Raw genomic sequence first — 57,671 nt, forward strand, 5'->3', positions numbered from 1 at the left:
CAGTTCGAGATGCAAATCAAGATCATGCGGACGGCAAACGACAATTCCGAGGCAGCGGCACGCCTGTTGCAGAACCTCTGATAACGAATCACGAATCATCGTCGGTGACGGTAAAGCGGCAAATTCTGGCCGCTTATCCATCCGGGCCGGCAAGGAGTAGAACATGCATCCAGCATTGTGGGTCAGCAAGACCGGACTGAGCGCCCAGGACACCAACATGTCCACCATCTCCAACAACCTGGCGAACGTGAACACGACTGGTTTCAAGCGGGATCGGGCGGTGTTCCAGGATCTGCTTTACCAGATCAACCGTCAGCCCGGCGGGCTCAATACCGAAAACTCTGAATTGCCGTCCGGCCTTCAGCTCGGTACCGGTGTGCGTGTGGTGGGAACCGCCAAGCAGTTTTCCCAGGGCAACCTGCAGATCACCGAGCAGCCGCTGGACATGGCGGTGAACGGGCGGGGCTTTTTCCAGGTGCTGATGCCGGACGGGATCATCGCCTATACCCGTGATGGCCAGTTCCAGTTGAACTCGGACGGTGACGTGGTGACCCCCGACGGGTATCCGCTGGAGCCTACTATTTCGGTTCCTGAAAACGCAACCAACCTGACCATCGGCAAGGACGGCACCGTCACGGCCATCGTTGACGACCAGGCCAGCCCGGTGAATCTGGGGCAGATCACCCTGGTGGATTTCATCAACCCGCAAGGTCTGCAGGCGGTCGGTAATAACCTGTTCCGGGAAACCAACGCCAGTGGCGACCCATCCGAGGGTGAGGCCGGAATCAACGGCCTGGGCTCGATCGAGCAGGGAACCATTGAATCGTCCAACGTCGAGGTGGTGGAAGAGCTGGTCAATATGATCACGACTCAGCGCGCCTATGAGATGAACTCCAAAGTCGTCTCCACCACCGACCAAATGCTCCAGTTTGTGACCAACAACATCGGCTAACGCGGATAACGAGGGTCGTACGAGGTGACTGACATGAAGGCCACAACTTTGTCCCGGTTCCAGCCCAAGGGTGCCATTGCGGTGGCGGCTCTGGTGGCGTTGGCGGTGTTGCAGGGCTGCACTGCGGTTACCCGGCCGCGTCCGGTGCCGGACGACCCAGCCTATGCGCCGGTCCGGGCGCAGTCGCTTGCGGCTCAGGATACCCATAACGGGTCCATCTACCAGTCTGCCCGCAATTACAACTTCTACGGCGATACCGTGGCCCTCAACGTCGGCGACATCCTGACGGTGACGCTGCAGGAGTCAACCGAGGCCAGCAAATCCGCGGAAAGCTCCATTTCCAAAGACAGTGAACTGTCGTTGCCTGAGCCGGTGTTCTTTGGGCACGGCAACATTGGGCTGAATACCCGCGCCAACTACGAACGGGATTTTGACGGCTCTGCCGAAGCCGATCAGAGCAACAGCCTGGACGGCAGTATCACCGTCAGCGTTATCGACGTGCTGCCCAACGGGGTGTTGAGAATCCGTGGTGAAAAATGGATCTCTCTGACCAACGGCGACGAATACATTCGCCTGACCGGCATGGTTCGCCCCCAGGACATCACGCCGGACAACACCGTTGCATCCAACCGGATTGCTGATGCGCGGATTGCCTACGGGGGCACGGGTGATTTTGACCAGGCAAACCAGATGGGCTGGTTGGCGCGGTTCTTTAACAGTGAATGGTGGCCGCTATGAGGGTGTTGAAGTCTTTCCTGATGGTGCTGGCCCTGGTCATTGCCGCCGGGCCGGTACTGGCTGACCGTCTCAAGGATCTGGCCCGCATTCAGGGCGTGAGGAACAACCAGTTGGTTGGTTATGGTCTTGTGGTGGGCCTGGATGGCACCGGAGACAAGGCCCCGTTTACCAACCAGACCTTCCGCAACATGATGAACCAGTTCGGGGTCACCATTCCGGAAGGCGTCAACCCTAACCTGGCCAACGTGGCCGCCGTCACGGTGCATGCGACCTTGCCACCGTTTGCCAAGCCGGGACAAGAGCTGGATATCACCGTGTCGTCCATTGGTAATGCTGACAGCCTTCGGGGTGGTAGCTTGTTGATGACGCCACTTAAAGGCGCTGATGGTCAGGTCTATGCCTTGGCCCAGGGCAGCCTGGTGGTTGGCGGCTTTGGCGCCTCTGGCGCCGATGGATCCCGGATTACTGTGAACGTGCCCAGCGTTGGCCGCATCCCGAACGGGGCGACGATTGAGCGGGAAGTCATTTCCTCGTTCCAGCAGGGTGACACCATTACCTTCAACCTTCTGCGTGCCGACTTTACGACGGCCCGGCGAGTGGTGGAGGTGATCAACGGTACGCTTGGCCCTGACATGGCTTACGCCCACGACGCCACTTCAGTGTCTGTCCGGGCGCCCCGCGACCCTTCCCAGCGGGTCAGTTTCCTGTCCATCCTCGAGAACCTGGAAGTGGACCCGGCGGAAGATGCCGCCAAGGTGGTCATCAACAGCCGTACCGGCACCATCGTGGTGGGCCAGAACGTGAAGGTGAGCCCAGCTGCGATTACCCATGGCAACCTGACGGTGACCATTGAAGAAAACCCCCTGGTCAGTCAGCCCAACCCGTTTTCTGATGGTGAGACAGTGGTGACTGAAAATACCCAGATTGCCATTACCGAAGACCCGGCTCGCATGTTCCAGTTTGGCCCGGCCACCACCCTTAATGACATTGTCCAGGCGGTGAACCAGGTGGGTGCTGCCCCGGGTGACGTAATGGCTGTTCTGGAAGCGCTTAAGCAGGCCGGTGCGCTCCGGGCTGAACTGATCGTGATATAGGTGACGTGATGCAGGACCCAAGGTTGCAGCAGGCTCAGCTCTACACCGAATTCAGTGGCTTGAATGCGCTCAAGACCCAGGCGCGTACCGACAAACAGGCGGCACTGGAGCAAGTGGCCCGGCAGTTTGAGGGTATTTTCATGTCCGCCATGCTGAAGTCCATGCGCCAGGCCAATGAGGTGTTTTCCGAAGGAAATTACCTCAACAGCCAGCAGTCCAGGTTCTACCAGGATATGTTCGACAGCCAGCTGAGCCTGACCATGTCGAGTGGTCAGGGCATGGGGCTGTCCGAGGCGCTGGTGCGACAACTGGGTGGTCAGGTTGCGGGCGTATCTGAAGGCAGCGCACCCACGGGTGAACGCCGCCTGAGCATCATGGACTACGATCGCAGCCTGCCTGCACTTTCCCGCGAGTTGCCTGAGCGTCTGGCGGCTGTCACCCAGATTGCTGAGGACGCCGAAGTCATTTCCAAAGGGCGTTCGGAGGCTGCGGCCAATGCTCTGCACGCGGACTTTACCTCACCGGAGGAATTTGTCGGGCGGCTCCTGCCGCTGGCGGAACGGGCGGCAGCCGGTACCGGCATTGACCCGAAACTGATGGTGGCTCAGGCGGCCCTGGAAACCGGTTGGGGACGCCACATGATCGAGGCGCCCGACGGTGAACCAAGCTTCAACCTGTTTGGAATCAAGGCTGATCAGCGCTGGTCTGGCGAACACGTCAACATTGCAACGTCGGAATATCGTGACGGTGTCCGTGTTACCGAACGGGCGGCCTTCCGTCGTTATGAGGATTTCGAATCCAGCTTCCGCGACTACGTAGCGTTCCTGGGTGACAACCCTCGCTACCGGGATGTGCTGGCGGTTGCCGGCGACCCGGAACAGTTTGCGCACCGCCTGCAACAGGCGGGCTACGCCACTGACCCGAACTACGCGAACAAGATCCTGCGGATCATGGCAGGTGACCAGTTGAATAACGACCAGGGGGCCACACCGCTGGCCTCCCTGGGGACTGAGGGGTAAACACTATGGCGGGTCTTATCAGCATCGGCCTGACCGGCGTGCTCGGCCATCAGGCTGCATTGAACACCACCGGTAACAACATTACGAACGCCAACACCGCGGGGTACAGCCGCCAGGAAGTGGTGTTTGAGACTCAGGACGGTCGCCGCACCGGTGCGGGCACGATCGGGACCGGGGTCAACATCTCGGATATACGCCGGGTGGCGAACGAATATCTCGTGGAGCAGGTGCGTTCGGATACCTCGCTTGCCTCGGAACAGCAGGCGCTGAACTCGGAGCTGAGCCGCCTGGATAACCTGCTGGGGGGCGAAAACACCGGGCTCAACGAGGCAATGAGCAATCTGTTCGCGGCCTTGCAGAGCGCCGCCGAAGACCCCGCGTCATTGCCCCAGCGTCAGTTGGTGCTGAGCGAAGCCCAGGCCGTGGTGGACCGCTTCCAGGCGCTGCAGGCCGAGTTTATCCAGCAGCGGGAGTCGGTAAAAAGCCAGATGCAGCAGGGAGTGAAGGATGCCAATACCCTGATCCGCACCATTGCTGACCTGAACCAGGCGATCTCCGAATCCCCCGGCCTGGCTCAGGGTCATGATCCGAATGAGCTGCTGGACAAACGGGATGAGGCCCTGCGTCAGCTGTCCGAGATTGTCTCGGTGCGGGTTGTGCCGGCGCAGGGTGGGCAAGTCAACGTGCTGCTGTCTAATGGACAGGCGCTGGTGGTTGGCAATGAAATTGCGCAGCTGGGTACGCGGAGCAGCTCAGAAGACCCGACACGCCTTGAATTCACCCTGACGACCGCGGGGCGCGAAGAGGTTGTCGATAACCAGATCACTGGGGGGCGTCTTGGCGGCCTGCGGCGTTTTGAGTCGGAGGCCCTGAATCCGGCGTTCGACGAGCTTGGACGTGTGGCGATTGCGCTGGCGGACAACCTCAATCATCAGCACGAAATCGGGATGGACCTGGAAGGTGAGCTGGGTGGCCTGATGTTCACGGACATCAATACCGACGCGGTGAAGCGAAGCCGGGTTACGGCCAACGCCAATAACTCTCAGCCCCAGGATGCAGTGATCGGGGTGGAGATCGGCGATTCCAGTGAGCTGCCTGCTGGCAGCTGGACGCTTCGGTTTACCGGCGACGGCCGTAATTACGACGTCATCGATCGCAGCTCCGGTCGGGTGGTGAATCAGGGGCGGCTGCCTGATCCGCTGCCAGCAGAGATCACCATGGATGGTTTTAATATCCAGATCGATAGTGGCACGTTCAGTGCCGGGGACAGCTTCCTGATCCAGCCCACTCACCGGGCGGCCGGAGATATCGGTCTGGTGGTGGACCGTGAGGAAGACCTGGCGTTCGCCAGCCCGGTGAGGGCTGAGTCGGACATCGGTAACGGTGGCGATGCGGCCATCAGCCAGGGTGAGATGTTGAATGTCCGCAACCCGCTGTCGAACAGCCTGTTGCCGGAATTTCAGGCCCGGGGGGAACTGAGCCCACCGATGGAAATCCGGTTCCGTGACGATGGTGGCACGCTGGTGTACGACATCCTGGATGCCAATGACCCGACCAACGTCCTGGTGGCGGGTGACGCTTCGGCGGTGCCACCCCAAAATGTCTATCAGCCGGGCATTGCCAACAAACTGTTCAGTGAAGATCCGACCGATCCCAACTACCGCGGGTTCCAGTTCGAGATCAGTGGCAATCCGCAGCCGGGGGACAGTTTCTACATCAACTACAACACCGATGGTGTGTCCGATAACCGCAATGCCGAGTTCATGGCGGCGCTGGAAACTGCCAACACCATGAACGGTGGTACACAGAATTTCACTGAGGGTTATGCCGGGCTGGTCGAGAATGTCGGCGTCCAGACCCGCCAGAGCCAGCTTGACCTGGATGCCAGTCAGACGCTCCTGGAGCAGTCTGTTGCCCAGCGAGAGTCGGTGTCCGGGGTGAACCTGGATGAAGAGGCCGGCCGCCTGATCCAGTACCAGGCGGCTTACAATGCTTCTGCACAGGTGATGAGTGTGGCCCAAAGCCTGTTCGACACGCTGTTGTCGACCTTCAGGTAAGGTGTTCGAGGAACTTCGTTATGATCAGGATTTCGACCCAGCAGATGTTTTCCAACGGGATTAGCCGGCTCCAGAGCCTTAACGCTAACCTGCAGAAAACCGAAGAGCAGATTTCCACGGGTAAGAAGGTCAACCGAGCTTCTGACGACCCGGTTGCGGCCGCACGGATTCTAAAGCTGGACCAGGAGGTGGCTCGTATTGAGCAATACCAGCGCAACGCCGGATTGGCGGAGAACCGCCTCAACCAGGAGGAGGGCGCACTGACCGGCATGGTGGATGTGGTTCAGCGGATACGTGAGCTGACGGTCCAGGCGGGGAATGCCACCCTGTCTGACAAGGACCGTGACTCGATTGCCTCTGAACTCAGGCAGCGGCTTGATCAGCTGGGCAACCTGGCGAATACCCGGGACGCTTCCGGTGAATACATCTTTAGTGGCTTTCAGGGGGACACCCCGGCCTTCGGCAAGAACATTTCCGGCCACTACGTGTATCAGGGCGATGAGGGCCAGCGCTTCCTTGAAATTGACGAGGGTGTAAGGCTGGCCATCAGCGACCACGGCAAGGGGATCTTTGTCGATATACCCAGTGCCCATACCACGTTCTTTGCTGAAGCCAGCGCCACCAATACCTCCGGTGCCCAGATCAGTACCGGCATGGTCCTGGATCAAGAGGCCTATGACGGTTTCGTTGATTCCCTGAGTGGCGATGACCTGATCGTGCGATTCCAGGACGATGGTTTGGGTGGGCTTAACTATGAAGTGGTGGCCAAAAGCGAGCCGGAGCCGAAAACCGTGCTTGCCACGGGGCCGTACAGCAGTGGCGACAGCATCGTGTTTGAAGGCATCCAGTTTGAAATCACTGGCGCTCAGCTGGGGGATACCTTCGACATTAAAACGTCAGGCAGACAGTCCATGTTTACCAGTATTGAAAAGCTGATCTATGGCCTGGAAAACCAGCCGCTGACGCCGGCTCAGGCGACCATAGACGGGACCACCGGCTTTGTCCCGAATACCGGTGACGTTATGTACATCAACGGTGTCGCCCTTGGGCCGTTCACCGCTGGCGACACCGTTGCTGATCTTGATGCGGCAATCAATGCCAACATCGAACTGAAAAATGCCGGGGTCAGCTCAGAGCTCAACGGGAACCAGCTGGTGATCACCGGGCAGGGCCAGGATTTGCGCATTTCTGGCGCCGATGAGAGTGTTACCCCAGCGGTGACCACTTGGACGGGCGACCTGACGGTGGGTGGTGGTAAGTTTGAAGACCTCAGCATCGTGGGGGGTGTTGGCGTGGCTGCGGTCAATGTTGGCAGTGGCCAGCAGGCTTACTATGACCTGATCGCCGATTCCCTGATCAATCTCGACAACATCCAGGACAGCATCCTCCTGACCCAGACCGAGCTTGGTGGGCGGATGAATGCCGTGGAGACAACGTCAGACTTCCTGGAGGATTCATCCTTGTACAGCAAGGATATTCGCTCTCAACTGCAGGATGTGGACTATGCCGAGGCCATCAGTACGCTGAGCTTCCAGAGCTTTGTCCTGCAGGCGGCCCAGCAGTCATTTGCACAGGTTTCCCAGTTGAGCCTGTTTGACCGTCTTTAAGGAATTGCGAATTAAAATGCGCGGACATCAACACAGGTTGTTGATTTCAGAGTTCGCGTGAGTATAATTCGCAGTCTCTCCGATGCCAGCGTGGTGAAATTGGTAGACACAGGGGATTCAAAATCCCCCGCCTTCACGGGCTTGGCGGTTCGAGTCCGCCCGCTGGTACCACTTATTCGTAGATCGTTATGCCGGGACGTGAGGTCGTGAGATGTGGCCAGAAAGTCACGCCGGGACCTGCAATGTCCGCCCCGGATCAGAATTCAGCCGCGTCCCGCGGAACCCTTGAATAGTCCTCCCCATGAATGTCTCCGATTTTCACTTTGATTTACCGGATGAACTGATCGCCCGCTACCCGCTTCCAGAGCGCAGCGCATCACGTCTGCTGACTCTTGATGGCCTCAGTGGTGCTATTGGTCATCGTGGTTTTACCGACCTTCCCACGTTCCTGCAGCCCGGCGACCTGCTTGTGTTCAACAACACACGAGTCATTCCTGCCCGGTTGTTTGGAAAAAAAGAAACCGGCGGCCAGGTAGAAATTCTGGTTGAGCGGGTGCTGGATGAGCATGAGCTCCTTGCCCATGTTCGAGCCTCAAAGGCGCCAAAGCCCGGGCAGGCCATTATTGTCGAAGACGGTACGGTGTTTCGGATGAAGGAGCGGCAGGACGCCCTGTTCCTCCTCCGGTGTGAAGCTGTTGAACCGGTTCTGGACGTGCTGGAGCGTACTGGTCATATGCCGCTGCCGCCCTACGTGGACCGCCCTGATGAGGAAGCTGATCGGGAGCGTTACCAGACGGTCTACGCGGAGCAGGCCGGGGCTGTTGCTGCGCCAACCGCGGGTCTGCATTTTGATAAGGCAATGATAGCCAGCTTGCAGGAGCAGGGCGTTAACACCGCATTTGTCACCCTTCACGTCGGTGCCGGCACCTTCCAGCCGGTCCGGGTGGAGCGGATCGAAGATCATGTCATGCACACCGAAATTGCCCAGGTTCCGGAGGAAACGGTCGAGGCCGTACGCCGGACAAGAGAGCAGGGCGGTCGGGTCATTGCGGTTGGTACCACGTCTGTTCGCTCTCTGGAGTCTGCCAGTCGCGGTGGCAAGCTGCGGTCATTTCAGGGTGAAACCGATATATTTATTCATCCCGGTTATCGCTTCCAGACCGTGGATGCCATGGTCACCAATTTTCACTTGCCGGAATCCACACTGATTATGCTGGTCAGTGCTTTTGCCGGTTATGAACACGTGATGTCGGCCTATCATGACGCTGTGCAGCAGCGCTATCGTTTCTTCAGTTATGGTGATGCGATGTTTATTACCGGGCAGGAGCCCAGTCTCGGAGCCTTGGCCGGCCCATCTCAAACGGGAGATCGCTCGTGAGCTTTATGTCTTTTGAAAAACTCGGGGAAGACGGCAAGGCGCGTCGTGGACGTTTGACCTTTCCCCGGGGTGTGGTTGAAACCCCAGCGTTTATGCCGGTGGGAACCTATGGCACCGTCAAGGGCATGTTACCCCGTGATATCGAGCAGATCGGTGCTCACATTATTCTGGGCAACACCTTTCACCTGATGCTGCGACCGGGCACTGAGGTTATCAAGGCCCATGGGGACCTGCATGATTTTACCCAGTGGCAGGGCCCGATTCTGACCGATTCCGGTGGTTTCCAGGTGTTCAGCCTGGGTGAGATGCGCAAGATCACCGAGCAGGGCGTAAAGTTTCGTTCGCCGGTTGATGGCTCCCCGGTGGAACTGAATCCTGAAATCGCGATGCAGGTACAGCGGGACCTGGGTTCCGATATTGTGATGATTTTTGATGAGTGCACGCCATACCCTGCGACCCACAAGCAGGCGGAAGCCTCCATGGAGTTGTCGCTGCGTTGGGCGGCGCGGAGCCGGGACGCTCATGGTGATAACCCTGCAGCGTTGTTCGGGATCATTCAGGGTGGCATGTATCCGGAGCTTCGTGACCGTTCCCTGGAAGGGCTGACGGCTATCGGCTTTGATGGCTATGCCATTGGCGGCCTCTCGGTGGGCGAGCCCAAAGAAGACATGATTCGTATCCTTGATCACCTGCCGCCGAAAATGCCGGAGGACAAGCCCCGTTATCTGATGGGCGTCGGCCGTCCGGAGGATATTGTGGAAGCGGTACGTCGGGGCGTCGATATGTTCGATTGTGTGATGCCGACACGGAATGCCCGTAATGGCTACCTCTTTACCTCGACCGGTATCGTGAAGATTCGCAATGCCCGTAATCGCCACGACACATCGCCGCTGGATGATCAATGCGACTGCTACACCTGCCAGAATTTTTCGAGAAGTTATCTGCATCATCTCGATAAGTGTGGAGAAATGCTGGGCTCGCAACTCAATACCATTCATAACCTTCGCTATTACCAGAATGTGATGAGCGGTTTGCGCGGGGCTATTGAAGCAGGTAAATTGTCCGACTTTGTTGAAGACTTCTACGCACGTCGGGGCGAGACGGTGCCGCCACTTGAAGAACAGTGATCGCGCCCACACCTTGAGTCCGACACCTTTTGAAAAACGGAGATTAGGAATGAAAGCAATGAAACTTCTGGCGGCCGCACTGGTTGCTGCACTTCCTGGCGTGGCAATGGCACAGGAAGCCGCACCCGGTCAGATGGGCGCCATCGGCCAGATTATCTTTTTTGCCGGCTTTATCCTGATCTTCTATCTGTTGATCTGGCGCCCCCAGTCCAAGCGTGCAAAAGAGCATAAGGCGCTGATGTCTGGCCTGAACAAAGGCGACGAAATCGTGACCTCCGGTGGTGTGGCAGGAAAAATCACCAAGGTAAGCGATGACTTCATCGTGGTAGAAATCGCTGACAATGTAGAGATCAAGGTCCAGAAAGTAGCGGTAGCGACTGCGCTGCCCAAGGGCACTCTGAAGGATATCTGATTGGCCGCGCTGAGCTTGCTCAGCGCTACCGGTAACCTTCAATACATTCGAAATTTTTCGATACTTTCGATACTAGGGACCCCATGCTCAACAAGTACCCGCTCTGGAAAAACCTGGTCATCCTGTTTGCATTGGTGATCGGGTTCATCTACGCGCTGCCAAATCTCTACCCAGATGATTTTGCAGTACAAATCACAGGTGCTCGTAGTAGTACCGAGGTCGATCAGCGTGTTCTGGATCGGGCAACGTCCGCATTGGAAAATGCGGGGATTGCGGTGAAGTCCAGTAGTCTGGACGACCGCAATGGCCTGATCCGTCTGAACAACAGTGACGACCAGTTGCGGGCGAGCCGGCTGGTTCAGGGCGCATTGAGCGACAGCTATCTGGTTGCCCTGAATATGGCGCCTTCCACCCCGGATTGGCTGCGTAGTGTTGGGGCGGGTCCCATGAAGCTGGGTCTTGACCTGCGTGGTGGTGTCCACTTCCTGCTGGAAGTGGACATGGAAACCGCGCTGGCGCAAAAGCTGGATGCCTTGTCCGGCCAGATCAAACGGGAACTGCGTGACGAGCGTATCCGCTATCGCGGTGGTGACGTCAGCGGCGACCGGGAAATCCTGCTTACGTTCCGGGATGAGGAGTCCCGCAGCGAAGCGTTTGACTTGATCAAACGTCAGTACATTCAATTCCTGCTGGATGAGCGCACGACTGACGACCAGCTGGAACTCGCGTTGACCCTGTCTGAGGCTGAGGTCAAGCAGATTCAGGAATATGCCCTGGAGCAGAACCTGACCACCATCCGTAACCGGGTGAACGAACTGGGTGTTGCCGAGCCGCTGGTTCAGCGTCAGGGTTCTGACCGTATCATCGTTGAACTGCCGGGTGTGCAGGATACTGCTCAAGCCAAGCGTGTTCTTGGTGCCACGGCCAACCTTGAGTTCCGCCTTGAGGCCCGTCCAGACGCGGCCACGGGGACCACCGAAACGTATACTTTCCGTGATGACCCGAACCGCTCAGCGCAGTTGGAGCGGGACATCATTGTGACCGGTAACAATGTGTCGAATGCCCAGCAGGCGTTTGACGAAAACGGTCGTCCTCAGGTCAATATCACCATGGACGCCGTTGGCGGTGACCTGATGAACCGGGCTACCCGCAATGCCATCAAGCGTCGGATGGCCGTAGTGTTTATTGAGTATAAGACCAAAACCGAAGAGCGCATGGTCGATGGTGTGAGTCAGACTGTGGAGCGCCGCGTTGAAGAGCGGGGCGTTATCAGTCTGGCGACCATCCAGTCAGCACTGGGTGCCAGCTTCCGGATTACCGGTCTGGACTCTATTCCAGAGGCCTCTGAGCTTGCGCTGTTGCTGCGGGCCGGCTCGCTGGCGGCGCCGATGTATTTTGTGCAGGAACGTACGATTGGTCCCAGCCTGGGTCAGCAGAATATCGATGCGGGCCTGAACTCAATCATCCTCGGCTTTGCCCTGGTTCTGGTCTACATGCTGGTCTACTACCGTGGCTTTGGCCTGATCGCCAACGTGGCGCTGACCTTGAACCTGATGTTGCTGATCGCTTGTATGTCGATTCTGTCAGCGACACTGACGCTGCCGGGTATTGCGGGTATCGTACTGACGGTTGGTATGGCGGTGGATGCCAACGTGCTGATTTTTGAGCGGATACGTGAAGAGCTTAAATCCGGGGTGCCGCCACAGTCGGCCATCAATGCCGGTTATTCCCGTGCGTTCGTGTCGATCTTCGATGCCAACATCACGACCTTGCTGGTGGCGGTTATCCTGTTTGCAATGGGCTCCGGGCCGGTTAAAGGCTTCGCAGTTACCCTGTGCCTCGGTATCGTGACCTCCATGTTCACGGGACTTATGGTTAGCCGGGGCATTGTGAATCTGGTGTATGGCGGCCGTAAGGTCGAGAAACTGTCGATCGGAGGGAAGCTCGCCAATGTCTGATTCCACCAATAAACCGTTTGATTTCATGGGGCTGCGGAAGGCTGCTTCCGTACTTTCTATCGCCCTCGTGATTGCTTCCATTGTGATGCTGGCAACCCGTGGTCTGAACTTGGGTCTGGATTTCACCGGCGGAACATCGGTGGAGCTGGAGTACCAGGAAGCGCCGTCACTGGATAATGTCAGGAACACCCTGGCTGACGCTGGGTATGAGCAGTTTGTCGTACAGAACTTTGGCTCCGACAACCTCGTTCTGGTTCGTATGGCTCAGGCTGATGATGACAAGCTGGCAGAGAACGTCACCCAGGCTCTGAAAGCCAACGGCGATCAGCTTGAGCTGGTGAGTTCCGAGTATGTTGGCTCCCAGGTGGGTGATGAGCTTAAGGAAGACAGTGGCCTCGGGTTGCTGATCGCCCTGGCGGTCGTGCTGATCTACGTTGGGATGCGCTTCCAGTTCAAATTCGGTATTGCGTCAGTGGTACCGTTGGCACACGACGTCATCATTATCCTGGGCGTGTTTGCCCTGTTCCAGTGGACCTTCGACCTGAGTGTGCTGGCGGCATTGCTGGCGGTTATCGGTTACTCGCTGAACGATACCATCGTTGTTGCCGACCGGATCCGGGAGAACTTCCGGAAGATGAGGGTGGGGGATGCCGAAGAGATTATCAACGAGTCCATTCACCAGACCATCGCTCGGACCATCAATACCTCCGGTACAACCTTGGTGGTGTTGCTGGCGCTGTATTTCCTGGGTGGCGAGGCGATCAACAATTTCGCCCTGGCACTGATTATCGGTGTGGTTGTTGGTACCTATTCTTCCATCTACGTTTCGGCCAACCTGTTGGTCGGTCTCGGTGTTACCCGAGAGGATATGGTGTTGCCGCCGAAAGAAGGTAATGGTGGCGAGGAAGAAGAGCAGCCACCCGAGTGGTTGAATCGGATGTGAGGCTTTGCCTTAAACAAAAAAGCCGCGATCTGTGTCGCGGCTTTTTTTATGCTCCTCAGAATGTGCCCCCGCCGGATGGGTGGGGGCGTCGGAGCTGGATTATCCCGGCAGGCGGCCGCGGAACGGCTGCAGTGACTTCAGGACTTCTTTGAACAGTTTCGGGTTGGCAACCACAAGTTGCCGGTCAGTATTGGCAGACGGGTTGCCGGCGAAATCACCTGCCAGCGCACCGGACTCCAATGCCAGAACCAGGCCAATGGCGAGATCTTCAGCCTGTGGCCGAACGATAACGGCGGCATCAAGGCGTCCGGCAGCCACTCGAGCAAGATCCAGTGAGGTGCAGCCGCTAGTGCGCAGGTTGCCACACTGTTGTGCAAGGTTTGCGGCAAGTTCGCCCCAGATCAGAGGATCCTGCTTCTTGGCTTGCGCCAGAGCATTGGTCACCAGGTCTGCGTTCGCAAGCTGACGGGCGTTGCTCGCCCGAACCCGACGACTGTTGAGGGTGGCACCCTGGCCTCGGCTGGCGGTATATTCCTCGCCGCTGACCGGGTTAACCAGCAGCAGGTTCTCGGTGCGGTTCGCCTTTTTCTGCACCAGCGCCAAGGCAAAATCCGGAACGTTACGCAGGAAATTTTCGCGGCCAAGGATTGGGAAAATGTGCCAGGACTTGTCTGCGCCACCCGCATCGGCCTCACCGATAGGGGCAATGGCGTGATCTTTGTAGGCCTTCTCCAGTTGCTCGGAAAAATTGTCGTAAATGGACTGAGCAACGCGATCGAGCTGCCCGCTGCGCTCGGCAGCATCATTCTCGGCAGGATCCTGTCGTTCGAAGTGCGCTTTAAGATAGTCGGAACCCTGGCGCGCAATACGCAGGGCCATTTTAATTGCTGGTTGCATCAGACTGTCTATTACCTGGCTGTATGGAAGGTCGCGTATGATACCAAAACCCTTATATTCCTTGTACGTTTTTTGACTCAGCAATGTCACGGATAGGTTGCGACCATTTGTGATGGCTTTTCGGCTTATGCGAACAGGCGGTCAGGGCTCGTGATCTGGTATCATTCCCGCAAATTCCGCTAACCACGAGAGAATCTGTCATCATGCTAAAGCCAGCACTACCGGGTGAAGCCTCACAGTCCAATTACGACCAGATCCGTATCGTCCTGGTGGAAACGACGCACTCCGGTAACATTGGTGCTGTTGCTCGTGCTATGAAAAACATGGGGTTGGCTAATCTTTGGCTCGTGAACCCATCGTCGTTCCCGGATGAGGCTTCCTATGCACGTTCCTCCGGCGCCAGTGATGTGCTCGATAACGCTCGGGTGGTGAATACTCTGGATGAAGCTCTCAGTGATTGTGTGCTCGTTATGGGAACCAGTGCCCGGGGGCGAAAGGTTCCCTGGCCGGTTATTCCCCCTCATCAGGCCGTGGAAACAGCGGCTGAGCATGCAGCCAAGGGGACGGTTGCGTTGGTGTTCGGTCGTGAAAGCAATGGCTTGAGCAATGAAGAGCTCCAGCGTTGCCACTACCATATCCATATTCCGTCAAATCCCGATTACAGTTCGCTCAACCTGGCGATGGCGGTTCAGGTGGTGTGCTATGAGCTGCGGATGCACTATCTGCGGGGGCTTGAAGAAAAGGAAAGCCGCCCATACCTAGGAGCCATGACCTCGCCTTTGGATGAAGGTTGGGATGTGCCCCTGGGAACGGTCGAAGAAGTTGAAGGCTTTTTCGGCCATCTGGAGGACACCCTCGAAGCCATTGCGTTCCACCGTCGGGAAAATCCCCGTCAGCTGATGACCCGGCTGCGGCGGCTGTTTCAGCGCGCCCAGATGGATCAGATGGAGCTGAATATCCTTCGAGGTGTTTTGTCGGCTGTCCAGAAATCGGCGAAAACAGGGGCCGCCGAGCAGGAGAGCCGCTCCGGCGAGGAAACTCAGCACAGTCAGGATCAGAACCATGTTTGATCGGTTGAAAGAAGATATCCGCAGTGTATTTCATCGTGATCCGGCCGCACGCAACACCTTTGAGGTGCTGACGAACTACCCCGGCCTTCACGCATTGCTGTTGCACCGTCTGGCCCACTGGCTGTGGAATCTGGGGTTGAAGTGGCTTGCCCGTACGATTTCCACCATCTCCCGCTGGCTGACGGGTATTGAGATCCACCCCGGTGCCACCATCGGTCGCCGTTTCTTTATCGATCATGGGATGGGGGTGGTGATTGGTGAAACCACCGTTATTGGCGATGATGTCACGCTTTATCAGGGGGTAACCCTTGGTGGTACCAGCTGGAACAAGGGAAAGCGCCACCCAACCCTCGGCAACGGTGTTGTTGTCGGTGCGGGCGCCAAAATTCTTGGGCCGTTTGAGGTGGGTGATGGCGCCAAGGTGGGTTCAAACTCAGTAGTCACCAAGGCCGTTCCGGAAGGTGCAACGGTCGTTGGGATTCCCGGGCGGGTGATCGTCAAGAGTGTGAGTGAAGACGATGCCCGTCGCCGTGAGATGGAAGAGCGCATGGGCTTTGATGCCTACGGAGTGACCGATGAGATGCCTGACCCGGTAGCCAGGGCAGTGCGAAGCCTGCTTGATCATATGCACGCCGTTGACGAGCGGATCGAAAACATGTGCAAAGCCTTGCACAAGCTTGATAGTGAATACCGAAATGGTGAGCTCCCCCCGCTGGACGACAAAGACTTTGATTGCGTGCGGGACGACGTTGGCGACAGCGAGAGCGGGCGGGCGTGAATACTTGACTGAATTAGTAGGTCAATTCATACTCAAAAACCGTGAATTTTCCACACTCCGATAGTCAGGGCTTGTCTCTATGCGACTGACCACAAAAGGCCGGTATGCGGTAACTGCCATGCTTGATCTGGCGCTTCATGGCAGTGACGGTCCCGTGAGTCTCGCTGATATCTCTGTTCGCCAGGAAATATCACTGTCTTATCTGGAGCAGCTCTTCTCCCGCCTGCGCCGGCACCAGTTGGTTGCCAGTGTGCGAGGGCCGGGGGGAGGGTATCGTCTGAGCCGTGGCGCGGAAGAGATTTTCATTTCTGAGGTCGTGGATGCAGTGAACGAGTCCCTCGATACCACGCGTTGTGGGAACAAGGGGGATTGCCAGAAAGGGGAGAAATGCCTGACCCATCATCTCTGGTCTGACCTCAGCCAGCAGATTCATCATTTCCTGAGTGGAATCAGTCTTGCTGACCTGGTTGCCAAACGCGAAATTCAGGCGGTTGCGGCAAGGCAGGACAAGCAGCAGGAACTTGAATCGGAAACCATTAATACCGAGCGTCTCTCAGAACAAGCGCCGGCCTGACCATTCGCAATTCAATGCTATGAAAAAACCAGTGTATATGGATTATGCGGCAACGACGCCCGTAGACGGTGCCGTTGCTGAAGAAATGTCTCGTCACCTGACTCTGGATGGCGTGTTCGGTAACCCCGCTTCTCGCTCCCATGTCTATGGCTGGCAAGCTGAAGCGGCGGTAGAGAACGGGCGCCGTCAGGTGGCAGAGCTGATTGGTGCTGATCCGCGGGAGATCGTGTGGACTTCGGGAGCAACCGAGGCGGACAACCTGGCCATTCTGGGCGCAGTCCACGGCCACGACAACCCCCATGTGATCACGTCCAAAATCGAGCATAAGGCGGTGCTTGATACCTGTAAGTGGCTGGAGCAGGAGGGGGCCGAGGTCACCTGGCTCGATCCAGACGCCGAAGGCAAGGTTTCAGTGGAACAGGTCGCAGCTGCATTGAAGGACAATACCGTCCTGGTCAGCCTGATGCTGGTCAACAATGAGCTCGGAACCATCACCGATGTGGCGCCTATCGGTGCGTTACTGCGTGAGCGGGGGGTGCTGTTTCATGTGGATGCTGCCCAAGCGGCCGGCAAGATTCCGGTGAATGTGGCGAGCCTTCGGGTGGACCTGATGTCGCTTTCAGGCCATAAGGTATATGGCCCCAAAGGGATTGGTGCGCTTTACGTTCGCCGCTCGCCCGAGGTCCGGATCTCGCCGCAGATGCACGGCGGTGGTCATGAGCGTGGAATGCGCTCGGGTACGCTTCCTACCCACCAGATTGTAGGTATGGGGAAGGCGTTTGAAATCGCTGGAGAGCAGCTCCAAGAAGAGGTCGCACGCCTCAGCGGATTGCGTCAACAATTCATCTCAGCCGTTATGAAGGCTGAAGGTGTCAGCCTGAATGGGAGCCCGGATGCCTGCGCCCCAGGTATTATGAATCTGTCATTTGACGGTGTTGAAGCGGAATCGCTGATGCTCGGCTTGAGGGATCTTGCGGTTTCCTCGGGTTCAGCGTGTGCGTCGGCTACGCTGGAGCCGTCCTATGTGCTGCGTGGTATCGGCCTCAGTGATGAACAGGCCCATCGCGCCCTCAGGTTTTCGATGGGTCGCTTCACCACGGAAGAAGAAGTCGAGTTTGCGGCCTCCCAGGTGGTGGACGTCGTGACCCGTCTTCGTTCAGTCCGGTAGGCAGTGGGCCCCGGACTGCGTATAATCCAACCCGGAATTTCCACCCTGAATATTAAACTGGAGACAAACCATGTCTATCGAGCGCACGCTCTCTATCGTTAAGCCTGATGCGGTTGCCAAGAACGTTATCGGTGAAATCTACAGCCGTTTCGAGAAGGCCGGCCTGAGCATTGTTGCTGCCAAAATGAAGCACCTGACCCAGGAAGAAGCCGAAGGCTTTTACGCTGAGCACAAAGAGCGCCCGTTCTTTGCTGACCTGGTTGCTTTCATGACTTCTGGTCCTGTTGTTGTTCAGGTTCTGGAAGGCGAAGGCGCCATCCTGAAGAACCGTGACCTGATGGGCGCAACCAACCCGAAAGAAGCCGCTGCTGGCACTATCCGTGCTGACTTCGCGGATTCCATCGACGCCAACGCGGTTCACGGCTCCGACTCTGCTGCTTCCGCTGAGCGTGAAGTTGCGTATTTCTTCAACGACAATGAAATCTGCCCACGCGGTTGATTTCTGTTGTGCAGGGGCGATGGCGTTGCCATTCGCCCTCTGTTGGTTATCTGATTGAGGTTATCCCATGACATCACCCACTGAAAAAACCAACCTTCTCGGGTTGCCGAAGGCAAAGCTCGAAGCCTTCTTTGAATCCCTGGGTGAAAAGCGTTTCCGTGCAACCCAGTTATTGCAATGGATGCATCAGCGTGGGGTCGATGACTTCGATCAAATGACCAACGTCAGTATGGCGCTGCGGGAAAAGCTGAAAGAAGTGGCTGAAATCCGCGGCCCTGAAGTGATCTTTGATGAGACCTCGAAAGACGGCACCCGCAAGTGGGTGATGCGCATGGACAACGGGAACAGCGTCGAAACTGTGCTCATCCCTGATGGTGAACGCGGGACCTTGTGTGTGTCCTCGCAGATTGGTTGCAGTCTGGATTGCACCTTCTGCTCCACGGGCAAACGTGGGTTTAACCGTAACCTGACCGCTGCGGAGATCATTGGTCAGGTGTGGGTAGCCCGTAAGGCATTCATGCCGTTCGAGCCTGGCGCTGACCGCCCCATCACCAATGTCGTGATGATGGGAATGGGGGAGCCGCTGCTCAACTTCGATAACGTGGTCGATGCCATGAACCTGATGATGGAAGACCTGGCTTATGGTCTGTCCAAGCGTCGGGTGACCCTGAGCACCTCTGGCGTGGTTCCGGCACTTGACCAGTTGGGTGAGGTTACCGATGTTTCACTGGCCATTTCATTGCATGCGCCCAATGATGAACTTCGTAACCAGTTGGTACCGTTAAATAAAAAGTACCCGATAGCGGAGTTGCTGGCGGCGACCAAGCGCTATCTGTCCAGGCTGCCAGACAAGCGTAAGGCAACCATTGAATACACGGTTATCGAAGGCGTCAATGACCAGCCCGAACATGCTCGGGAACTGAGTAAGTTGTTGAAAGGCTTGCCTTGCAAAATTAACCTGATACCTTTCAATCCATTCCCGGAAAGTGATTTCCGGCGGCCGAAGCTGACTGCGACCCGCAGGTTTCAGACCATTCTGAATGAGGCGGGTTATGTAACAACCATCCGGACGACCCGGGGTGATGACATTGATGCCGCATGTGGTCAGCTGGTTGGTCGTGTCGAGGATCGCACTCGACGCAGTCAGCGATACATTCAGGTGCAGCAGATATCGCCCTAGGGTGAGTCAGCGCGGCCCACATTCACGCGTTATAAGGATTTTCATTGGTGGCAAGATTCAGTGGAGTAATGGGACGTCTGGTTGTGGGAGCGGTGTTTGTCGCATTGCTTGCCGGATGTGTTACGACGACTGACAGTCGGTTCGCGCGCGAAGCCGATCGTGACAAAGCCATTCGAAGCTATATCGAACTTGCCACCGCTTACCTTGGTCAGGGCAATGTTGAACGTGCCAGGGTTCACCTGGACCGTGCATTGGAGCTGGACAATGACAGCGCCGAGGCCAACGCGGTTCTGGGGCTGATTCAGCAATCCCAGGGGGATATGGGCCTGGCTGACGCCTCGTTCCAGCGCGCCTTGAAATCCAAACCGGATTACACCCGTGGCCGGGTGTTTTACGGTGCCTTCCTGTTTGGTCAAGATCGCTTCACCGATGCCAAGGTCCAATTCCAACGGGCCTCCCAGGATTCGGGATACCCCGAGCGGGCGTCCGTTTATTTCAATCTGGGTATGACCGAAGAACGGCTGGGCAACATCGAGGCAGCTGAGTCAGCCTACCTGCGATCCGTCGACCTGAGCCGGGGAGAAGTGCAGTCTCTGCTGGCCCTTTCCCGGGTGCTGGTCGAGCAGGACGAATTTGAAGAGGCCGCCCGCTATTACAGCCGGTTGACCTCTGTCATGCAACGAAACCCCAATATGCGGCATTCTCCGGAAAGTCTGTTAACCGGAATTCGTATCGCAAGGCATTACAACGATCGGGACAGGGAGTCCAGCCTGGCGCTATTGCTCAGGAATGAATATCCGGAGTCAGAAGAATATAAACGGTATAAGGTGCTGATTTCAGATGTCCAGTGAAGAGAGCGTTCAGCAGAGCCCTGTCGGACTTGTTGGTGGCCGGCTCCGGTCCGCCCGTGAAAGTAAAGGGCTGGCTGTGGCCGATGTGGCCAAGGCCCAGCATTTAAGATCCTCGGTCATTCATGCCATCGAGAATGGCAACTACGAGCAGATTGGAAGCGAACTGTTCCTGAAGGGCTACGTGCGAACGTACGCCACCCAGGTTGGTTTGGATCCCGGAGAGCTGATAGGTCTGCTTGACCAGGAACTGGAGCCCATGCGGCAACAGCAGGTTCAGGCCCAACAGGAAAACCCGCTGATCACCATTGAGCAGCGCAAGCGTCGGAAAAAACGCATCGCCCGGGGAGTGTTTGTCCTGCTGGTCTTAGGGCTTGTGGGGTATATGGGTTACCGCCTGGTACTCCCCAACTTCCAGTCGGAAGGTGAGTCGGTGCAGACTGCAGCCCCAGTGTCAGAGCCTGCAAGCAGCCCAGACCGTATTGACGCTGAGGGTCAGGAAAGTGCTGTCTCCGTCGCGCCTTCAGTCAACCCTCAGTCTGATGCTGTGGTTGATGAGTCACAAGACATGAATGAGGCGGCGCGGCCTGCAGTTGACGACGGCGCTGGTGAGCAAGAAATCGTTGAAGAGCGCGCGAGCGCTGGCGGCGAAGATGGTGACGCTGCGACTGAAGAAGTGGCAGCGGAGCAGGGCTCTCAGAATGACGCGGTCGCAAATAGCGCTGATGGTTTTGAACCGGTGGCAGAGCCCCCTGTGGCGGATGAACCCGCAGTAATGGCTACACCGGGCAGGCTGCAGGCGACCTTTGTTGCCGATTGCTGGGTATCCGTGACTGATGCCAACGGCAAAACGCTGGTATCATCCCTGCGACGTGCTGGTGGGAGTTTTGATGTAACCGGCGAGCCGCCACTGAAAGTGGTCGTTGGTGCGGTGGATGCACTTGGAACCCTTACGTTTGAGGGCGAATCTGTCGACCTGTCCAGCTACCGGGTAGTTAACAACCGGGTACAGCTTACGCTTCAGTAAGCCCATTCACATTACGACCTAGAGAGCCTTTCTGGTTAGCCAAATATGAAACAGGAATCTCCGATCAAGCGGCGCGTGTCGCGTCAAATCATGGTGGGCAATGTACCGGTCGGCGGGGATGCGCCCATCGCGGTGCAGAGCATGACCAACACCAACACCTGTGACGTAGAGGCTACCGTAAACCAGATTCGGGCCATTCAGGATGCAGGGGCTGATATCGTGAGGGTATCAGTACCGACGATGGAGGCGGCCGACGCGTTCGGGCAGATTCGCTCCCAGGTCTCGGTTCCTCTCGTAGCTGACATTCATTTCGACTACCGGATCGCACTCCGGGTGGCGGAGCTTGGTGTTGACTGCCTGCGGATTAACCCCGGCAACATTGGTCGTGAAGACCGTGTCAGCGCTGTGATCAGTGCCGCTCGGGACAAAAATATTCCGATCCGGATCGGTGTGAATGCCGGTTCCCTGGAGAAAGACCTCCAGAAAAAATATGGTGAACCGACGCCGGACGCCCTGGTCGAGTCGGCCATGCGCCATATCGATATCCTCGACCGGCACGATTTCCAGAATTACAAAGTGAGCCTGAAAGCCTCGGAAGTGTTTATGACCGTGGCGGCTTACCGCAAAATTGCATCCCAGATCGACCAGCCGCTGCACCTGGGGATTACCGAGGCCGGTGGCTTCCGCTCAGGAACGGTAAAATCCGCGATTGGCCTGGGTATGCTGCTGATGGATGGCATTGGTGACACCATCCGGGTTTCCCTGGCGGCGGATCCGGTTCAGGAAATTAAAGTGGGGTACGACATCCTCAAGAGTCTGCGTCTGCGTAGCCGTGGAATCAACTTCATTGCCTGCCCAAGTTGTTCGCGTCAAAACTTTGATGTGATCCAGACCATGAATGATCTGGAAGCACGGCTCGAGGACGTCAATACAGCCCTGGATGTTGCCATCATTGGTTGTGTGGTTAACGGCCCGGGCGAAGCCAAGGAGGCCGATGTCGGGCTGACCGGCGGGAGCCCGAAGAACCTGTTTTATGTCGGTGGGAGTCCGAACCAGAAGCTCGATAACGCAACACTGACTGATGATCTGGAGCGACTGATTCGTGAACAGGTCGCCCGTAAGCAGGAACAGGAAGAGTCCATTATTGCCCGCTCAGAAGGGTAAGCAGCAGGCCAGCTTCTGGGCGTGCGCCGATTTTTTTGAATACACAGAATAAGGTTTTCCCTTGGCAAAGATTCAGGCTATTCGCGGGATGAATGACATCCTGCCGGAGCAAACGCCGGTTTGGCAGTTTGTTGAAGGTAAGGTCAGAGAGGTATTGCGCAGCTACGGCTACCAGGAAATTCGTATGCCGGTGGTTGAGCAAACTGATCTGTTCAAGCGTTCTATCGGTGAAGTGACCGATATCGTTGAAAAAGAAATGTACACCTTTGAGGACCGCAATGGCGACAGTCTGACCCTGCGTCCTGAAGGTACCGCCGGGTGTGTTCGCGCGGCGGAAGAACACGGTCTGTTGTTTAACCAGACCCGTCGGCTCTGGTACATGGGTCCGATGTTCCGTCATGAGCGTCCGCAAAAAGGCCGCTATCGCCAGTTTCACCAGATTGGCGTTGAGTGCTTTGGCATGGACGGCCCGGATATCGATGCGGAGCTGCTGATCCTGACTGCGCGGCTGTGGCAGGCGCTGGGGCTGACCGAGCACACCCGCCTGGAAATCAACACCATCGGTACCTCGGAGTCCCGCAAGCGCTATCGCGAAGCGCTAGTGGCCTATCTGTCTGATTTCCGGGATCAGCTCGACAGCGACAGCCAGCGTCGTCTGGAGACCAATCCTCTGCGGATCCTCGACAGCAAGAGCCCGGAAACCCAGGCGATCCTGGAAGGCGCGCCAACCCTCGATGACTACCTTGATGAGGAGTCCCGGGAGCATTTTGCCGGCCTGCGTGGTTTGTTGGATGCGGCTGGGGTTGTCTACACCGTGAACCCAAGGCTGGTTCGTGGTCTGGATTACTACGGCAAGACCGTCTTTGAGTGGGTTACGGAAAGTCTGGGCGCCCAAGGCACTGTGTGTGCCGGTGGCCGCTACGACGGCCTGGTGGAGCAGCTCGGTGGCAAGCCGACGGTTGCGGTTGGCTTTGCCATGGGGCTGGAGCGGCTCATCCTGTTGCTGGAGACGCTGGGACTGGTACCGGACTCGGTGAACGGCGATGCTGACGTCTATGTCACGGCTATGGGCGATCAGGCCATCGCGGCCGCCCAGGCTCTTGGTGAACGCATCAGATCCGGTGTCCCTGGTTGTGTTGTGGTCACTCACTGTGGTGGTGGCAGCTTCAAGAGCCAGATGAAGAAAGCCGACCGCAGTGGGGCCAGTGTTGCCCTGTTGCTTGGCGACAACGAAATTGAAGCGGGTACGGTCGGCGTTAAGCCCCTGCGGTCAGACGACCCTCAGCAAGACGTGGCACAGGCTGACCTGCTGGAAGTGCTGAACAAGGTGCTGGATCGTTAATTCCGGCGTAGTAACAACCTACAACAATTGAAAGAGAACGGGAGAAAACATGGCCGAGTTGCGTACCGAAGAGGAACAGATACAGGCGATCAAGAACTGGTGGAAGAATAACGGCAGTTCTCTGTTGATCGGTATCGGTGCTGCATTGGCGATCGTGTTTGGTTGGCAGGCGTGGCAGAAAAACCAGGCCGAGCAGCAAAGCGCTGCCGCCGCCGAGTTTGCCAACCTGCTGGCAGCCTACTCAGATCAAACCGCTGAAGGACGTGTTGATACCATCGGCTACGTCGCTGATCAGCTGCGTGGTGAGTATGGAGACAGTGCCTACGCCGTTTACGGAACGCTGATGGAAGCACAGGTTCAACTGACCGAGCAGGAAGACGCTGCGGCGGCGATTGAATCCCTGCAATGGGCCCACGCTCGTGCTGACAAGCAGAAAGCCCTTGAGCTGATCATCCGAAGCCGTCTGGCACGTGCTCAGCTGGCGGGTGGTGAACTGGATTCAGCCCTGGCGACAGTACGTGGAGCAGTTGAGCCGGGTAGTTTCAAAGGCCTGCTGGCAGAGCTCGAAGGCGATATCCTGCTGGCTAAGGGCGACAAAGACGCGGCTGTAGCGGCGTATATCACCGCGCGTGAAGAAAGCCTGAGCACCCGTAACGGCGTTCTGAACCTTAAACTGGCTGACCTGGGCGTTGGGGAGGATTCCTGATGCCCCTCAACCTTCGTCGCCTGTTCCTTGCGGGCATGGCAGCTTCGGTACTTGGGGGTTGCAGCTCAAGCGACTCGTTTGAAGAGCCGCTGCCTGTGCCCGACGTGGTATCGAGTGTCGAACTCGAACCTGTTTGGAACGCATCCATCGGTGAAGGTTTTGACGAACAGTTTTTGCAGCTGTCTCCACTGAATTCTGGCGAGACTATCTTTGTGGTTTCGACGGATGGCCAGCTGATTGCCGTTGACGCTGAGCATGGCACCTTTGTCTGGACAAAGAATCTCGAGACCCAGGTACTGGCCGGCGTAGGAGGGGACTCAGGTCACCTCTATCTGGTCAGTGGCGATGCGAAGCTGATGGCGCTTGATCCGGAGAACGGCGAGGAACTTTGGCAGGTGGCCCTGCCGAACGAAACCATTGCCACGCCGAGATCCAATGGTCAGGTCGTTGTGGCCCAGACCACCGACGGCAAGGTGTTGGCATTTGACACCGCGACGGGTGAAAAACGCTGGCAGTACGACGGTGTCGTTCCTGTGTTGACGTTGAGGGCAACCGCAGCGCCACTGGTCGGCCGTGAAATGACTCTGGTGTCCTTTGCCAACGGACGACTGTTTGCTCTGGATTCCCGCACTGGCCAGCCACTATGGCAGTACACGGTTGGTGAACCCCAGGGACGGACGGAGCTTGAACGGCTGGTGGACGTCACCAGTGAACCGTTGATCCTGGAGGGCGTTGCGTTGGTGACCGGTTACCAGGGCAAGCTCGCGCTGGTTGAGCTTCGTACCGGTCAGGAAATCTGGAGCAGGCCAACGTCCAGTTTGCGTACGCCGGAGGTTGCCAGCGGTAAAATTTTCACCGCCGAGGCGAATGGCCACATCGTTGCCTACGACGGTAATACCCGTAGCGAGCTTTGGACTCAGGACCAGCTGGGATGGCGTCAGGTCACCCAACCGGTTGCTCTGGGAGACTACCTTTTGGTAGGCGATTACGAAGGCTATATTCATGTTCTTTCCCTGGAGGACGGTTCGTTCCAGGGGCAGGTGGAATTTGATGACGAAGGCCTTCTTGTGCCCATGCAGAGGATTGGCGATCGGGTATTGGTCTATGGTAATAGCGGTAAGCTAACTCTCTTTGAACTGGAGCAGCGCGACTGAGCGCCTCCAGCTGGTGTTTGAACACCGGCACAGCCTATCTGGAAAACGAACGATTATGACCCCTGTAATTGCCCTGGTTGGTCGCCCCAACGTTGGTAAATCAACGCTTTTCAACCAGATGACCCGGTCCCGGGATGCTCTGGTAGCGGACTTTCCGGGCCTGACCCGTGACCGTAAATATGGCGAAGGCGTATACGAAGAGCAACGCTTCATCGTCATCGATACCGGCGGCCTCACTGGGGACGAGGAGGGCATCGATCTTGAAATGGCTCGGCAATCGCTGCAGGCGGTTGAAGAAGCCACCATCGTCCTGTTCCTGGTGGACGGGCGTGCCGGACTGACGGCCGGTGACGAGATGATCGCCGACCACCTTCGGCGCATGGGGAAGTCCGCGCATCTGGTGGTCAACAAGACCGATGGCCAGGACCCGGATCTTGCCGCGGCTGACTTTTATAGTCTGGGGTTTGACTCTGTCTTCTTGATCGCTGCCGCCCACAACCGTGGTATTCGATCCATGCTCGAAGTGCTGATTCCTCCCGTTGAGGAGGGCGCTGAGGCGGATGCGGCCAGTCGATATCCCGGCATCCGCATTGGAATCGTCGGGCGTCCCAACGTTGGGAAATCAACCCTCGTGAACAGAATGCTGGGCGAGGAGAGGGTGGTGGTCTACGACATGCCGGGTACGACCCGGGATAGTGTTTACATCCCCTACGAACGCCAGGGCGAGGAATACACCCTGATTGACACAGCGGGTGTGCGTCGGCGTAAGAACGTCCACGAAGCGGTTGAGAAGTTCTCCATCATCAAGACGCTGCAGGCCATTGAAGATGCCCATGTGGTGATTCTGGTGATTGATGCCCGTGAAGGGCTGGTGGATCAGGACCTTCACCTTATCGGTTTCGTGCTGGATGCCGGGCGCTCGCTGATCATTGCCGTTAACAAATGGGACGGCATGGACCAGGAAGACCGGGCGCGGGTCAAGGAACAGGTTCAGCGTCGGCTCGATTTCCTGGATTACGCGGATAAGCACTACATTTCCGCACTTCATGGCTCCGGCGTCGGTGTCATGTACGATTCGGTTGGAAAGTGCTATGAATCGGCGATGGCGAAGTGGCAGACCAACCGGTTGACGGCGATTTTGCAAGACGCTACTTCCCAACACCAACCACCGATGGTCCAGGGGCGCAGAATCAAGCTTCGATACGCCCACCAGGGTGGCTCAAACCCGCCGATTATTGTGGTTCACGGTAATCAGACCGACTCGTTGCCAGGTTCGTACAAGCGGTACCTGGAGAACACCTTCCGGCGTGTGCTTAAGGTCACCGGCACGCCGATCCGCTTCGAATTCAAGAGTGGAGAGAACCCGTTTGCCGGTAAGGTGAACCGTCTGACACCCCGGCAAAAGGTCAAGCAGGACAATGACCAGCGCCAGGGTCGCCGTCCCAAGAAAACACGAATGAAGAGTAAAAAACGCTAGTATTCCTTCGGAATACCAGCGTCCTTCCTGAATGGCCGGGGATGTTACTCCCCGGCGTCTTCCACCTGCTTCGCCTGGACTGCTGTCAGGGCAATCGTAAAGACGATATCTTCGACCAAGGCTCCGCGTGAGAGGTCATTGACGGGCTTTCTCAAGCCCTGCAGCATTGGGCCGATACTGACCACATTGGCACTACGCTGGACGGCTTTGTAGGTGGTGTTGCCGGTGTTGAGATCCGGGAACACAAAGACCGTCGCTTTGCCGGCAACCGGGCTGTTCGGCGCTTTGCTTTTCCCAACGCTGGCAATGGCAGCGGCGTCGTATTGCAGGGGACCGTCGATCAGCAGGTCTGGCCGTTGCTCGCGGGCAATGCGGGTTGCTTCACGAACCTTGTCGACGTCATGGCCACTGCCGGACTCTCCGGTACTGTAGCTGATCATGGCGATCACCGGGTCAATTCCAAACGCCATCGCGGATTCGGCGCTCTGGATGGCGATATCCGCCAGCTGTTCGGCATTTGGGTCTGGGTTGATGGCACAGTCTCCATAAACCAGTACCTGCTCCGGCAACAGCATGAAAAACACCGACGAGACAATCTTGGCCTGTTCGTGTGTTTTGATCAGCTGGAGCGCCGGGCGAACGGTGTTGGCGGTGGTGTGCACGGCGCCAGATACCAAGCCGTCGGCTTCATCCATGGCCACCATCATGGTGCCAAGTACCACATTGTCTTCCAGCATGGCTTCCGCCATATCCGGTGCCAGGCCTTTGTGGCGACGAAGGTTGACCATCGGGTCGATGTAGCGGTCGCGTACGTCGGCCGGGTCAATAATCTCCAGCCCCTCCGGCAATGTCATGCCTTGGGCGGCTGCAACAGAGGTAATGTCGTGGCGTTCGCCGATCAACACACAGCGGGCGAGTCCCCGTTGGTGGCAGATGATGGCAGCCTGTACGGTGCGCGGTTCATTGCCTTCAGGCAGGACGATGCGCTTGTTGGCAGCCCGAGCCCGCTCGGAGAGCTGGTAGCGGAAGGCCGGCGGTGACAGGCGCCGTTTACGCTGGATGCTCAGGTGTTGTTGCAGCCATTCAGTGTCGAGTTCACTGGCCACCAATTCCATAGCCTGTTCCAGGCGTTCGGCATCGTCGGTCGGGATGGCTGACGACAGTGTTGCCAGACGCTGGGCTGTGGCCAGGGTGTTGGTGGTGGTGCTCAGAAGGGGGAGGCCGGTATCGAGGGATTGCCGGCACAACCCGAGTACTCTTTCATCGAGGGGTAGGCCACCCGTCAGCAAAAGGCCTGCCAGTGGCACGCCGTTCAGTGCCGCGACGCAGGCAGCAAGGACGATATCTTCGCGATCGCCCGGGGTGACGACCAGGGTGCCTGGCTTTAGTGTATCGATGATATTACGTACGGTCTGTGCGCAGACAATCACCCGGTGGACCCGCCGGCTGTCCATCTGTCCCTCATTGAGAACATCGGCCTTCAGCTCGCGCGCGACATCGGACATTCTGGGGGCAAGGAGCTCTGGGAGCCAGGGAATCTGCCCCAGCAGGCGGAAGCGATTCTGCGCGAAGACCACACATTCCTTGCCATAATCGGGTACAGGCAAAGCCGGTGTTTCATACACCTGGGAAGACAGTCCGGATTCGCGGGGTGCCCCGAGCTTGTTCAGGATGACGCCAATGACGTCAGGATCGCTGGGGGAAGCGAAAAGCCGGGCAGAGAAGTCCAGGTCGTCGTCAAGGTCGGCAGGGGAGGTGTCTCTTGGCGCGCTCACCAAAATGACATCGGCGCCGAGGTTGCGGGCGACCTCAACATTTAGCCGGGCGATATAGGCCTCACTGCGGTCAGGAACCAGGCCTTCAATAACCACCACATCAGCCGCTTTTGCCACCTGCTGGTAGTGCCCGACGACTTCTTCCATCAGCAGGTCAGATTTGCCCTGATTAAGCAGTTTCTGCGCCCGTTTGAGGTCAATTGGGTCGGGTGGATTCAGGTCTGTGCGGGCACGGATAAACTCAACCGAGGCATCCTTGTCGTTCGGAATTGATGGAATCTGATCGCCGAGCCGCTGGCTAAAAGGCTTGTAGAAGCCAACCCTCACGCCGACTCGATCCAGCGCCCGGTAAAGACCCAGGCATACAGACGTCAGTCCGCATTCGAGGGTTGTGGGTGCAATGAAAAGGTTTTTTGCCATGATAAAACGTCCTTATCTAAGCGTTTTGTCCTGAGTGTAATTTGGGGAAATGACAAACGTCATGTTGGGTTCTGTAGTCCGTGAGTCACCGCGGCCCGGGCAATAACCAGCTCCTCATTGGTGGGGATGACAAGCACAGGGTAACGGCTGGCGTTGCCTTCAATACGGCACTCACTAAGACGACCGTTACCACGGTTACGCTCTTCATCCAGCGTCAGCCCCAGTAATGAGAGGTGGGCCAGGGTCTTATGTCGGACCAGGGCGCTGTTTTCGCCAATGCCTCCGGTAAATACCAGGGCATCAAGGCTGCTGAGGGAGGCTGTCATGGCGCCAATGTAGCGGGCCAGTCTGAAACAGAACACCTCAATGGCAAGCCTGGCACCGGCGTGGCCTTCTTCGGCCAGCTGTGCAAGGGTGCGCATGTCGTTGGTTTCGCCAGAGAGGCCGAGGAGGCCGCTTTCACGGTTCAGTACCCGATTAATCTCTTCTATGGCCAGCCCCTTCTTGGAGAGGAAGTCGAACAGGCCGGGATCAACATCGCCACTTCGGGTACCCATGACCAGCCCCTCAAGTGGGGTCAGTCCCATGCTGGTGTCAGTGCTCTTGCCGTCGCGAATGGCGGTGATGCTGCAGCCATTACCCAGGTGCGCGGAAATGAGCGAGGTTTCACTAACTGGCTTGCCAAGCAGCCTGGCTGCCTCTTCTGCCATAAACTGGTGACTGGTGCCGTGAAAGCCATACCTGCGCACGCCCCAGTCCCGATAATACCGCTGGGGTACGCCGTACCAGTAGGCGTGCTCGGGAAGAGTCTGGTGGAAGGCAGTGTCGAATACGGCGACCTGAGGGGTGCCGGGAAACAGCTGCTGAGCCGCTTCAATCCCTACCAGATTGACCGGGTTATGCAGGGGGGCCAGTGCTGAGCAAGAGCGAATGGCATCCAGAACCTGGGCGTCGATCAGTGAGGGCTCCTTGAAGGTTTCGCCACCATGAACCACTCGGTGACCGATGGCGGCGGGGGCGTCGGCAATAAGCCCTCGCTGTCGCAGCAGGCCGATGATCTCGTTCAGCGCCTCGTAGTGGGAGCCGCCACCAGAAACCGGGGTTGAGCCGGATTCGCCGGATATCCGGATTCGCGCGGTTGGCGTGCTGAGATTCTCGGCGAGTATGTTGATCAGGCGCTCGTCCTGACAGGTAAATAGCGCAATTTTCAGCGAAGAGCTGCCGCAATTGACGACAAGAATCGGGTCATCCATGAAGTGAGCCTAAGGTGAATCGGAGGGTTATACCTGGGCCCGTTGGCTGGTTCGAAGCCAGTCTTCGTAGTCCAGTTCGGGCATGGGGCGGCTGTAGTAGTAGCCTTGAGAGTAATCGCAGTGTTCCTCGTTGAGGAAGTCGGTCTGAGCTTCATCTTCGACCCCTTCAGCAATCACCTTGAGCCCAAGGCTGTGGGCCATATTGATGATTGCCCTCACCAGTGACGCGTCTTCCTGCTTTGCATTCACATCCTGCACAAAGGACTTGTCGATCTTGAGAGTGTCGAAGGGGTAGCTTTTCAGGTAGCTGAGGGCGGAGTAACCGGTACCGAAGTCATCTACAGACAGACGGACGCCTTCCCGGTCCAGACGACTTAGAATCTCAGAGGTCTCAATGCTGTTGTCGAGGATCAGGCGCTCGGTAATCTCAAGTTCCAGCCTGTGGGCAGGGAGGCCGGAGCTCTGAAGCGCGTGCATGACGGCATCGACAAAACCGGGGTCGCGGAATTGCCGTGGCGATACATTGACAGAAATACCGTGCTTAAGCCCGCTGGCCTGCTCCCAGCGAACCGCCGAACGGCAGGCCTGGTTCAGAACCCATTCACCAATAGGAATGATCAGGCCGGTCTCTTCCGCCAGCGGAATGAACTTGTCCGGCATCACCATACCCATGGTTGGGTTGTTCCATCGCAGCAGGGCTTCTGCACCGCAGATCTTGCCACTGCTGGTTTCAACAATGGGCTGGTAGTAGAGCTCGAATTCGTTCAGCTCCAGTGCGCGCCGCATCCGAGACTCTATTTGCAGTCGTTCGTGCGATACTTCTTTCATTTCGGGGGCGAAACGTTCATAGGCACTCTTGCCCTTGTTCTTGGCCTGATACATCGCCGCGTCGGCGTGTTGGAGGAGGGTGCCACTGTTGTCAGAGTCGGTCGGATAGATGGCGATACCGATGCTGGTGGAAACGAACACTTCCTGATGATTCAGGTTGAAGGGTGGGGCAAACGTTTGCAGTATTCGCTCGGCCACCTGTGCCGCTGCGTCGTCGCCCTGAAGGCCCGGTAGCACCACCAGAAACTCATCGCCCCCGAGTCTTGCAACGGTACTGGTGCCGCGAAGCGCGCTGGAGATACGGCGGGCAGCCTCGATCAACAGACTGTCACCGGCATCGTGCCCCATGGTGTCATTGATGTGTTTGAAGTTGTCGAGGTCAAGGAACATAACCCCGACCAGCGAGCTTTCACGCTGGGCCTGGGCCAGCGCCAATTTAAGTCGATCAAGCGCCAGCATGCGATTGGGTAGACCGGTCAGGATGTCGTAGTTGGCCTGGCGCAGGAGCTGTTGCTCGTATCGCTTGCGGATGCTTATGTCTTCGCCAAGGATCAGGTAATTCGTCACATGGCTGTCAGAGTCTTTGATCGGCGTGACGATGAGCTGTTCCCAGAAGCGTTCCCCATTCTTTCGAACGCTGTTTGATTCTCCCTGCCAGACGCCGACACGCTGTACCTGCAGCTGTATTGCTTGCCACAGCTGACGGTTTTCCCGCTGCAGGAAAGGGTCCTCAGTGAGCATCCCGGGGTGTTTGCCAATCATGCTTTCGGCATCGTAGCCCGTTAGCTGGGTGAACTTCTGGTTAACAAACTCAATGCGCCACTGACGGTCGCAGATGATGACCGACGAGGGGCTTTGCTGGATGGCTTTCGAAAGTTTGTTGATCTTTGCCGCATCAAGCGACTGCTTCTGGAGGTCATCCCGCAGTCGTTCGCGCATCTGGTTTATCGCTTCTGTAACCTGTGACAGCTCATCGATCCGGTTAAGGTCGGTATCCGGGCGATCAAGAGTAAGAGGCTGGTCCAGGTTGCTCAGGGAAAACTCGCGGGCATAGTTAGCCATGGACGAAAGGTGGCGCGTTACAAAATACTGAAATATCCAGACGATCAGGATCGACACAAAGAAGGTTTTGAGAAACTGTGTGGTCAGCACGACCACCACAGTCTGCTGCACGTTGGTGTAGATCTGGTCCAGACTGGCGGTGATGGTCATCTCGCCAAGTTTGAAACTTTCCTCGCCGTTGTGAACAAGCTCGAAGGTATGCACGCGGGTCTCGACGTCATTGGGAACGTCGCCCATGACGATCTCGGAATTCGGCGCAATGCTGAGCCGCAGCTGGACAATGTCCGGCAGGCTTAGAATGCCTTCCATCTGTATTTCAAGGAGTTTCTGGTCCAGAGCCCACAAGCTGCGTGACAAACTGCTGGCGTAGCTGGTTTCCACAACCAGCATCCGTTCCTCAATGGCACTGATGCCTTTGCGAAAATCGCTGTAGATCTGGAAGCCTGACGCGAGCAGGGTAAAAGCAGAGCTGAACAGAAGGATATACGCCAACAACCGGAACGACAGGGGAGAACCGGATCGGAACTGTTGCAAGCGACTCGCGAGTTTATGCATGCCGTTGACTAAAGCCATCCTTTGAGAAGGATTGTCTGGGAGCCCCGGAACTACTCTGGGATGCCCTAGTTATTTTGTGTCTGGAGTCGCTCGGCCAAGCTTTGGAAGCTCTTGCAAGCGCTATCTCACGAACTATAGCAGCGTTGGTATGCAACTTCCGTATCAAATTAGGTTTTTTTACGGATCGAGTTAACAGAAAAGGGCAGCTCAGGGTTGATCTAGATCAATAGCTTAGGGGGCGGGTGGGCGTAACCTAAACACAGTTTCAGACTATTCCCCAATTGCTAGAGGGTGATCACTATGTATATGGATACTGTTGTCGTTGCAGGTATTTTAACCGTGCTTTTGATTCTGGGATTCTTTGGGGGGGTAGGTGCTTTTGTCGCTTACGACATGAAACGTCGGAAGCCGAAGGCGGGTGATCGTGAAACGCGCACACCGGGCAAGCCGGCGTAGCGGTATCACTGATCGGTCGTGAAAATTGGCGTCCCCTAGGGGGTTCGAACCCCTGTTGCCGCCGTGAAAGGGCGGAGTCCTAGGCCACTAGACGAAGGGGACGCATCGTTTTCAAAACCTTGCCTCGTCGAGGTGGCGCGTATATTAGGTAAGAGCGTTCCCTCTGTCAAACAGTTTTTTCAAAAAAACGCATCAGAGCTAAAATGTGCCGTTTACACAGCGCTTCAGCTCACTGGCCAGCCCATCGTAAACAGCGGTTATGCCCTCAGACGCCTTAAGCTCGTAAAGGGTTTCGACAACGGGTTGGTGCAGCGGGGCTAGCTGGCGTCGGACCTCAGCCTGCGGTGCCTCCAGGATGGCGGCTTGCAGAATCTCAAATCGAACCTTGTTCTCACCCGCGCAGAAATGAAAGTGCGCCTCTCGGCTGCCTTGGCGTGGCAGGCCGTGTTCCTGGTAAACAGACGTCGCGCAGTTCACGTATTCGGCATTTATCTGGGCGTACGTCTGCTCTAGCCCGTTTCTTTCTATCAGCTCTCCAAGGGCCTTGACCCTTTCTGCTGACTCGGGGCTCAGGTCGGGTAGGGTTTGCAGGAGTATGTCCGTGGTAAAGCCTCGCCCCAGTAATTGGATGGCGGTCAGGTATTCGCTGGTGATGAGGGTGCAGGACTCAAAGCTCTGCCGACCCGCTGGGAGTTCCGCCCAAACTTGGTGGCTGAGCATCAGGGAGACGCCAGCAGCAATGAGGAGACGTGGTTTCGGCATTAAGTGGTTCTTCTGGATTCAACGGTCGCTAACGCGAAAGGCTAGCACGGCTGGCGGGTGTGATGTGTGCCGGCGGTCTCGCTATCGGCTGATTCCCATATGGACTGGGCTATAGCCGCAGCGCATTGCGAAGGGCCGGCTCAAGTTCGGTAAACTCGAAGGTGAAACCGCTTTCAAGAAGGCGCTCCGGATAGGCTTTCTGGCCCGTTAATAGAAGACGGGACATCTCACTCAGTGCAATTTTCAGGGCAACAGCTGGTGTTGCCATAAATGTAGGGCGGGAGAGCAACTGCCCGAGAGTCCGGGTAAATTCGGCGTTGGTCACCGGTGCTGGGCTTACAACGTTATAGGCACCGGTAGCGCGCGTGTCTTCGGCCATCCATAGCATGGCATTGACCACGTCGTTGCGGTGAACCCAGGGCATGAACTGCTGCCCACTTCCGAGGCGCCCCCCGAGGCCGAGGCGAAATGGCAGTACCATCCGTTCAAGAAAGCCGCCGGCCGGGCCAATAACAAGGCCGGTTCGTGAAACGCAAACGCGAACGCCCTGATTGCTGAGTGATGTCGCCTGTTGCTCCCAGTCGCGGCATAGCTGGTGGGTAAATTCATCATGAGGCGTTGTGCGCTCGGTCACCTGGTGGCTTCCCTGGTCTCCGTAATACCCAACCGCTGAACCGGAAACCAGGACATCAGGCGGCGATGACCAGCTTTCGATGCTGTTAACCAGTTGTTCGGTCAGAGCTACGCGGCTGTCCCGGATAGCGCGTTTGCGTGAAGTGCTCCAGCGTTTGTCGGCAATCCCTTCACCTGCGAGATTGAATACGGCGTTAAAGCCTTGGTGTCCGGCCAGTTCGGTGAATGAGGACAGGGGGGTGACCGGACCACAGAGGGTTTTGACGACCTCGGGGGGTTGCCGGCTCAAGACGGTCAGGTGGTATCCGTTTTTATGCAATACCCGGCACAGCTTCTCGCCAATGAATCCTGTGCCGCCAGTGATAAGAGCCGTTTTAGCCATCTCAGGCCTCCAAGGTGTCCTCTACAACGGCTTTGATTGCCACTCCCAAATGCGGATTTTCTCCGATAGGGGGTGTTAGGGTAATAGTAACCCCGTACTCTGTTTCAAGCGACTGAATCATTTTCGGGACATCTACGCGCAGGTGTCGGCCGGCGGCCAGGAACAGGGGCACAACAATGAATTGGCTGTAGCCCTTTGCTGTCCCTTCGGCAATGCTCTGCTGAAGGGAAGGCTGGCACAGTTCCATGTAGGTAATGGTTGAATCTGGTACAGACGCCAGGGTTGGGGCTGCAAGGGATTCAAATGTGCGCCGCCAGTTCTCGTCGCTGCTGCCATGGGCAAGCAGCAGGGTTTTTGTGCGGGAGGCCATGGGAGCTCCATCGTTGCTGTTGATTGAGTACAGTCTAACAGCTCCCAGGATTTGAATGCTCATTGAGTTGGGTGTTAACCAACAGGAGGTGACATGCTGGATTGGCCGGAGGTGCTGTATTTCTGGTTTGGTGATTTGGACGACGAGGGCATTCCAGACACCTTCCACCGTGAGCGTTGGTTTCGTTCAAGCCGCTCGTTTGACCAGGAGATCCGGCGCCGCTTCCTTTCACTGGTGTTGGTTGCCTCAGAAGATGGTCTTCGGCACTGGCGGACAACCGCAAGGGGGCGGTTGGCGGAAATGCTCCTGCTTGACCAGTTCTCTCGCAACATCTATCGCGGGAGTGCGCTGGCGTTTTCAAATGACAAGGTGTGTCTTCGGTTGTGCCATGAGGGCTTGAAGGAAGGGGCGGATACTGGACTTCCGCTGGTTCAGCGGGGGTTCTTCTATATGCCACTCCAGCACTCTGAACGGTTAGCGGACCAGGAATTGGCGGTCGATCTGTATCAGCAGTTGGCGGCCAGTGGCAGAGATTCGCTTGCACCGCTACTGGAAGGTTTTTTTGAGTCTGCCAGGGGGCACCGTGACATTATTCGCCGCTTTGGGCGTTTTCCTCATCGCAATAAAGTGCTGGGGCGGAAGGCTACGGAAGAAGAAGTTGTTTATCTGAGCGGCGGAGCGCGGACATTTGGTCAGTAGGTCTGTGAAAAAAGGTGACCTACTTTGTCCTTTGGAAACAGGGTGACTGTTTTTTGTTCTGGGGAGCGGCATAATTAACTCTCTGTTACAGAGATACGATCGCGAGTACGAGAAATGACGCACGTAAAGAACGACGACGGCACTGATTGCCTGGATCAGTGGGAATCCGAAGATGGATCACCGTCGGTTCAATACAGTGGCCGGAAAGCCTACCGGGCGAAAAGTGAGCAGCGCCGTCTCCAGATTCTTGAAGGAACCCTGAGGATTGCGGTTAAAGATGGTATCCGTGCCATCAAGCACCGGTCGGTAGCCAAGGAGGCAGGAGTGCCTTTGGCATCGACGACGTATTACTTCAAGGATATTGATGAGCTCATTAATGACGCGTTCATCCTGTTTGCGGAAAAATCCCAGGAAGCCGCAGATCGCTTCTATGCCATGATTAATCTGGTGCTGGACGGCGCGCCACAGGAGTCTATGGCGCGCGGCGGCACCGGTCGTGAGGCGCTGGTCCGGCGCTTGGCCAGCATCGTCTCAGCCTATTTTTCAGAGCAGTTGAGTCAGCGTCGTGAGGCAGTATTGGCGGAGCACGTATTTCTTATGGAGGCGCTGAGGGATCCGGAGCTGTCCAAGCTGGCTCGCCAATACCATGCCACTTGGGTGTCGGGACTTGAACGGCTGCTTGAGCGGGTGGATTCAACTTTCCCGAGGCAGGATGCCTATACCTTGGTCAACTTTGGCCTTGGTCTTGGGTACGACGGGTTGCTCTATCATGATGAATCGGGTGCGCAGGGTTTGTCAGAGAGTGTTGAGCGTATGTTGGGCTTTGTAATGGGGCTGCCCCAGTGCCCGGAAAGCTGTCCTGGGCGGGGGCGATCATAAAATTTTAAAAAAATGTTGCGGAGGTGTTGCACAACTGAAAAGTGCTCCGTATAATCCGCATCCGTTGTCGCAATGAGCCTTTCTTAAGAGGCCAGAGCTACAAAAAATGCGGGAATAGCTCAGTTGGTAGAGCACAACCTTGCCAAGGTTGGGGTCGCGAGTTCGAATCTCGTTTCCCGCTCCAGATTCCAGAAAAAACCCAGCCAATAGGCTGGGTTTTTTCGTTTCCGGGAGCGTATCCGCTTCGCGCGGAATCCTCTTCGGTATATCCTCGATTGTTTCCCCAGGCAGTGTTGCTCTTCACGTTCAAAAGGAGTTGATGCCATGCAGGTCGTGTCTCTTTTTATCTATCCGGTTAAATCTCTTCGGGGTGTCCCTGTTGACGTTATGAAGCTTGATGATTTTGGGCCCGAATCGGATCGACGGTGGATGCTGGTCGATGCCAGTAACAGCTTTGTGACGCAAAGAACTCACCCAGCGTTGGCATTGATTGATCTGGCGATCAGTGATGGTGGGCTTTTGTCGGTGAGCGTGCCCGGGGGTGGCGCTGGCGAAAGGCTTTTTCCTGGGGGACAAGAGATTCGCGTGAGGGTCTGGAACGATTGGGTTCTGGCCAGGGAAGCTGAAGAAGGTGCGTCCCGGCTGGTTAGTGATTATCTTGGCGAGGAAGTCCGGTTTGTATACATGCCGGACTCAACCGTTCGCCGCGTTGATACCCAGCGGGTATTTGAAGAGCGTCGAGTCGGGTTTGCTGATGGCTTCCCATTTTTGATCGTAAATCAGGCCTCGTTGGATGATCTGAATCAAAAGCTGGATACCCCGGTCGATATTCGTCATTTTCGCCCCAATATCGTGGTGTCTGGCGAAACGCCGTGGCAGGAGGATGGCTGGGTGGAGCTGGCAGTTGGTCAGGTGCCGTTCCGGCTGGTCAAGCCTTGCTCCCGCTGTGTCATGACTACGGTGGATCCCGAGCGTGGAGTAAAATCTGCCAACCTTGAGCCCCTCCGTACGTTGGGGCGTTTTCGTCGAACCCCGGATGGGGTGATGTTTGGCATGAATGCCATACATAATGGGAGCCCGGGGCAAATTGCCGTTGGCGACCCGGTTTCATTCGTTTAAGGAGTACCGCTGTATGCCGTTGTTGATGCTGGACGAGATATCCCTCGCTTATGGAATGCACCCGCTGTTGGATGGGGCCTCGTTGACGGTTGAGGCTGGTGAGCGGGTGTGCCTGTTGGGGCGCAACGGTGAAGGAAAATCGACCTTGCTCAAGATCGTCAGTGGAGTGGTTACTCCGGATGGCGGCAAGGTCAAACTTGAGAGTGGGGCAAATCTTGCGGTCCTGCCTCAGAACCTGCCAACCGGTGATGAGCGGACGGCCTATGAGGTGGTGTCCGGTGCCTTCCGTGAGGCCGGCGAATTGCTGGCGGAATTTCATGCGCTCTCCCAGCAGGTGGATGAAAAGAGTCTTGATCGGCTGACCACGGTTCAGGAGCGGCTGGAAGCCCTTGATGGCTGGCGCCTGGATCAAAAGGTGAATGCCATCCTCAAGCAGTACCAGGTCGACCCGGAAGCTCGCCTCAATACCCTGTCAGGCGGCTGGCAGCGGCGGGTGTTGCTGGCAAGGGCTCTGGTGTCTGAGCCTGATGTCTTGACGCTTGATGAGCCGACCAACCACCTTGATGTGCCGGCGATTGCCTGGCTTGAGGAGGCCCTTTCCCAATTCCGCGGTGCGATCCTGTTCGTCAGCCACGACCGGGCGTTTATTCGAAAAATGGCGACCAGAATTGTTGAACTTGACCGGGGGCAACTCGTTAGCTTTGCGGCAACGTATGATCGCTACCTTGAGCTGAAGGAAAAGGCCCTGGAAGAAGAGGAGCGCCAGAATGCCCTGTTCGACAAGCGCTTGAAGCAGGAAGAAGCCTGGATTCGCCAGGGCATCAAGGCCAGGCGAACCCGGAACATGGGGCGCGTTCGGGCCCTGAAAGCGATGAGGGAGGAGCGCCGTCAGCGCCGCGACAGGGGAGGTAATGCCACGTTCATTGTTGAAGATGCGGCCAGGTCTGGAAAGCTGGTGGTAGAGAGCAAGGGGGCTGGCTTTAGCTATCCGGATGGCAAGAGCGTAATTCGCGACATGGATCTGACCATCATGCGCGGAGACAAGATTGGCCTGATTGGTGAAAACGGTACTGGAAAAACCACGTTGGTTCGCCTGTTGTTGGGAGAGTTGCAGCCGACCGAAGGGGTGATTCGCCTGGGTACCAATCGGGAGGTGGCGTACTTTGACCAGCTCCGGGGTGAGTTGGATCTTTCAAAGAATGCGTTGGATAACCTGTCCGAAGGACGGGAGTATATTGAAATCAACGGCCAGCAAAAGCACGTTCTCGGATACCTGCAGGAGTTTCTGTTCAGTCCGGAGCGTGCAAGGTCTCCGGTCAGTGTGTTTTCCGGAGGTGAGCGGGCGAGGCTGTTGCTGGCAAAACTGTTCAGCAAGCCAGCAAACATATTGGTTCTCGACGAACCGACCAACGACCTGGATGTCGAAACACTCGAATTACTAGAGGCCCAGTTAGTTGAATTCTCGGGGACGGTACTGGTTATCAGTCATGACCGCGAATTTCTGGATAATGTGGTGGCTGACACCCTTGCGCTTGACGGTACTGGGGTGGTCAGAGAATTCGTTGGCGGCTATAGCGATTGGCGCCGCCAGGGCGGGCGATTCAGTAGTGAATTGGAAGACGACAAGCGCCAGCTTGCTCCGAAAGCCGAGGTTGAAAAGCCGGTCAAGCCAACACCCGTGGCCAAGTCAAAGCCAGCAAAGCTTAGTTATAAGCTGAAGCTTGAGTTGGAGCAGTTGCCAGGCAAGATCAGTGAATTGGAAAACTCGGTTGCCGCTCTCCAGGAGGAGATTTCCGCCCCAGATTTCTATGCACGTCCCCAGCCAGAAGTGGCGGAGGTGCTTGAATTGCTGGCGGAAACTGAACATCGTCTTGAGTCCACGATTGAACGGTGGATGGAACTGGAAGAACTAGGAAACCCATGAACATTGGTTATGAATTCAAGCTTGAGAACGGTCGGCGGATTGATTTCAAGGTCATTGACGAGGCTCCTGAGCCGAAAAGGGCGGCGTTACCGAAGTGGACGCGCCTGGAGTATTGTCAGTGCTCGAACTGCCCGTTGAAGTCAGGTGATACCCCTGACTGTCCGGCGGCAGTTGCCATGTTGCCGGTAGTGGAAGCCTTTCAGGCAGAAGATGCATACCAGTATGTCGATGTGGCGGTGGTGGATGAGCACCGCAGCTACGCTAAGAAAGCGCCGTTGGAAGAGGCTCTGAGGTCCCTGTTGGGTCTTAAAATGGCAAAAAGCGGGTGTCCGGTGTTGTCTGAGCTTAAGTCGATGGCGGTACACCACCTGCCGTTTGCATCGTCAGAAGAATTTATTATGCGCAGCGTTTCGGATCATTTGCTGCAGCAGTACTTTGAAATGCGGCACGGCAGAGAGCCGGACTGGGCACTTAAGGGGCTGGTGGAGCGGAATAAGCGCTTACAGTTGGTTAACCAGGCGTTGTGGCAGCGGATTCACTCCGTTTGTGAAGGGGATAGCAACCTCAAGGCGTTGCTCAATTTCTTCTCAATGGCTTCCAGTGTCAGCGTTTCCCTTGAAAGCCAGTTGCGCAAGCTTGAGGCGCGTATGCAGGACGAACAAAGGGCGCTCTAAGCGCGCCCTTTGGGTTCTTCTGTCCGACCGTAGATTCGCTCAGCTGATACGGACAGCGAGTACATCGCACTTGGCGCCGTGCAGGACACCATTAGCTGTTGATCCCAGAAGCAGCTGAATCCCGCTGCGGCCATGACTTCCAACAACAATCAAATCCGCATTGCGGTCTTCCTGAAGCCGGTGAATTTCAGACTCGGGGCGACCTACCGCAACAATCTGGTTGTCGGCAGTGACACCGTGCGTGTTGCCGTAGTTTGCCAGTTGCTCCTTGGCGGCAGCGTCAAGCTGATCCTGGAGCTCGGTAAGGTCCATTGGGATATCTCCGCCATAAGCGTAACCAACGGGCTCAACTACGTGCACCAGAATAAGCTCGGCGCCATGAACCTTGGCAATATCGGCGGCTTTGTTGATTACTTGCGGTGCTTCTTCGGTCAGGTCGATGGCGGCCAGAACCTTTTTGTAACTCGACATCACAAACTCCTTGCTGGTTATGCCTGTAGGGTGAGGCTCTATCGCTTAACTGTAAGACAGAAAACAGGATAGGTCACTGACGGGAATCAACATCTTTTGAAAAGGAAAGGCCCGATGGTGGTCGGGCCTTGATTATTGGGTCAGGCGCTCTGCTGGAGCAGGTCGATCGTCGCGGCCAGGTCTTCAAGAATGCCCTTGGAGTAGCGGTCGATAACGAAGGACACGTTGTTTTCGTTGTAGTTGATGTAAGAGCCCTTGATAAACAGCCACTTGGACTTGATTCCTTCCAGGGCTGCATTGAGCGAGGCATCCTTGGGGCCTGAGCTCAGCTGACTCAAAAGGGCTTCAAACTCGCGGGCCTTTTCATCGAGAGGGGTTTCATCGCTACTGCCCTGGAATGTCTGGGATGCCGCCATATTGGAGCGAACGGAGTACTTCGCCATCATCTGCGCCATGGTCACTGAGGCGCGTCGTGCTGCCTCGACTCGCTCGTCCGTTGAAACCAGGCTGCTTTCCAGAGCCAGTGCGTAGAGTTCGGAGGCTTTGCCGTTCAATGACAGTGCCTGATCAGCCATTTCGGATACCAGCTGAAGGTCGGGATACCCGCTTTGACGCACTTCATTGATATTAAGTCGGACGAGGTTTTTGAACTTGTCGAACGCCTGGTTCAGTGTCTCGATATCCGTAGCTTCCAATACCTGTGCGGTGCTGGCGGCGACGGTGCTCATTGAAGAGTTTGCTGTGTTGATCGCCGAGACAATTTCGTTCAGTGCTTCGGTGTCGCCGTCACTTGAGAAACGGTAAAAGGCATCAAGGGCTACGAAGTTGCTGACACGGAACTCGTGAAGGCTGCTGAGGAAGTCCGCGGCTTCGTCAGCTTTAACCGGGAAAGTTAGGGTGAGCAGAAGGGCAAAGGCCGTAAAAAGTGCCTTGGCCTTAATCTGAAGGTCTTTCATCGGATCAATCTCCGTTTTTATTCGATTTTATTCTTGTAGATGGATAAGTTCCTGCCGCTACCTCACATTTTACTCTGAAGTAATAACGGGTCCCTGGATGGCTCCTGAGCCCGAACTTAAAGTAACTTCGCGGGCTGATCAAGCGCTTTTCTTGGTGTGACCCAGTTTAAATGTAACGAATTTTTGTGGGTACATCGCCAACTTTGAGCGCTTTGTAAGAAGCTATCATTAATAGTTTGAAAAACAAGCAAAGTCTGGATAAGTGTTGATGGTTAGCGGGCTAATCTTTTCGAGTGATTTTGCGGGCCTTGTCCAGAAACAAATTGACAAACGCACGGTTTTTTTCCATCGTGTCCCCTCACGATTCAAACGACTGTATGAATTTTTGAATCGGTTGATCGGGCAGTGACCAATATCTCGCTGCACAAACAGCGGGCGGTACATCTTGAATCGCCTTGCTGGAAGCAGTTCCAAACACAGACTGGAGATCAGTTGATGATTTACGAAGGTAAAGCCATCACGGTTAAAGAGATCGAAGGCGGGATCGCTCAGTTGAACTTTGACTTGCAGGGCGAGTCAGTCAATAAGTTCAACCGTCTCACTATTGAAGAGCTGGGTGCCGCTACTGACGCCTTGAAGGCGCAGAAGAACCTGAAGGGCCTGGTGATTACCAGTTCCAAAGATAGCTTCATTGTTGGCGCGGACATTACAGAGTTCACCGACCTGTTTGCAGGTTCGGAAGAAGATCTGGTAGCCAACAACCTGAAAGCCAACGAAGTATTCAACGCCGTTGAAGACCTGCCGTTCCCGACCGTTACTGCCATCAATGGCATGGCTCTGGGTGGCGGTTTTGAAATGTGTCTGGCGACTGACTACCGCGTTATGGACAGCAAGGCCAAAGTGGGTCTGCCGGAAGTCAAGCTGGGCATCTTCCCGGGCTTCGGTGGAACCGTGCGTCTGTCCCGTCTGGTTGGTGTGGACAACGCCGTTGAGTGGATCTGTGGTGGCACTGAAAACCGTGCCGATGCCGCTCTGAAAGTTGGCGCTGTTGACGCTGTTGTTGCGAACGACAAGCTGGTCGACGCTGCGGTTGCCATCATCAATCAGTGCAACGAAGGCAAGCTGGACAACCTGGCTCGTCGCGAAGAGAAGAAAGGCAAGATCAAACTGAACGCCATGGAAAGCATGATGGCATTCGAGATCTCCAAGGCCTTTGTTGCTGGCAAAGCTGGCAAGAACTACCCGGCACCGGTTGAAGCGATCAAGGTCATGCAGAAGCATGCCGGCCTGACTCGTGACAAGGCGATCGAAGTGGAAGCCAAAGGCTTCGCCAAGATGGCCAAAACCAACGTCGCTGCCTGCCTGGTTGGCCTGTTCCTGAACGATCAGGAGCTGAAGAAGAAGGCCAAGGCATGGGAGAAGGAAGCTGGCGAAGTTAAGCTGGCGGCCGTTCTGGGTGCGGGCATCATGGGTGGTGGCGTAGCCTACCAGTCTGCCCTGAAAGGCACTCCGATCATCATGAAGGACATCGCTCAGGCCGGTATCGACCTGGGTCTGAACGAAGCCAAGAGTCTGCTGACCAAGCGCGTAAGCCGTGGCAAGATGAATGCAGACAAGATGGCCGACGTTCTGAACAGCATCACTCCGACCCTGAACTACGGCGATTTCAAGAACGTCGATCTGGTGGTCGAAGCAGTTGTTGAGAACCCGAAGGTCAAGGACATCGTTCTGCGCGAAACCGAAGATCAGGTTCGTGAAGACGCCATCCTGACGTCCAACACCTCCACAATTTCCATCAACCTTCTGGCCAAGAACCTGAAGCGTCCGGAAAATTTCTGTGGCATGCACTTCTTCAACCCGGTACACATGATGCCGCTGGTTGAGGTTATCCGTGGCGAGAAGACCAGTGATCGCGCGATTGCGACCACCGTTGCTTACGCCAAGGCCATGGGCAAGACTCCGATCGTTGTTAACGACTGCCCGGGCTTCCTGGTTAACCGTGTACTGTTCCCGTACTTTGGTGGCTTTGCTGGCCTGGTTCGCGACGGCGCCGATTTCCAGAAGATCGACAAGGTTATGGAGAAGTTTGGCTGGCCGATGGGCCCTGCCTACCTGCTCGACGTTGTCGGAATGGACACTGCCAAGCACGCCAACGAAGTGATGGCTGAAGGGTTCCCGGACCGCATGAAGGACGAGAACAAGAGCGCCATCGATGTCATGTTCGAGAATGACCGTTACGGTCAGAAGAACGACAAAGGCTTCTACAAGTACGAACTCGACCGCAAAGGCAAGAAGAAGAAGGTTGTAGACGAAGATACCTACAAGCTGATCGAGCCGGTCGTTCAGGGCCAGAAGGACTTCGACGAGGAAGACATCATTGCTCGTATGATGATCCCGCTGTGCCTGGAAACCGTTCGCTGCCTGGAAGACGGCATTGTTGAGGCTGCCGCTGACGCTGATATGGGTCTGATCTTCGGTATCGGCTTCCCGCCGTTCCGTGGTGGCGCCCTGCGTTACATCGACGACATGGGTGTAGACAAGTTCGTCGAGCTGGCAGACAAGTACGCAGATCTGGGTCCGCTGTATCACCCGACCGAGAAGCTGCGTGAAATGGCCAAGACTGGCAAGAAGTTCTTTGGCTAACCCTGAACGAGATTTCCGAACGGAGAAAGATCTATGAGCCTTAATCCGAGAGACGTTGTCGTCGTCGATTGCGTGCGGACTCCGATGGGTCGTGCCAAAAACGGTTGTTTCCGCAACGTACGTGCGGAGACGCTGTCGGCTGTCCTGATCGACGCACTGTTCGAGCGCAACCCTAAGCTCGACCCGAAAGAAGTTGAAGATGTGATCTGGGGCTGTGTTAACCAGACCAAAGAGCAGGGCTTTAACGTTGCGCGTCAGATTTCACTGCTGACCCGCATTCCGCACGAGTCTTCTGCCCAGACGGTTAACCGTCTGTGTGGTTCTGCCATGACAGCTATCCACACTGCTGCCCAGGCCATCATGACCGGCAACGGTGATGTGTTTGTGGTTGGTGGTGTTGAGCACATGGGTCACGTACCCATGACTGAAGGCTTTGACCACAACCCGGCTGCATCCAAGTACTCTGCCAAGGCCTCCAACATGATGGGCCTGACTGCAGAAATGCTGGCGAAAATGCACGGTATTACCCGTGAGCAGCAGGATGCGTTTGGTGCTCGCTCCCATCGCCTGGCCCATGAAGCGACCGTTGAAGGTCGTTTCAAGAACGAAATCGTGCCTATTGAAGGTCACGATGAGAATGGCTTCAAGGTGCTGATTGAGAACGACGAGACCATCCGTCCTGAGACCACTGCTGAGTCCCTGGGCCAGCTGCGTCCGGCCTTCGATCCGAAGAACGGTACCGTGACTGCTGGTACTTCTTCACAGCTCACCGATGGTGCAGCAGCTATGCTGCTGATGTCTGCTGAGCGTGCAGAAGCTCTGGGCCTGAAGCCTCGCGCCCGTATCGTCAGCATGGCTGTTGCCGGCTGCGACCCCGCGATCATGGGTTACGGCCCGGTTCCGGCTACCAAGAAGGCGCTGAAGCGTGCAGGCCTGAAAGTTGAAGATATCGACTTCTGGGAACTGAACGAAGCGTTTGCTGGCCAGTCCCTGCCGGTAATCAAGGACCTCAAGCTGACAGCTGTTGCAGACGAGAAGGTCAACCTGAATGGCGGTGCGATTGCCCTCGGCCATCCGCTGGGCTGTTCCGGTGCCCGTATTTCCACGACGTTGATCAACGTTTTGGAAGCCAAAGGTGGTAAATATGGTGTCTCCACCATGTGTATCGGCCTTGGTCAGGGTATCTCGACTGTTTGGGAGCGGCTCTGATTCATTTCAGGCTTGTAACCAAAAAAGCCCGGCATTTGCCGGGCTTTTTTTGTTTGATGGGTTGTCTTGGATTTCTTGACCCTGTAAAACAGAGCCTCTATATAAAGAAGCGACTAAGTACTGTTTAGTAGTCGCCTGATTTTTCAGCAAGTTTATGATGTGCTGAAGTTTTGAACGATTTCCTCCAAGGGTATAGAACTCCGATATGGGTAAAAGTCTCGTCATAGTCGAGTCGCCAGCAAAAGCGAAGACCATCAACAAATATCTGGGCTCCGACTACATTGTTAAGTCCAGTGTCGGGCATATCCGCGATCTGCCGGTGAGTGGCAGTGGCTCACAGACAGACCCCAAGGAGCGGGCCAAGCAGGCCGCCCTGACTCGCAAGATGAGCCCCGATGAAAAGGCGGTCTACAAACAGCGTAAGGCTCGTGAACAGCTGGTTGCCCGCATGGGGGTTGACCCCGATAAGGACTGGCAGGCGCATTACGAAGTTCTGCCGGGCAAGGAAAAGGTCGTCAATGAGCTGAAGCGGCTGGCGAAGTCAGCTGACCATATCTACCTCGCAACGGATTTGGACCGCGAAGGGGAAGCGATTGCCTGGCACCTGAGGGAAACCATCGGGGGTGAGCCTGAGAAGTATCGCCGCGTGGTGTTCAATGAGATCACCAAGCGTGCCATACAGGCCGCGTTTGAAGAGCCGGGTTCACTCGACACCAACCGTGTTAACGCCCAGCAAGCCCGTCGATTCCTGGATCGGGTGGTGGGCTATATGGTGTCGCCACTGTTGTGGGCGAAGCTGGCACGAGGACTTTCAGCTGGTCGGGTCCAGTCGGTGGCTGTGCGCCTGATTGTGGAGCGTGAACGGGAAATCCGAGCCTTTGTACCTGAAGAGTTCTGGCAGCTGCATGCTGATCTTGGCGCAAAAAAGGCAGAGGGTGGTGTGCGTTTTGAAGTCACTCGTTACGCCGACAAAGCCTACCGGCCGGAAAATGAAAAACAGAGCCAGGAGCATGTTCAGCGCCTGGAGCAGGGTGCCTTCCGGGTAGCCAAACGAGAAGATAAGCCAACTCGCTCCCGTCCGTCTGCACCGTTCATTACATCGACGCTGCAGCAGGCCGCCAGTAACCGGATGGGGTTCAGCGTCAAGAAGACCATGATGTTGGCTCAGCGGCTTTATGAAGCGGGCTATATCACTTACATGCGTACCGACTCCACCAACCTCAGTCAGGACGCAGTGATCAGTTGCCGTGAATTTATCGGCAAGCAGTTCGGTGATCGTTACCTGCCGGAGCAACCTCGGATTTATGGCAGCAAGGAAGGGGCTCAGGAGGCTCACGAAGCGATTCGTCCTACCGAAGTGACTCGTCGTGCCGCTGACATCAGTGGGCTCGAGAAAGACGCTGAGAAGCTCTACGAGCTCATCTGGCGTCAGTTTGTTGCCTGCCAGATGGCGGATGCGGAGTTTCTCAGCACTTCCATCACCGTTGCCAACGGTGATTATGAGCTGCGTACCCGTGGGCGGATCATCAAGTTCGACGGTTTCCTGAAGGCGGCGCCTCAGGCATCCAAGAAAGACGAAGACGTTGCCCTGCCGGACATTCAGGTCGATGAAGAGCTTGCCCTGATCAAGCTTGATCCCACCCAGCATTTCACCAAGCCGGCGCCTCGCTATACCGAAGCCAGCCTGGTCAAGGAGCTGGAGAAAAAGGGTATTGGCCGGCCTTCGACCTACGCGTCGATCATTTCGACCATTCAGGATCGCGGCTACGTTCGCCTGCAAAACCGACGTTTCTACTCCGAGAAGATGGGGGATATCGTCACTGAGCGGCTGACCGAGTCGTTTGAAAACCTGATGAACTACGATTTCACCGCCAAGCTTGAAGAAGAGCTGGATGACATCGCGGAAGGTGAGATCGATTGGAAGGCGGTACTGAACGGCTTCTACAGCAATTTCAGCCAGCAGCTGGAAGTTGCGGGTCGTGATGACAACGAAGGGATGCGGGGTAACACGCCAACTGAAACTGACATTCCCTGTCCAACTTGCCAGCGCCCGATGCAGATTCGGGTAGCCAGTACGGGGGTATTCCTGGGTTGCTCTGGCTATTCGTTACCGCCGAAAGAGCGCTGCAAAACCACCATTAACCTGGTTTCCGGTGATGAGGTGGTGAGCGCAGACGATGATGTCGAAGGTGAAGGCGAAACCCGTTTGCTGCGCAAAAAGCGCCGGTGTTCAAAGTGTGGCACTGCGATGGACAGCTACCTGGTCGATGAGAGCCGTAAGTTGCATGTGTGCGGTAATAACCCCGACTGTTCCGGCTTCGAAGTTGAACAGGGCAGCTTCCGGATAAAAGGGTACGAAGGGCCGACGCTTGAGTGTGACAAGTGTGGTTCGGAGATGCAGCTTAAGACCGGTCGTTTCGGCAAGTACTTTGGTTGTACCAATGCAGACTGCAAAAACACCCGTAAGTTGCTCAAGAGTGGTGAGCCGGCTCCCCCTAAAATGGACCCGGTGCCGATGCCTGAGCTTCAGTGCCAGAAGGTTGATGATACCTACGTGCTGCGTGATGGGGCCTCGGGCTTGTTCCTTGCCGCCAGTAAGTTCCCGAAAAACCGGGAGACACGAGCGCCACTGGTCAGCGAATTGCTGCCTCATAAGAGCGAGATCGATCCGAAATACGGCTTCCTGATGACGGCGCCGGTGAAAGATCCTGAGGGTAATCCGGCCGTTATACGCTACAGCCGGAAAACCAAAGAGCAGTACGTGATGAGCGAAAAGGACGGTAAAGCCAGTGGCTGGAGTGCCTATTACCAGAACGGTAAGTGGGTCGAGAATCGCTGATTCGTCTGTCCAGAAGGTAGTCCAAAAAAGCGATAGATCCGGTTTTCCGGTCTATCGCTTTTTTGTTGGTCAGTTTCGGTTGCGAAGCCGCTGGATCAACGAGGAGGTGTCCCAGCGCTTCCCGCCCATGGCCTGAACGTCGCCATAGAACTGATCCACCAGAGCTGTAACGGGAAGGGTGGAGTGGTTGCGCCGGGCTTCATCCAGACAGATCGACAGATCTTTCCGCATCCAATCGACCGCAAAGCCATGCTCGAATTCGCCGCGGATCATGGTGGTGGAACGGTTTTCCATTTGCCAGGACTGTGCTGCACCTTTTGAAATCACATCGATCACCTTGCTCACATCCAGGCCTGCATTTTCAGCAAAGTGAATGGCTTCTGAAAGGCCTTGGACGAGTCCTGCTATTGCGATTTGGTTGACCATCTTGGTGCGCTGGCCGGCGCCCACCGCTCCCATAAGGTTGATTGCGCGGGCGTAGCAATCAAGGGCTGGGCGGGCTTTGTCATAGGCCGCCTGATCGCCGCCACACATGATAGTCAGTTGGCCGTTTTCTGCGCCTTGCTGGCCGCCAGAAACCGGAGCATCGATAAAGCTTTGGCTGCGCTTTGCTGCAGCCTCTGCCAAGCGCTCGGCAACCCCCGCCGAAGCGGTCGTGTGGTCGATCAGGATGCTGCCTTCCTGGGCATTTTCAATGATCCCGTCGGCGCCTTCATAAACGGCGATCAGGTCTGGGTCTGCTCCGACGCAGGTCATTACCAGGTTGGCGCCGGCAACGGCGTCAGCGATGGTTGCAGCAGCGGTGCCCTGAAAGGTGCTTGCCCATTGCTCGGCCTTCGCTCCAGATCGGTTCCATACGTAGACATCATGCCCGCCTTTGGCGAGGTGTCCGGCCATTGGGTAACCCATGACTCCCAGTCCGATAAATGCGATTTTCAGTGCCATGTTGATTCTCCTGCGCGGCGGGAAGTACTTTTGCGTGATTTCAAATCGTTATAATTGCAGAGCTGTCTCTATTTAAAAAGCCGCGAGGGCATGCCCAGGCGGTAACGGGATTGGCTTACGTGAAAACGAAAGAAGGCCGCTGGATCAGCGGCCTTCTTGTGTTTGTTGCTTTCGCAACACCCGGCGTTAGCTCTTCGGATAATCGCGAGCGTCGGAGCCGGTGTAGAGCTGGCGCGGACGGCCGATGCGGTAGTTTCCGCTGACCATTTCGTTCCAGTGTGAGAACCAACCGATGGTCCGGGACATTGCGAAGATGACGGTGAACATGGAGGTTGGGATGCCCATGGCTTTGAGGATGATGCCGGAGTAGAAGTCGACGTTCGGGTACAGTTTGCGCTGTACGAAATACTCGTCTTCCAGGGCGATCTTTTCCAGGCGCTGCGCGATCTTGAGCAGCGGATCGTTTTCCAGACCAAGTTCTGACAGTACTTCGTGTGCTGTCTCGCGCATAACCTTGGCGCGCGGGTCGAAGTTCTTGTAAACCCGGTGGCCAAAGCCCATTAGGCGGAAAGGATCGTCTTTGTCCTTGGCCTTGGCGATGAACTCTTCGATGTGGGATTCGTCGCCGATCTCGGCCAGCATGTCCAGTACAGCCTCGTTAGCGCCGCCGTGAGCAGGTCCCCAGAGGGCTGCAATGCCAGAGGCGATACAAGCGTACGGGTTGGCGCCGGTAGAGCCAGCCAGACGTACGGTAGAGGTGGATGCGTTTTGCTCGTGGTCTGCGTGGAGGATAAAGATCTTGTCCATGGCCTTGGCCAGGACCGGATTTGGTTTGTAATCCTCGCACGGTGTGCCGAACATCATGTACAGGAAGTTTTCAGCGTAGGACAAGTCATTACGCGGGTACATGAACGGCTGACCGTTGGAATACTTGTAACACCAGGCAGCAATGGTCGGCATTTTTGCGACCAGGCGGTGCGCAGTGATTTCGCGCTGGTGGGCGTCATTCACATCCATTTGATCGTGGTAGAAGGCAGACAGGGCGCCAACTACACCACACATGATGGCCATCGGGTGAGCGTCGCGACGGAAGCCGTGGAAGAAGTTGCGCATCTGGTCATGCAGCATTGTGTGGTTCTTCACGGTGTCGTGGAAGCGCTTGTTCTCTTCTTTGGAAGGCAGTTCGCCGTGGAGTAGCAGGTAGCAGACTTCGAGATAGTCAGAGAACTCTGCCAGTTGCTCGATCGGGTAACCGCGATGCAGAAGAACGCCTTTGGCGCCATCAATGTAAGTGATCTCGGATTCACACGCCGCCGTTGACACGAATCCTGGGTCGTAAGTGAAGACGCCTTCCTGAACGAGGCCTCGCACATCAATGACATCCGGGCCTACGGTGCCTGAATAAACTGGTAGCTCAATGGACTTGTCACCCACCGAAAGCGTTGCTTTCTTGTCGGTCATGGTGCTCTCCTATTTATCAGCATTTTGAATGCGCGGGAAGGCGCGTATTATGGCAAAACAGGCGGCAAAATATAGGGTGTTCGCTTTTTTTGTCAATGGAGGAGCGAAGAAAAGCTTCAAAATCAGTACCCGTTTTCTGTGGCCTTCGTGCAGGAACGCCCTTTGGGCATGGACTAGTTAATTAGTCAAAAGTGGGTGTTTGTGCCCTGATTTGAAGGGGTTTTGAGATGTTGCAGGTTTGTAATTCACGGGTTCACTCCTTATAATCCGTAGCCCTGAATCGAGGGTACACCAATCCAAAGCGCCTGCAACGACGTCTGCGTGCGGTGGTTTCTCTCCCTCCAGAGCCAACCGTGTTATGGCTTTGTCAACGCGACAAAATAGACACGACAATCCTTACATACCAACCATCCGCACCGGTTTCGCCCGGCTATGCGGAGCAAAGAGAGAGTGTGAGAGCGCTGTGAATAGCAAACGACCAGTTAATCTCGATCTCGGCAAGTTTCATTTTCCACTGCCAGCCATCACGTCAATCCTGCACCGGATCAGTGGCATCATCATCTTCGTAGGTGTTGCATTCCTGCTGTACGGTCTTGATATTTCCCTGTCCGGGGAAGATGGCTTCGCTCGTGTTAGTGAACTGCTGGACAGCTTCCTTGCGAAGTTGATCACCTGGGGCATCCTGTCCGCCTTGTTGTACCACCTGGTAGCCGGTATCAAGCACCTGCTGATGGATATGGGTATCGGTGAAGAGCTTGAAAGTGGCCGCCTCGCCGCGAAAGCCACGCTGGTGGTTTCCGTCATTCTCATCGTTCTGGCAGGAGTCTGGGTATGGTAAGCAGCGTAACTAACCTCGGTCGCAGTGGCGTTTATGACTGGCTGATTCAGCGTGTCACCGCCTACGTACTCGCCCTTTACACCATCTTTATGTTCGGCTTTGTGCTGACCACCGATGTCACCTACGAGACTTGGTCCGCGTTGTTTGGCCAGACCTGGTTCCGCATCTTCAGTCTGCTGGCACTGCTTTCACTCGGCGCTCACGCCTGGGTAGGGCTGTGGACTGTAACCACTGACTATATTAAGGCAGCCCTGCCGCGCTTCCTGGCGCAGGCGGTATGCGGCTTGGCGATGTTTGTATACGTCGTCTGGGGTGTTCAGATTTTTTGGGGGCTTTAATAGATGGCTAATATCAAAACCATTTCCTACGATGCCATTGTAATCGGCGGTGGTGGTGCCGGCATGCGCGCTGCGCTGCAACTGACCGAGTCAGGTGTAAAGACTGCCTGTATCACAAAAGTATTTCCTACCCGTTCTCACACGGTTTCCGCCCAGGGTGGTATCACCTGCGCGATTGCCAGTGCAGACCCCAATGATGATTGGCGCTGGCACATGTACGACACCGTCAAGGGCTCCGACTACATCGGTGACCAGGACGCGATCGAGTACATGTGTTCCGTAGGCCCCCAGGCGGTTTTCGAACTGGAGCACATGGGGCTTCCGTTCTCCCGTACTGAGCAGGGTCGCATCTACCAGCGTCCGTTCGGCGGACAGTCCAAGGATTACGGTAAAGGTGGCCAGGCTGCCCGTACCTGTGCCGCGGCCGACCGTACCGGTCACGCACTGCTGCACACCCTGTATCAGGCCAACATCAAAGGCGGTACAACCTTCCTTAACGAGTGGTATGCCGTTGATCTGGTCAAGAATGCCAAAAACCAGGTGGTTGGTGTTGTTGCTATCGACATCGAATCTGGTGAAGTGGCTTACATCAAGGCCCAGGCAACTGTTCTGGCGACCGGTGGTGCGGGTCGTATCTATGCTTCCACAACCAACGCCCTGATCAACACCGGTGACGGTATTGGTATGGCCCTGCGTGCCGGCTTCCCGGTCCAGGATATGGAAATGTGGCAGTTCCACCCGACCGGTATCCACGGTGCTGGTGTGCTGGTAACTGAAGGCTGTCGGGGTGAGGGTGGTTACCTGATCAACTCCGAAGGCGAGCGTTTCATGGAACGCTATGCGCCTAACGCCAAAGACCTTGCTGGCCGTGACGTAGTTGCGCGCTCCATGGTTCTGGAAATCCTTGAAGGCCGCGGTTGTGGTCCCGAGAAAGATCACGTTCTGCTCAAGCTGGATCATCTGGGTGAGGAAACCCTCAACCTGCGTCTGCCGGGTATCTGTGAGCTGTCCAAGACCTTTGCTCACGTAGATCCGGTCAAGGCTCCGGTTCCGGTCGTTCCGACCTGTCACTACATGATGGGTGGTCTGCCGACCAACATCGGTGGTCAGGTACTGAGCCAGGATGCCAACGGTAACGACACCGTGGTTGATGGCCTGTTCGCGTGTGGTGAGGCGGCGTGTGTATCTGTTCACGGTGCAAACCGTCTGGGCGGTAACTCGCTGCTTGACCTGGTGGTCTTCGGTCGCGCCGCTGGTCTGCACATCGAGAAGATGCTCCGCGACGGCTTTGGTACTGACGACGCTACTGAAGAAGACATCGATCGTGCAATGGCCCGACTGAATCGTCTGGACAGCGCGGCTGATGGCGAAGATGTGGCTGCTGTCCGTAAGGATCTACAGAACTGCATGCAGCTGTACTTCGGTGTATTCCGTGACGGCGAAAGCATGGAGAAGGGTCTGGCCATGCTTAAAGATATTGGTGAGCGTGTCCGCAAGACCAAGCTGACTGACCAAAGCAAGGCGTTCAACACGGCCCGTATTGAGGCGCTTGAGCTGGACAACCTTTATGAAGTGGCACTTGCGACTGCGGTTTCTGCCATCGAGCGTAAGGAAAGTCGTGGAGCGCACGCCCGTAACGACTTTACTGAGCGTGATGACGAAAACTGGCTGAAGCACTCGCTCTACTTCCCGCTGGAACAGCGAGTTGGCAAGCGTGATGTTAACTTTGCTCCGAAAACGGTTGAGACGTTCCAGCCGAAGATTCGGACGTATTAAGGGGAGATTCAGTCATGTTGGTAAGCATCTATCGTTACAACCCGGAAACCGACAACGCCCCCTATATGCAGGACGTTGAACTGGAGCTTCCGGAAGGCAAGGATCTGATGATTCTTGATGTACTGGCGCTGATGAAAGAAAAGGACCCGACGGTTGCCTATCGTCGCTCCTGTCGTGAGGGGGTTTGTGGCTCCGACGGCATGAACATGAACGGCAAAAACGGTCTGGCCTGTATCACGCCGGTATCCCAGGTGGTCAAGAACGGTAAGCTGGTTCTGCGCCCGCTGCCGGGTCTCCCGGTTATCCGGGACCTAGTCGTCGACATGAGCCTGTTCTATAAGCAGTACGAAAAGGTTCAGCCATACCTGCTCAACGATACACCTGCTCCTGCGATTGAGCGTCTGCAGACTCCGGAAGACCGGGAAAAGCTGGACGGTTTGTACGAGTGCATTCTCTGTGCCTGCTGTTCCACATCCTGTCCGTCATTCTGGTGGAACCCTGACAAGTTCATTGGTCCTGCGGGCCTGTTGCAGGCTTACCGTTTCCTGGCGGATAGCCGTGACACCGCCCAGGCGGAGCGTCTGGCCAGTCTGGACGATCCGTTCAGCGTATTCCGCTGCCGGGGTATCATGAACTGTGTCAGCGTGTGCCCGAAAGGTCTTAACCCCACAAGGGCTATTGGCCATATCCGGAACCTGCTGCTGCAACGGGCGACCTGATCGGTATAGGCATACTACCCGCTATACTGTTCGGAAAGTGCCGGCTACTCCAGAAGGCCTTGCAAAGGGGCTTGGCCTTCAACCTTTGGCGTATAGCCAAAGGGTGTAAAAGGAGTGCAAACTACGAAGGCCGCGACGAGGGCTTAAAAGGCAATCGTTGCGGCCTTGCTTAGTATAAAAACCACGAGGGAGCGGAAAACATCCGTGCTGTCTGTGGTGGCTACAGTCGAGGCGTAAAAACCCGTATTGACTGTGCATTACCCCTGGCCGACCATAGATAGCTCCCCGCACCAGCCCAAGGTGAGCTATTCAAAATGCATGAAAGCATAATGGAGCAGTTATGGCAGACTTCCCATCTTCAGGGAGGTAATCTTGCCTATGTTGAAGAGCTTTTTGAAACCTACCTGACCGATCCCAATGCCGTTCCCGAAGAGTGGCGTAGCTATTTCGACAAGCTACCCAGTGTCGATGGCCATCAGGGGCCAGATATCGCCCATTCTTCCATTCGCGAACAGTTCGAACACATTTCACGCAATCAGCGTGCATTGTCTTCCGGCGGTGTTCCCGCAAGCGCCACTTCCGACGCTGACAAGAAGCAGATCCGAGTACTGCAGCTGATCAACGCCTTCCGTTTCCGGGGCCATCAGCAGGCAAAGCTCGATCCTCTTGGCGTGATGGTTCGCCCCCCGGTTGAGGATCTCAGTCTTTCGTTCCATGAGCTCTCAGAAGCCGATCGTGATCTGGAATTCCAGACCGGGTCGCTGAATTTTGGTGCCGAGTCCATGCGGCTTGGCGACATCGTCGATGGTCTTCAGCAGACCTACTGCAGCAGCATCGGCGCTGAATACATGCACGTTGTTGATACCCGCATCAAACGCTGGTTCCAACGCCGCATGGAGCCTGTACGCTCCCGCCCCGAATACGAAAGCGAAACCCGTCGTCATCTGCTTGAGCGGCTGACCGCTGCCGAAGGCCTGGAAAAATACCTGGGCTCACGTTATCCCGGTGTAAAACGTTTTGGCCTGGAAGGTGGCGAAAGCCTGATTCCGTGCCTGGATGAGATCATCCAACGTGCAGGAAGCTATGGTGCCAAGGAAATTGTACTGGGCATGGCGCACCGTGGTCGTCTCAACGTCCTGGTTAACACCCTCGGCAAGAACCCGAAAGAACTCTTCGACGAGTTCGAAGGCAAGAAGCTTGCTGACTTCGGTTCCGGCGACGTGAAATACCACCAAGGCTTCTCCTCGAACGTAATGACGGCGGGTGGCGAAGTCCACCTTGCGCTGGCATTCAACCCGTCTCACCTGGAGATCGTTTCTCCGGTTGTTGAGGGTTCTGTTCGAGCTCGTCAGACCCGCCGAAATGACACCGACGGCAGTCAGGTCGTTCCAATCATCATGCACGGTGACGCGGCGTTTGCTGGTCAGGGCGTGGTGATGGAAACCTTCCAGATGTCACAGACCCGTGGTTATGGGGTAGGTGGCACTATCCACATTGTGATCAACAACCAGGTTGGCTTCACAACGAACAAACAGGAAGACGCCCGTTCTACAGAGTACTGTACCGACGTGGCGAAGATGGTCCAGGCGCCCATTCTGCATGTCAACGCAGATGACCCTGAGGCGGTGCTGTTTGTTTCCCAGGTTGCCATGGACTTCCGCAACGAGTTCAAGCGCGACGTGGTGATTGACCTGGTCTGTTACCGCCGTCGTGGCCACAACGAGGCTGACGAGCCTTCAGCAACCCAGCCGATCATGTACGACAAGATCCGCAAGCTGAAGACAACGCGCGAGCTGTATGCGAATTTCCTGATCGAAGCTGGCACCATCTCTGCGGACGATGCCAAACAAAAGGAACTGGACTACCGCGACGCCCTTGATAAAGGCGAGCACGTTGTCAAGTCACTGGTCAAGGAACCCAATACCGAGTTGTACGTCAACTGGACACCTTACCTGGGTCACGAGTGGACTGCGAAGTGTAAGACCAGTGTTGGCTTGAAAACGATTCAGCGTCTCGGCAAGAAGCTGTCTCAGGTACCAGAAGGGTTTGCCATCCAACGCCAGGTTTCCAAGATTGTGGATGACCGCAGCAAAATGACAGCGGGCGCTCTTCCCATCAACTGGGGGTATGGCGAAGTTATGGCCTACGCCACTCTGTTGAACGAAGGACATCCGATCCGGTTGACCGGTCAGGACGTGGGCCGTGGTACCTTCTCTCATCGTCATGCGGTGCTGCATAACCAGAAAGACGGTTCGACTCATGTTGCACTCCAGGACTTGTCGGAAAAGCAACCGTCCTTCCAGATTTACGACTCGCTGCTGTCTGAAGAGGCAGTTATGGCGTTCGAGTATGGCTATGCGACCACAACGCCCGATGCACTGATCGTCTGGGAAGCCCAGTTCGGTGACTTTGCCAACGGTGCCCAGGTGGTCATCGACCAGTTCCTGACCAGTGGCGAGCACAAGTGGGGGCGCCTGTGTGGCCTGACTCTGTTGCTGCCTCACGGTTACGAAGGC

50 protein-coding genes and 3 tRNA genes (2 of these 53 running past the window's edge) are annotated in these 57,671 nt (G+C 56.2%); 41 read left to right on the top strand and 12 right to left on the bottom strand.

Annotation, left to right across the window (positions count from 1 at the left end):
- The 13 genes from BMZ67_RS09050 to secF all read left to right on the top strand — a co-directional run.
- A protein-coding gene (locus tag BMZ67_RS09050) for a flagellar basal body rod protein FlgF (protein WP_092021781.1) crosses the window boundary here: on the top strand, positions 1–81 show its 3' end. It extends 672 nt beyond the left edge of the window; 81 of the gene's 753 nt are visible here — the last part of the coding sequence; the start codon falls outside the window, past its left edge; the stop codon is at positions 79–81.
- 82 nt (positions 82–163) lie between these two features.
- Positions 164–952 carry a flagellar basal-body rod protein FlgG gene (gene flgG / locus BMZ67_RS09055; RefSeq protein WP_092021782.1) on the top strand — a complete coding sequence of 263 codons (789 nt, stop codon included), beginning with the start codon at positions 164–166 and terminating at the stop codon, positions 950–952.
- Positions 953–985: 33 nt separating this feature from the next.
- Positions 986–1,690, top strand: a complete 705-nt coding sequence (gene flgH / locus BMZ67_RS09060) for a flagellar basal body L-ring protein FlgH (RefSeq protein WP_092021783.1) — start codon at positions 986–988, stop codon at positions 1,688–1,690.
- Entirely contained in the window at positions 1,687–2,784 is a 1,098-nt protein-coding gene (locus tag BMZ67_RS09065) for a flagellar basal body P-ring protein FlgI (RefSeq protein WP_092021784.1), read from the top strand. Before flgH ends, BMZ67_RS09065 begins: the two co-directional genes overlap by 4 nt.
- 8 nt (positions 2,785–2,792) lie before the next feature.
- Positions 2,793–3,803 carry a flagellar assembly peptidoglycan hydrolase FlgJ gene (gene flgJ / locus BMZ67_RS09070; protein ID WP_092021785.1) on the top strand — a complete coding sequence of 337 codons (1,011 nt, stop codon included), beginning with the start codon at positions 2,793–2,795 and terminating at the stop codon, positions 3,801–3,803.
- A 5-nt stretch (positions 3,804–3,808) separates the two neighbouring features.
- On the top strand, positions 3,809–5,860 hold the full coding sequence (gene flgK, locus BMZ67_RS09075) for a flagellar hook-associated protein FlgK (protein ID WP_092021786.1): 2,052 nt from the start codon (positions 3,809–3,811) through the stop codon (positions 5,858–5,860).
- Between the two features lie 20 nt (positions 5,861–5,880).
- Positions 5,881–7,467: a flagellar hook-associated protein FlgL gene (flgL, locus tag BMZ67_RS18715; protein WP_245749918.1), complete on the top strand. Its 1,587-nt coding sequence runs from the start codon at positions 5,881–5,883 to the stop codon at positions 7,465–7,467.
- 84 nt (positions 7,468–7,551) lie between these two features.
- Positions 7,552–7,638 (top strand) — tRNA-Leu (locus BMZ67_RS09090).
- Between the two features lie 130 nt (positions 7,639–7,768).
- A complete protein-coding gene (gene queA / locus BMZ67_RS09095) occupies positions 7,769–8,845 on the top strand; it encodes a tRNA preQ1(34) S-adenosylmethionine ribosyltransferase-isomerase QueA (RefSeq protein ID WP_092021787.1) in 1,077 nt (358 codons plus the stop codon).
- A 5-nt stretch (positions 8,846–8,850) separates the two neighbouring features.
- Positions 8,851–9,972: a tRNA guanosine(34) transglycosylase Tgt gene (gene tgt / locus BMZ67_RS09100; RefSeq protein ID WP_092022137.1), complete on the top strand. Its 1,122-nt coding sequence runs from the start codon at positions 8,851–8,853 to the stop codon at positions 9,970–9,972.
- 49 nt (positions 9,973–10,021) lie between these two features.
- Positions 10,022–10,384 carry a preprotein translocase subunit YajC gene (gene yajC, locus BMZ67_RS09105; protein WP_092021788.1) on the top strand — a complete coding sequence of 121 codons (363 nt, stop codon included), beginning with the start codon at positions 10,022–10,024 and terminating at the stop codon, positions 10,382–10,384.
- Positions 10,385–10,467: 83 nt separating this feature from the next.
- Positions 10,468–12,342, top strand: a complete 1,875-nt coding sequence (gene secD / locus BMZ67_RS09110; protein WP_092021789.1) for a protein translocase subunit SecD — start codon at positions 10,468–10,470, stop codon at positions 12,340–12,342.
- Entirely contained in the window at positions 12,335–13,285 is a 951-nt protein-coding gene (secF, locus tag BMZ67_RS09115; protein ID WP_092021790.1) for a protein translocase subunit SecF, read from the top strand. The genes secD and secF overlap by 8 nt, the downstream gene beginning before the upstream one ends.
- Positions 13,286–13,384: 99 nt before the next feature.
- Here secF and BMZ67_RS09120 read toward each other — a convergent pair whose 3' ends face one another.
- Positions 13,385–14,182: an inositol monophosphatase family protein gene (locus tag BMZ67_RS09120; protein WP_092021791.1), complete on the bottom strand. Its 798-nt coding sequence runs from the start codon at positions 14,180–14,182 to the stop codon at positions 13,385–13,387.
- A gap of 203 nt (positions 14,183–14,385) precedes the next feature.
- Between BMZ67_RS09120 and trmJ the strand changes: the two genes are divergently transcribed.
- From trmJ to der, 13 genes are all read left to right on the top strand, one after another.
- Entirely contained in the window at positions 14,386–15,252 is an 867-nt protein-coding gene (trmJ, locus tag BMZ67_RS09125) for a tRNA (cytosine(32)/uridine(32)-2'-O)-methyltransferase TrmJ (RefSeq protein ID WP_092021793.1), read from the top strand.
- A complete protein-coding gene (gene cysE / locus BMZ67_RS09130) occupies positions 15,245–16,030 on the top strand; it encodes a serine O-acetyltransferase (protein WP_092021795.1) in 786 nt (261 codons plus the stop codon). Before trmJ ends, cysE begins: the two co-directional genes overlap by 8 nt.
- 79 nt (positions 16,031–16,109) lie before the next feature.
- Positions 16,110–16,604, top strand: coding sequence for a Fe-S cluster assembly transcriptional regulator IscR (gene iscR / locus BMZ67_RS09135; RefSeq protein WP_092021797.1), 495 nt, complete (start codon positions 16,110–16,112; stop codon positions 16,602–16,604).
- Positions 16,605–16,623: 19 nt separating this feature from the next.
- The gene (locus BMZ67_RS09140; protein WP_092021799.1) at positions 16,624–17,772 is read left to right on the top strand and encodes an IscS subfamily cysteine desulfurase; all 1,149 of its coding nucleotides are present in this window, start codon (positions 16,624–16,626) and stop codon (positions 17,770–17,772) included.
- A gap of 70 nt (positions 17,773–17,842) precedes the next feature.
- A complete protein-coding gene (ndk, locus tag BMZ67_RS09145; RefSeq protein WP_092021801.1) occupies positions 17,843–18,271 on the top strand; it encodes a nucleoside-diphosphate kinase in 429 nt (142 codons plus the stop codon).
- Positions 18,272–18,338: 67 nt separating this feature from the next.
- Entirely contained in the window at positions 18,339–19,451 is a 1,113-nt protein-coding gene (gene rlmN / locus BMZ67_RS09150) for a dual-specificity RNA methyltransferase RlmN (RefSeq protein WP_092021803.1), read from the top strand.
- Between the two features lie 47 nt (positions 19,452–19,498).
- Entirely contained in the window at positions 19,499–20,302 is an 804-nt protein-coding gene (gene pilW, locus BMZ67_RS09155; RefSeq protein ID WP_342713276.1) for a type IV pilus biogenesis/stability protein PilW, read from the top strand.
- Positions 20,292–21,326 carry a RodZ domain-containing protein gene (locus BMZ67_RS09160; protein ID WP_092021807.1) on the top strand — a complete coding sequence of 345 codons (1,035 nt, stop codon included), beginning with the start codon at positions 20,292–20,294 and terminating at the stop codon, positions 21,324–21,326. Before pilW ends, BMZ67_RS09160 begins: the two co-directional genes overlap by 11 nt.
- 45 nt (positions 21,327–21,371) lie before the next feature.
- Positions 21,372–22,490, top strand: coding sequence for a flavodoxin-dependent (E)-4-hydroxy-3-methylbut-2-enyl-diphosphate synthase (gene ispG, locus BMZ67_RS09165; protein ID WP_092021809.1), 1,119 nt, complete (start codon positions 21,372–21,374; stop codon positions 22,488–22,490).
- A 61-nt stretch (positions 22,491–22,551) separates the two neighbouring features.
- Positions 22,552–23,832 (top strand): histidine--tRNA ligase, encoded by a 1,281-nt coding sequence (gene hisS / locus BMZ67_RS09170; RefSeq protein ID WP_092021811.1) that lies wholly within the window; start codon positions 22,552–22,554, stop codon positions 23,830–23,832.
- Between the two features lie 49 nt (positions 23,833–23,881).
- Positions 23,882–24,538, top strand: coding sequence for a YfgM family protein (locus BMZ67_RS09175; protein ID WP_092021812.1), 657 nt, complete (start codon positions 23,882–23,884; stop codon positions 24,536–24,538).
- Positions 24,538–25,692, top strand: a complete 1,155-nt coding sequence (gene bamB / locus BMZ67_RS09180; protein ID WP_092021814.1) for an outer membrane protein assembly factor BamB — start codon at positions 24,538–24,540, stop codon at positions 25,690–25,692. Before BMZ67_RS09175 ends, bamB begins: the two co-directional genes overlap by 1 nt.
- 55 nt (positions 25,693–25,747) lie before the next feature.
- Positions 25,748–27,169: a ribosome biogenesis GTPase Der gene (der, locus tag BMZ67_RS09185; RefSeq protein ID WP_092021816.1), complete on the top strand. Its 1,422-nt coding sequence runs from the start codon at positions 25,748–25,750 to the stop codon at positions 27,167–27,169.
- A gap of 44 nt (positions 27,170–27,213) precedes the next feature.
- Here der and pta read toward each other — a convergent pair whose 3' ends face one another.
- The 3 genes from pta to BMZ67_RS09200 are packed head-to-tail and all read right to left on the bottom strand — an operon-like array spanning position 27,214 to position 33,062.
- On the bottom strand, positions 27,214–29,364 hold the full coding sequence (gene pta, locus BMZ67_RS09190) for a phosphate acetyltransferase (RefSeq protein WP_092021818.1): 2,151 nt from the start codon (positions 29,362–29,364) through the stop codon (positions 27,214–27,216).
- Positions 29,365–29,423: 59 nt separating this feature from the next.
- On the bottom strand, positions 29,424–30,617 hold the full coding sequence (locus tag BMZ67_RS09195; protein ID WP_092021819.1) for an acetate/propionate family kinase: 1,194 nt from the start codon (positions 30,615–30,617) through the stop codon (positions 29,424–29,426).
- A 27-nt stretch (positions 30,618–30,644) separates the two neighbouring features.
- Complete coding sequence (locus BMZ67_RS09200; RefSeq protein ID WP_092021821.1) at positions 30,645–33,062, bottom strand: bifunctional diguanylate cyclase/phosphodiesterase; 2,418 nt, start codon at positions 33,060–33,062, stop codon at positions 30,645–30,647.
- A 300-nt stretch (positions 33,063–33,362) separates the two neighbouring features.
- Between BMZ67_RS09200 and ccoM the strand changes: the two genes are divergently transcribed.
- A complete protein-coding gene (ccoM, locus tag BMZ67_RS18595) occupies positions 33,363–33,518 on the top strand; it encodes a cytochrome c oxidase subunit CcoM (protein WP_175481876.1) in 156 nt (51 codons plus the stop codon).
- A gap of 26 nt (positions 33,519–33,544) precedes the next feature.
- On the opposite strand, the gene BMZ67_RS09205 is transcribed toward ccoM, so the two are convergent.
- From BMZ67_RS09205 to BMZ67_RS09220, 4 genes are all read right to left on the bottom strand, one after another.
- A tRNA-Glu gene (locus BMZ67_RS09205) sits at positions 33,545–33,620 on the bottom strand.
- A gap of 96 nt (positions 33,621–33,716) precedes the next feature.
- Positions 33,717–34,280 (bottom strand): hypothetical protein, encoded by a 564-nt coding sequence (locus tag BMZ67_RS09210; RefSeq protein WP_092021823.1) that lies wholly within the window; start codon positions 34,278–34,280, stop codon positions 33,717–33,719.
- Between the two features lie 109 nt (positions 34,281–34,389).
- On the bottom strand, positions 34,390–35,295 hold the full coding sequence (locus tag BMZ67_RS09215; RefSeq protein WP_092021826.1) for a TIGR01777 family oxidoreductase: 906 nt from the start codon (positions 35,293–35,295) through the stop codon (positions 34,390–34,392).
- A 1-nt stretch (position 35,296) separates the two neighbouring features.
- Positions 35,297–35,665 (bottom strand): sirohydrochlorin chelatase, encoded by a 369-nt coding sequence (locus BMZ67_RS09220; protein WP_092021828.1) that lies wholly within the window; start codon positions 35,663–35,665, stop codon positions 35,297–35,299.
- A gap of 93 nt (positions 35,666–35,758) precedes the next feature.
- Between BMZ67_RS09220 and BMZ67_RS09225 the strand changes: the two genes are divergently transcribed.
- The 6 genes from BMZ67_RS09225 (at position 35,759) to BMZ67_RS09250 (ending at position 40,960) form a co-directional block, all read left to right on the top strand.
- The gene (locus BMZ67_RS09225; RefSeq protein WP_092021830.1) at positions 35,759–36,364 is read left to right on the top strand and encodes a DUF924 family protein; all 606 of its coding nucleotides are present in this window, start codon (positions 35,759–35,761) and stop codon (positions 36,362–36,364) included.
- 114 nt (positions 36,365–36,478) lie between these two features.
- Positions 36,479–37,243 carry a TetR/AcrR family transcriptional regulator gene (locus BMZ67_RS09230; RefSeq protein WP_092021832.1) on the top strand — a complete coding sequence of 255 codons (765 nt, stop codon included), beginning with the start codon at positions 36,479–36,481 and terminating at the stop codon, positions 37,241–37,243.
- 108 nt (positions 37,244–37,351) lie between these two features.
- Positions 37,352–37,427 (top strand) — tRNA-Gly (locus BMZ67_RS09235).
- A gap of 140 nt (positions 37,428–37,567) precedes the next feature.
- Positions 37,568–38,362, top strand: a complete 795-nt coding sequence (locus tag BMZ67_RS09240; RefSeq protein ID WP_092021834.1) for an MOSC domain-containing protein — start codon at positions 37,568–37,570, stop codon at positions 38,360–38,362.
- 13 nt (positions 38,363–38,375) lie between these two features.
- A complete protein-coding gene (locus BMZ67_RS09245; protein ID WP_092021836.1) occupies positions 38,376–40,286 on the top strand; it encodes an ATP-binding cassette domain-containing protein in 1,911 nt (636 codons plus the stop codon).
- Positions 40,283–40,960, top strand: a complete 678-nt coding sequence (locus tag BMZ67_RS09250) for a DUF6901 family protein (protein ID WP_092021838.1) — start codon at positions 40,283–40,285, stop codon at positions 40,958–40,960. The genes BMZ67_RS09245 and BMZ67_RS09250 overlap by 4 nt, the downstream gene beginning before the upstream one ends.
- Positions 40,961–40,999: 39 nt before the next feature.
- Here BMZ67_RS09250 and BMZ67_RS09255 read toward each other — a convergent pair whose 3' ends face one another.
- Positions 41,000–41,431: a universal stress protein gene (locus BMZ67_RS09255; protein WP_092021840.1), complete on the bottom strand. Its 432-nt coding sequence runs from the start codon at positions 41,429–41,431 to the stop codon at positions 41,000–41,002.
- A 140-nt stretch (positions 41,432–41,571) separates the two neighbouring features.
- On the bottom strand, positions 41,572–42,387 hold the full coding sequence (locus BMZ67_RS09260; protein WP_092021842.1) for a hypothetical protein: 816 nt from the start codon (positions 42,385–42,387) through the stop codon (positions 41,572–41,574).
- A gap of 495 nt (positions 42,388–42,882) precedes the next feature.
- Here BMZ67_RS09260 and fadB point away from each other — a divergent pair, with 495 nt between their 5' ends.
- The 3 genes from fadB to topA all read left to right on the top strand — a co-directional run bounded on the left by fadB (position 42,883) and on the right by topA (position 49,078).
- Complete coding sequence (gene fadB, locus BMZ67_RS09265) at positions 42,883–45,030, top strand: fatty acid oxidation complex subunit alpha FadB (protein WP_092021844.1); 2,148 nt, start codon at positions 42,883–42,885, stop codon at positions 45,028–45,030.
- A 33-nt stretch (positions 45,031–45,063) separates the two neighbouring features.
- Entirely contained in the window at positions 45,064–46,239 is a 1,176-nt protein-coding gene (gene fadA / locus BMZ67_RS09270) for an acetyl-CoA C-acyltransferase FadA (protein ID WP_092021846.1), read from the top strand.
- 205 nt (positions 46,240–46,444) lie between these two features.
- Positions 46,445–49,078 carry a type I DNA topoisomerase gene (topA, locus tag BMZ67_RS09275; RefSeq protein ID WP_092021848.1) on the top strand — a complete coding sequence of 878 codons (2,634 nt, stop codon included), beginning with the start codon at positions 46,445–46,447 and terminating at the stop codon, positions 49,076–49,078.
- A 69-nt stretch (positions 49,079–49,147) separates the two neighbouring features.
- Here the strand turns inward: topA and BMZ67_RS09280 are convergent, their stop codons facing one another.
- Together BMZ67_RS09280 and gltA are read right to left on the bottom strand one after the other, a co-directional pair.
- Entirely contained in the window at positions 49,148–50,023 is an 876-nt protein-coding gene (locus BMZ67_RS09280) for an NAD(P)-dependent oxidoreductase (protein WP_092021849.1), read from the bottom strand.
- A 186-nt stretch (positions 50,024–50,209) separates the two neighbouring features.
- Positions 50,210–51,484, bottom strand: coding sequence for a citrate synthase (gene gltA / locus BMZ67_RS09285; protein ID WP_092021850.1), 1,275 nt, complete (start codon positions 51,482–51,484; stop codon positions 50,210–50,212).
- A gap of 463 nt (positions 51,485–51,947) precedes the next feature.
- On the opposite strand from gltA, the gene sdhC reads away from it, so the two are divergent.
- The 5 genes from sdhC to BMZ67_RS09310 all read left to right on the top strand — a co-directional run.
- The gene (sdhC, locus tag BMZ67_RS09290; RefSeq protein ID WP_092021851.1) at positions 51,948–52,322 is read left to right on the top strand and encodes a succinate dehydrogenase, cytochrome b556 subunit; all 375 of its coding nucleotides are present in this window, start codon (positions 51,948–51,950) and stop codon (positions 52,320–52,322) included.
- Positions 52,316–52,660 carry a succinate dehydrogenase, hydrophobic membrane anchor protein gene (gene sdhD / locus BMZ67_RS09295; protein WP_092021853.1) on the top strand — a complete coding sequence of 115 codons (345 nt, stop codon included), beginning with the start codon at positions 52,316–52,318 and terminating at the stop codon, positions 52,658–52,660. Before sdhC ends, sdhD begins: the two co-directional genes overlap by 7 nt.
- Positions 52,661–52,663: 3 nt before the next feature.
- Positions 52,664–54,436: a succinate dehydrogenase flavoprotein subunit gene (gene sdhA, locus BMZ67_RS09300; RefSeq protein WP_092021855.1), complete on the top strand. Its 1,773-nt coding sequence runs from the start codon at positions 52,664–52,666 to the stop codon at positions 54,434–54,436.
- 14 nt (positions 54,437–54,450) lie between these two features.
- Positions 54,451–55,155, top strand: a complete 705-nt coding sequence (locus BMZ67_RS09305) for a succinate dehydrogenase iron-sulfur subunit (RefSeq protein ID WP_092021857.1) — start codon at positions 54,451–54,453, stop codon at positions 55,153–55,155.
- Between the two features lie 314 nt (positions 55,156–55,469).
- Positions 55,470–57,671, top strand: the 5' portion of a protein-coding gene (locus BMZ67_RS09310; RefSeq protein WP_092021859.1) for a 2-oxoglutarate dehydrogenase E1 component. It continues 636 nt past the right edge of the window; 2,202 of the gene's 2,838 nt are visible here — the first part of the coding sequence; it begins with the start codon at positions 55,470–55,472; its stop codon lies beyond the right edge, outside the window.

Origin of the sequence: Marinobacter zhejiangensis, assembly GCF_900114775.1 — a bacterium.
Classification (GTDB): Bacteria; Pseudomonadota; Gammaproteobacteria; order Pseudomonadales; family Oleiphilaceae; genus Marinobacter; species Marinobacter zhejiangensis.

Bases quoted from the DNA above. Each gene is read 5' to 3' on its own strand.
- rlmN (WP_092021803.1), top strand. From the start codon at position 18,339: ATGACATCACCCACTGAAAAAACCAACCTTCTCGGGTTGCCGAAGGCA.
- BMZ67_RS09250 (WP_092021838.1), top strand. From the start codon at position 40,283: ATGAACATTGGTTATGAATTCAAGCTTGAGAACGGTCGGCGGATTGAT.
- pta (WP_092021818.1), bottom strand. From the start codon at position 29,364: ATGGCAAAAAACCTTTTCATTGCACCCACAACCCTCGAATGCGGACTG.
- BMZ67_RS09140 (WP_092021799.1), top strand. From the start codon at position 16,624: ATGAAAAAACCAGTGTATATGGATTATGCGGCAACGACGCCCGTAGAC.
- flgG (WP_092021782.1), top strand. From the start codon at position 164: ATGCATCCAGCATTGTGGGTCAGCAAGACCGGACTGAGCGCCCAGGAC.
- yajC (WP_092021788.1), top strand. From the start codon at position 10,022: ATGAAAGCAATGAAACTTCTGGCGGCCGCACTGGTTGCTGCACTTCCT.
- ccoM (WP_175481876.1), top strand. From the start codon at position 33,363: ATGTATATGGATACTGTTGTCGTTGCAGGTATTTTAACCGTGCTTTTG.
- gltA (WP_092021850.1), bottom strand. From the start codon at position 51,484: ATGACCGACAAGAAAGCAACGCTTTCGGTGGGTGACAAGTCCATTGAG.
- BMZ67_RS09175 (WP_092021812.1), top strand. From the start codon at position 23,882: ATGGCCGAGTTGCGTACCGAAGAGGAACAGATACAGGCGATCAAGAAC.
- BMZ67_RS09280 (WP_092021849.1), bottom strand. From the start codon at position 50,023: ATGGCACTGAAAATCGCATTTATCGGACTGGGAGTCATGGGTTACCCA.
- der (WP_092021816.1), top strand. From the start codon at position 25,748: ATGACCCCTGTAATTGCCCTGGTTGGTCGCCCCAACGTTGGTAAATCA.
- sdhD (WP_092021853.1), top strand. From the start codon at position 52,316: ATGGTAAGCAGCGTAACTAACCTCGGTCGCAGTGGCGTTTATGACTGG.
- flgH (WP_092021783.1), top strand. From the start codon at position 986: ATGAAGGCCACAACTTTGTCCCGGTTCCAGCCCAAGGGTGCCATTGCG.
- BMZ67_RS09225 (WP_092021830.1), top strand. From the start codon at position 35,759: ATGCTGGATTGGCCGGAGGTGCTGTATTTCTGGTTTGGTGATTTGGAC.
- BMZ67_RS09065 (WP_092021784.1), top strand. From the start codon at position 1,687: ATGAGGGTGTTGAAGTCTTTCCTGATGGTGCTGGCCCTGGTCATTGCC.
- flgJ (WP_092021785.1), top strand. From the start codon at position 2,793: ATGCAGGACCCAAGGTTGCAGCAGGCTCAGCTCTACACCGAATTCAGT.
- BMZ67_RS09210 (WP_092021823.1), bottom strand. From the start codon at position 34,280: ATGCCGAAACCACGTCTCCTCATTGCTGCTGGCGTCTCCCTGATGCTC.
- sdhA (WP_092021855.1), top strand. From the start codon at position 52,664: ATGGCTAATATCAAAACCATTTCCTACGATGCCATTGTAATCGGCGGT.
- BMZ67_RS09305 (WP_092021857.1), top strand. From the start codon at position 54,451: ATGTTGGTAAGCATCTATCGTTACAACCCGGAAACCGACAACGCCCCC.
- cysE (WP_092021795.1), top strand. From the start codon at position 15,245: ATGTTTGATCGGTTGAAAGAAGATATCCGCAGTGTATTTCATCGTGAT.
- BMZ67_RS09195 (WP_092021819.1), bottom strand. From the start codon at position 30,617: ATGGATGACCCGATTCTTGTCGTCAATTGCGGCAGCTCTTCGCTGAAA.
- queA (WP_092021787.1), top strand. From the start codon at position 7,769: ATGAATGTCTCCGATTTTCACTTTGATTTACCGGATGAACTGATCGCC.
- BMZ67_RS09260 (WP_092021842.1), bottom strand. From the start codon at position 42,387: ATGAAAGACCTTCAGATTAAGGCCAAGGCACTTTTTACGGCCTTTGCC.
- BMZ67_RS09215 (WP_092021826.1), bottom strand. From the start codon at position 35,295: ATGGCTAAAACGGCTCTTATCACTGGCGGCACAGGATTCATTGGCGAG.
- BMZ67_RS09160 (WP_092021807.1), top strand. From the start codon at position 20,292: ATGTCCAGTGAAGAGAGCGTTCAGCAGAGCCCTGTCGGACTTGTTGGT.
- BMZ67_RS09255 (WP_092021840.1), bottom strand. From the start codon at position 41,431: ATGTCGAGTTACAAAAAGGTTCTGGCCGCCATCGACCTGACCGAAGAA.
- fadB (WP_092021844.1), top strand. From the start codon at position 42,883: ATGATTTACGAAGGTAAAGCCATCACGGTTAAAGAGATCGAAGGCGGG.
- bamB (WP_092021814.1), top strand. From the start codon at position 24,538: ATGCCCCTCAACCTTCGTCGCCTGTTCCTTGCGGGCATGGCAGCTTCG.
- BMZ67_RS09245 (WP_092021836.1), top strand. From the start codon at position 38,376: ATGCCGTTGTTGATGCTGGACGAGATATCCCTCGCTTATGGAATGCAC.
- secF (WP_092021790.1), top strand. From the start codon at position 12,335: ATGTCTGATTCCACCAATAAACCGTTTGATTTCATGGGGCTGCGGAAG.
- ndk (WP_092021801.1), top strand. From the start codon at position 17,843: ATGTCTATCGAGCGCACGCTCTCTATCGTTAAGCCTGATGCGGTTGCC.
- iscR (WP_092021797.1), top strand. From the start codon at position 16,110: ATGCGACTGACCACAAAAGGCCGGTATGCGGTAACTGCCATGCTTGAT.
- secD (WP_092021789.1), top strand. From the start codon at position 10,468: ATGCTCAACAAGTACCCGCTCTGGAAAAACCTGGTCATCCTGTTTGCA.
- flgK (WP_092021786.1), top strand. From the start codon at position 3,809: ATGGCGGGTCTTATCAGCATCGGCCTGACCGGCGTGCTCGGCCATCAG.
- BMZ67_RS09220 (WP_092021828.1), bottom strand. From the start codon at position 35,665: ATGGCCTCCCGCACAAAAACCCTGCTGCTTGCCCATGGCAGCAGCGAC.
- topA (WP_092021848.1), top strand. From the start codon at position 46,445: ATGGGTAAAAGTCTCGTCATAGTCGAGTCGCCAGCAAAAGCGAAGACC.
- BMZ67_RS09230 (WP_092021832.1), top strand. From the start codon at position 36,479: ATGACGCACGTAAAGAACGACGACGGCACTGATTGCCTGGATCAGTGG.
- ispG (WP_092021809.1), top strand. From the start codon at position 21,372: ATGAAACAGGAATCTCCGATCAAGCGGCGCGTGTCGCGTCAAATCATG.
- flgL (WP_245749918.1), top strand. From the start codon at position 5,881: ATGATCAGGATTTCGACCCAGCAGATGTTTTCCAACGGGATTAGCCGG.
- trmJ (WP_092021793.1), top strand. From the start codon at position 14,386: ATGCTAAAGCCAGCACTACCGGGTGAAGCCTCACAGTCCAATTACGAC.
- BMZ67_RS09240 (WP_092021834.1), top strand. From the start codon at position 37,568: ATGCAGGTCGTGTCTCTTTTTATCTATCCGGTTAAATCTCTTCGGGGT.
- BMZ67_RS09200 (WP_092021821.1), bottom strand. From the start codon at position 33,062: ATGCATAAACTCGCGAGTCGCTTGCAACAGTTCCGATCCGGTTCTCCC.
- BMZ67_RS09120 (WP_092021791.1), bottom strand. From the start codon at position 14,182: ATGCAACCAGCAATTAAAATGGCCCTGCGTATTGCGCGCCAGGGTTCC.
- fadA (WP_092021846.1), top strand. From the start codon at position 45,064: ATGAGCCTTAATCCGAGAGACGTTGTCGTCGTCGATTGCGTGCGGACT.
- tgt (WP_092022137.1), top strand. From the start codon at position 8,851: ATGTCTTTTGAAAAACTCGGGGAAGACGGCAAGGCGCGTCGTGGACGT.